This window comes from Cyanobacteria bacterium GSL.Bin1 (assembly GCA_009909085.1).
Taxonomy (GTDB): Bacteria; Cyanobacteriota; Cyanobacteriia; order Cyanobacteriales; family Rubidibacteraceae; genus Halothece.
In genome coordinates this window covers 1-53,966 of record JAAANX010000172.1, presented here as the reverse complement: position 1 = coordinate 53,966, position 53,966 = coordinate 1, and the positions used below count along the sequence as shown (strand labels likewise).

The 53,966-nt window shown below is 43.7% G+C and carries 49 protein-coding genes, 1 tRNA gene, 1 other RNA gene and 1 pseudogene; 23 read left to right on the top strand and 29 right to left on the bottom strand.

The features are described 5' to 3' along the window. Nucleotides 1-161: 161 nt before the first annotated feature. On the bottom strand, nt 162-896 hold the full coding sequence (locus GVY04_20030; GenBank protein NBD18334.1) for an ABC transporter substrate-binding protein: 735 nt from the start codon (nt 894-896) through the stop codon (nt 162-164). A 161-nt stretch (nt 897-1,057) separates the two neighbouring features. Between GVY04_20030 and GVY04_20025 the strand changes: the two genes are divergently transcribed. Then, complete coding sequence (locus GVY04_20025) at nt 1,058-1,543, top strand: hypothetical protein (protein NBD18333.1); 486 nt, start codon at nt 1,058-1,060, stop codon at nt 1,541-1,543. 82 nt (nt 1,544-1,625) lie between these two features. After that, a complete protein-coding gene (locus GVY04_20020) occupies nt 1,626-1,877 on the top strand; it encodes a hypothetical protein (protein NBD18332.1) in 252 nt (83 codons plus the stop codon). A 107-nt stretch (nt 1,878-1,984) separates the two neighbouring features. Here GVY04_20020 and GVY04_20015 read toward each other — a convergent pair whose 3' ends face one another. The 3 genes from GVY04_20015 to GVY04_20005 are packed head-to-tail and all read right to left on the bottom strand — an operon-like array spanning nt 1,985 to nt 4,073. Further along, on the bottom strand, nt 1,985-2,866 hold the full coding sequence (locus GVY04_20015) for a hypothetical protein (protein ID NBD18331.1): 882 nt from the start codon (nt 2,864-2,866) through the stop codon (nt 1,985-1,987). A gap of 7 nt (nt 2,867-2,873) precedes the next feature. Beyond that, a complete protein-coding gene (locus GVY04_20010; GenBank protein NBD18330.1) occupies nt 2,874-3,476 on the bottom strand; it encodes a DUF1517 domain-containing protein in 603 nt (200 codons plus the stop codon). Nucleotides 3,477-3,506: 30 nt separating this feature from the next. Beyond that, complete coding sequence (locus tag GVY04_20005) at nt 3,507-4,073, bottom strand: helix-turn-helix domain-containing protein (protein NBD18329.1); 567 nt, start codon at nt 4,071-4,073, stop codon at nt 3,507-3,509. Nucleotides 4,074-4,419: 346 nt separating this feature from the next. Here GVY04_20005 and GVY04_20000 point away from each other — a divergent pair, with 346 nt between their 5' ends. Next, a complete protein-coding gene (locus tag GVY04_20000; GenBank protein ID NBD18328.1) occupies nt 4,420-4,845 on the top strand; it encodes a hypothetical protein in 426 nt (141 codons plus the stop codon). A gap of 31 nt (nt 4,846-4,876) precedes the next feature. On the opposite strand, the gene GVY04_19995 is transcribed toward GVY04_20000, so the two are convergent. After that, nucleotides 4,877-4,949: transfer RNA gene (locus GVY04_19995), tRNA-Ile, on the bottom strand. A gap of 62 nt (nt 4,950-5,011) precedes the next feature. On the opposite strand from GVY04_19995, the gene GVY04_19990 reads away from it, so the two are divergent. From GVY04_19990 to GVY04_19980, 3 genes are all read left to right on the top strand, one after another. Then, nucleotides 5,012-5,341, top strand: a complete 330-nt coding sequence (locus GVY04_19990) for a hypothetical protein (protein NBD18327.1) — start codon at nt 5,012-5,014, stop codon at nt 5,339-5,341. 114 nt (nt 5,342-5,455) lie between these two features. After that, complete coding sequence (locus GVY04_19985; protein ID NBD18326.1) at nt 5,456-6,871, top strand: DUF21 domain-containing protein; 1,416 nt, start codon at nt 5,456-5,458, stop codon at nt 6,869-6,871. Between the two features lie 164 nt (nt 6,872-7,035). After that, nucleotides 7,036-7,389: a hypothetical protein gene (locus GVY04_19980; protein NBD18325.1), complete on the top strand. Its 354-nt coding sequence runs from the start codon at nt 7,036-7,038 to the stop codon at nt 7,387-7,389. 56 nt (nt 7,390-7,445) lie between these two features. On the opposite strand, the gene GVY04_19975 is transcribed toward GVY04_19980, so the two are convergent. From GVY04_19975 to GVY04_19960, 4 genes are all read right to left on the bottom strand, one after another. Then, nucleotides 7,446-10,103, bottom strand: coding sequence for a DEAD/DEAH box helicase (locus tag GVY04_19975; GenBank protein NBD18324.1), 2,658 nt, complete (start codon nt 10,101-10,103; stop codon nt 7,446-7,448). Nucleotides 10,104-10,160: 57 nt separating this feature from the next. Beyond that, nucleotides 10,161-10,643, bottom strand: coding sequence for a transcriptional repressor (locus tag GVY04_19970; GenBank protein ID NBD18323.1), 483 nt, complete (start codon nt 10,641-10,643; stop codon nt 10,161-10,163). Between the two features lie 205 nt (nt 10,644-10,848). Beyond that, a complete protein-coding gene (locus tag GVY04_19965; GenBank protein NBD18322.1) occupies nt 10,849-10,968 on the bottom strand; it encodes a photosystem II reaction center protein I in 120 nt (39 codons plus the stop codon). Nucleotides 10,969-11,331: 363 nt separating this feature from the next. Further along, a complete protein-coding gene (locus GVY04_19960) occupies nt 11,332-11,709 on the bottom strand; it encodes a hypothetical protein (protein ID NBD18321.1) in 378 nt (125 codons plus the stop codon). A gap of 472 nt (nt 11,710-12,181) precedes the next feature. Here GVY04_19960 and mfd point away from each other — a divergent pair, with 472 nt between their 5' ends. The 6 genes from mfd to GVY04_19930 all read left to right on the top strand — a co-directional run bounded on the left by mfd (nt 12,182) and on the right by GVY04_19930 (nt 19,722). Beyond that, entirely contained in the window at nt 12,182-15,682 is a 3,501-nt protein-coding gene (mfd, locus tag GVY04_19955) for a transcription-repair coupling factor (protein ID NBD18320.1), read from the top strand. A 97-nt stretch (nt 15,683-15,779) separates the two neighbouring features. After that, complete coding sequence (locus tag GVY04_19950) at nt 15,780-16,889, top strand: DUF262 domain-containing protein (GenBank protein NBD18319.1); 1,110 nt, start codon at nt 15,780-15,782, stop codon at nt 16,887-16,889. Beyond that, nucleotides 16,889-17,566, top strand: a complete 678-nt coding sequence (locus GVY04_19945; GenBank protein ID NBD18318.1) for a hypothetical protein — start codon at nt 16,889-16,891, stop codon at nt 17,564-17,566. Before GVY04_19950 ends, GVY04_19945 begins: the two co-directional genes overlap by 1 nt. 665 nt (nt 17,567-18,231) lie before the next feature. Then, nucleotides 18,232-18,840: a 30S ribosomal protein S4 gene (gene rpsD, locus GVY04_19940; protein NBD18317.1), complete on the top strand. Its 609-nt coding sequence runs from the start codon at nt 18,232-18,234 to the stop codon at nt 18,838-18,840. Nucleotides 18,841-18,929: 89 nt separating this feature from the next. Then, nucleotides 18,930-19,253, top strand: a complete 324-nt coding sequence (gene grxC / locus GVY04_19935) for a glutaredoxin 3 (GenBank protein NBD18316.1) — start codon at nt 18,930-18,932, stop codon at nt 19,251-19,253. Further along, nucleotides 19,240-19,722, top strand: coding sequence for a tRNA-specific adenosine deaminase (locus GVY04_19930; protein NBD18315.1), 483 nt, complete (start codon nt 19,240-19,242; stop codon nt 19,720-19,722). The genes grxC and GVY04_19930 overlap by 14 nt, the downstream gene beginning before the upstream one ends. A gap of 56 nt (nt 19,723-19,778) precedes the next feature. On the opposite strand, the gene ffs is transcribed toward GVY04_19930, so the two are convergent. The 3 genes from ffs to GVY04_19915 all read right to left on the bottom strand — a co-directional run bounded on the left by ffs (nt 19,779) and on the right by GVY04_19915 (nt 20,869). Then, nucleotides 19,779-19,876, bottom strand: an RNA gene (ffs, locus tag GVY04_19925) — signal recognition particle sRNA small type. A gap of 36 nt (nt 19,877-19,912) precedes the next feature. Beyond that, on the bottom strand, nt 19,913-20,179 hold the full coding sequence (locus GVY04_19920; GenBank protein NBD18314.1) for a hypothetical protein: 267 nt from the start codon (nt 20,177-20,179) through the stop codon (nt 19,913-19,915). Nucleotides 20,180-20,230: 51 nt separating this feature from the next. Beyond that, on the bottom strand, nt 20,231-20,869 hold the full coding sequence (locus tag GVY04_19915; GenBank protein ID NBD18313.1) for a phosphoribosylglycinamide formyltransferase: 639 nt from the start codon (nt 20,867-20,869) through the stop codon (nt 20,231-20,233). Nucleotides 20,870-21,060: 191 nt separating this feature from the next. On the opposite strand from GVY04_19915, the gene GVY04_19910 reads away from it, so the two are divergent. Continuing rightward, nucleotides 21,061-21,528: an Hsp20 family protein gene (locus GVY04_19910; GenBank protein NBD18312.1), complete on the top strand. Its 468-nt coding sequence runs from the start codon at nt 21,061-21,063 to the stop codon at nt 21,526-21,528. A gap of 98 nt (nt 21,529-21,626) precedes the next feature. Here the strand turns inward: GVY04_19910 and aroF are convergent, their stop codons facing one another. The 5 genes and pseudogenes from aroF to GVY04_19885 all read right to left on the bottom strand — a co-directional run bounded on the left by aroF (nt 21,627) and on the right by GVY04_19885 (nt 25,319). Next, nucleotides 21,627-22,685 carry a 3-deoxy-7-phosphoheptulonate synthase gene (aroF, locus tag GVY04_19905; protein ID NBD18311.1) on the bottom strand — a complete coding sequence of 353 codons (1,059 nt, stop codon included), beginning with the start codon at nt 22,683-22,685 and terminating at the stop codon, nt 21,627-21,629. 136 nt (nt 22,686-22,821) lie between these two features. Further along, nucleotides 22,822-23,301, bottom strand: a complete 480-nt coding sequence (locus tag GVY04_19900) for a DUF3464 family protein (protein ID NBD18310.1) — start codon at nt 23,299-23,301, stop codon at nt 22,822-22,824. A gap of 18 nt (nt 23,302-23,319) precedes the next feature. After that, entirely contained in the window at nt 23,320-23,589 is a 270-nt protein-coding gene (gene rpsO / locus GVY04_19895) for a 30S ribosomal protein S15 (GenBank protein NBD18309.1), read from the bottom strand. An 87-nt stretch (nt 23,590-23,676) separates the two neighbouring features. Further along, nucleotides 23,677-24,132 (bottom strand): Holliday junction resolvase RuvX, encoded by a 456-nt coding sequence (gene ruvX, locus GVY04_19890; protein ID NBD18308.1) that lies wholly within the window; start codon nt 24,130-24,132, stop codon nt 23,677-23,679. A gap of 59 nt (nt 24,133-24,191) precedes the next feature. Continuing rightward, nucleotides 24,192-25,319, bottom strand: a pseudogene (locus GVY04_19885) (GNAT family N-acetyltransferase). A 375-nt stretch (nt 25,320-25,694) separates the two neighbouring features. Here GVY04_19885 and GVY04_19880 point away from each other — a divergent pair. Continuing rightward, nucleotides 25,695-26,612, top strand: a complete 918-nt coding sequence (locus tag GVY04_19880; protein NBD18307.1) for a carotenoid biosynthesis protein — start codon at nt 25,695-25,697, stop codon at nt 26,610-26,612. A gap of 159 nt (nt 26,613-26,771) precedes the next feature. Next, nucleotides 26,772-27,959, top strand: coding sequence for a glycosyltransferase (locus GVY04_19875; GenBank protein ID NBD18306.1), 1,188 nt, complete (start codon nt 26,772-26,774; stop codon nt 27,957-27,959). Here the strand turns inward: GVY04_19875 and rnhA are convergent. The 3 genes from rnhA to trmL all read right to left on the bottom strand — a co-directional run bounded on the left by rnhA (nt 27,956) and on the right by trmL (nt 31,005). Further along, nucleotides 27,956-28,807 carry a ribonuclease HI gene (gene rnhA, locus GVY04_19870; protein ID NBD18305.1) on the bottom strand — a complete coding sequence of 284 codons (852 nt, stop codon included), beginning with the start codon at nt 28,805-28,807 and terminating at the stop codon, nt 27,956-27,958. The two genes, GVY04_19875 and rnhA, sit on opposite strands and share 4 nt — an antisense overlap. A gap of 117 nt (nt 28,808-28,924) precedes the next feature. After that, nucleotides 28,925-30,139, bottom strand: coding sequence for a peptidoglycan DD-metalloendopeptidase family protein (locus GVY04_19865; protein NBD18304.1), 1,215 nt, complete (start codon nt 30,137-30,139; stop codon nt 28,925-28,927). Between the two features lie 404 nt (nt 30,140-30,543). Further along, on the bottom strand, nt 30,544-31,005 hold the full coding sequence (gene trmL, locus GVY04_19860) for a tRNA (uridine(34)/cytosine(34)/5-carboxymethylaminomethyluridine(34)-2'-O)-methyltransferase TrmL (GenBank protein ID NBD18303.1): 462 nt from the start codon (nt 31,003-31,005) through the stop codon (nt 30,544-30,546). Between the two features lie 223 nt (nt 31,006-31,228). On the opposite strand from trmL, the gene GVY04_19855 reads away from it, so the two are divergent. Genes GVY04_19855 through GVY04_19845 form a run of 3 tightly spaced genes read left to right on the top strand, consistent with a single transcriptional unit; the run spans nt 31,229 to nt 35,590 of the window. After that, entirely contained in the window at nt 31,229-32,986 is a 1,758-nt protein-coding gene (locus GVY04_19855) for a protein kinase (protein ID NBD18302.1), read from the top strand. Nucleotides 32,987-33,035: 49 nt separating this feature from the next. Next, the gene (locus tag GVY04_19850) at nt 33,036-34,112 is read left to right on the top strand and encodes an agmatinase (GenBank protein ID NBD18301.1); all 1,077 of its coding nucleotides are present in this window, start codon (nt 33,036-33,038) and stop codon (nt 34,110-34,112) included. Beyond that, complete coding sequence (locus GVY04_19845) at nt 34,112-35,590, top strand: aminotransferase class I/II-fold pyridoxal phosphate-dependent enzyme (GenBank protein NBD18300.1); 1,479 nt, start codon at nt 34,112-34,114, stop codon at nt 35,588-35,590. The genes GVY04_19850 and GVY04_19845 overlap by 1 nt, the downstream gene beginning before the upstream one ends. On the opposite strand, the gene GVY04_19840 is transcribed toward GVY04_19845, so the two are convergent. From GVY04_19840 to acpP, 4 genes are all read right to left on the bottom strand, one after another. Then, nucleotides 35,582-36,367 (bottom strand): cobalamin biosynthesis protein CobQ, encoded by a 786-nt coding sequence (locus GVY04_19840; GenBank protein NBD18299.1) that lies wholly within the window; start codon nt 36,365-36,367, stop codon nt 35,582-35,584. The genes GVY04_19845 and GVY04_19840 overlap by 9 nt on opposite strands. 148 nt (nt 36,368-36,515) lie before the next feature. Next, nucleotides 36,516-38,534 (bottom strand): transketolase, encoded by a 2,019-nt coding sequence (tkt, locus tag GVY04_19835; protein NBD18298.1) that lies wholly within the window; start codon nt 38,532-38,534, stop codon nt 36,516-36,518. 214 nt (nt 38,535-38,748) lie between these two features. Continuing rightward, nucleotides 38,749-40,005: a beta-ketoacyl-ACP synthase II gene (fabF, locus tag GVY04_19830; protein NBD18297.1), complete on the bottom strand. Its 1,257-nt coding sequence runs from the start codon at nt 40,003-40,005 to the stop codon at nt 38,749-38,751. A gap of 51 nt (nt 40,006-40,056) precedes the next feature. Beyond that, a complete protein-coding gene (acpP, locus tag GVY04_19825; GenBank protein ID NBD18296.1) occupies nt 40,057-40,311 on the bottom strand; it encodes an acyl carrier protein in 255 nt (84 codons plus the stop codon). 338 nt (nt 40,312-40,649) lie between these two features. Between acpP and GVY04_19820 the strand changes: the two genes are divergently transcribed. From GVY04_19820 to GVY04_19805, 4 genes are all read left to right on the top strand, one after another. Then, on the top strand, nt 40,650-41,012 hold the full coding sequence (locus GVY04_19820; protein NBD18295.1) for a DUF1815 family protein: 363 nt from the start codon (nt 40,650-40,652) through the stop codon (nt 41,010-41,012). A 507-nt stretch (nt 41,013-41,519) separates the two neighbouring features. Beyond that, the gene (locus GVY04_19815; GenBank protein ID NBD18294.1) at nt 41,520-42,359 is read left to right on the top strand and encodes a BtpA/SgcQ family protein; all 840 of its coding nucleotides are present in this window, start codon (nt 41,520-41,522) and stop codon (nt 42,357-42,359) included. 56 nt (nt 42,360-42,415) lie between these two features. Further along, on the top strand, nt 42,416-43,393 hold the full coding sequence (locus GVY04_19810; protein NBD18293.1) for a hypothetical protein: 978 nt from the start codon (nt 42,416-42,418) through the stop codon (nt 43,391-43,393). 104 nt (nt 43,394-43,497) lie between these two features. Next, nucleotides 43,498-43,833 carry a hypothetical protein gene (locus GVY04_19805; protein ID NBD18292.1) on the top strand — a complete coding sequence of 112 codons (336 nt, stop codon included), beginning with the start codon at nt 43,498-43,500 and terminating at the stop codon, nt 43,831-43,833. 13 nt (nt 43,834-43,846) lie between these two features. Here the strand turns inward: GVY04_19805 and GVY04_19800 are convergent, their stop codons facing one another. The 3 genes from GVY04_19800 to GVY04_19790 all read right to left on the bottom strand — a co-directional run bounded on the left by GVY04_19800 (nt 43,847) and on the right by GVY04_19790 (nt 47,414). Further along, nucleotides 43,847-44,743, bottom strand: coding sequence for an Hsp33 family molecular chaperone HslO (locus GVY04_19800; GenBank protein NBD18291.1), 897 nt, complete (start codon nt 44,741-44,743; stop codon nt 43,847-43,849). Between the two features lie 272 nt (nt 44,744-45,015). After that, nucleotides 45,016-46,203 carry an MFS transporter gene (locus GVY04_19795; protein NBD18290.1) on the bottom strand — a complete coding sequence of 396 codons (1,188 nt, stop codon included), beginning with the start codon at nt 46,201-46,203 and terminating at the stop codon, nt 45,016-45,018. 5 nt (nt 46,204-46,208) lie between these two features. Beyond that, a complete protein-coding gene (locus GVY04_19790; GenBank protein ID NBD18289.1) occupies nt 46,209-47,414 on the bottom strand; it encodes an MFS transporter in 1,206 nt (401 codons plus the stop codon). A 145-nt stretch (nt 47,415-47,559) separates the two neighbouring features. On the opposite strand from GVY04_19790, the gene GVY04_19785 reads away from it, so the two are divergent. Then, nucleotides 47,560-49,044 (top strand): Apocarotenoid-15,15'-oxygenase, encoded by a 1,485-nt coding sequence (locus tag GVY04_19785; protein ID NBD18288.1) that lies wholly within the window; start codon nt 47,560-47,562, stop codon nt 49,042-49,044. A gap of 39 nt (nt 49,045-49,083) precedes the next feature. Here GVY04_19785 and GVY04_19780 read toward each other — a convergent pair whose 3' ends face one another. Together GVY04_19780 and metH are read right to left on the bottom strand one after the other, a co-directional pair. Further along, nucleotides 49,084-49,770, bottom strand: coding sequence for a DnaJ domain-containing protein (locus GVY04_19780; GenBank protein NBD18287.1), 687 nt, complete (start codon nt 49,768-49,770; stop codon nt 49,084-49,086). Nucleotides 49,771-49,954: 184 nt separating this feature from the next. Continuing rightward, complete coding sequence (gene metH, locus GVY04_19775) at nt 49,955-53,575, bottom strand: methionine synthase (GenBank protein ID NBD18286.1); 3,621 nt, start codon at nt 53,573-53,575, stop codon at nt 49,955-49,957. Between the last annotated feature and the right edge of the window lie 391 nt (nt 53,576-53,966).

The window sequence follows — 53,966 nt, the reverse complement described above, 5'->3', positions numbered from 1 at the left end:
TGTCCTGGACTAACCCAGTTGGGCGAGATTCCGCCCTCTTACATCTAATCCAAACTAGAGAAACATCTGGAAGTGTTTACTCGCTAACCGCTCATGGCTCTATTCGCAGCTACGGGGAGGTGATCTCTCCCCAATCCCCCACCTCACGAAGTAGGTGGGGGTCATTGAAGGGCATAATTAGCCATAGTTGCGCCAACGATAAAATTACTGGGAATCGTTCGGAAAACATAGTTGCTAATCCCAGAAATTTCTGTACTGGTACTGACTGGATTGACTAAGACAAGTTCATTGTTGTCGTAAATGGGAGCAACCGCAAGCGTAGTGCTACTACTCCAATGTCCAGTAACAGCAAGGATATAGTTTCGTTGTGCCAGTTCTGTTGCCACTTTTTGGGCAATTTCAGGATCATCATCTTCATCAACCAAGGTTAGTTTAATGGGTGTCCTATTGACTCCTCCTGCTTGATTAATTTCTTGTTGGGCTTGGGCATAACCTCGCAACAGTTCTAAAGCAAAGAGCTGTGTATCAGTACCTAGGGGAACAGTAACAGCAACTTCAAAGGCTTTTTCTTCTCCAATGCGAGCATTATTCAAATAAATGAGAGTTTCAGGAGAATTTCGTTTTTCTTGTAATGCTGCTTCAAAATGTTGAACAGCTTGGGAGTAATTTTCTGCCCCCATCGCTTGCAGCCCTCGTTGTTTACTTTGGACAAAGGCTGGATTCTTTACGCTTGGTTCAACTAATTCTTTGTCACCATCGCTGAAAAGCTCCGTCAGTTCCTGATTATCATCTTGGAAAATATCAATTATTGTTGGGAGAAGCTGATAACCGCCAACAATCACAATAATACCTAAAACGACGTACACGACAGGAGGAGGTCCTTTTTTAGAAGCCATAATCAACTTTGGAATAACACTCCCTTGTTATTTTGCCATCATCAATTTGATATGGCGAACCAGACCGTTCTGTCTCATTTTCAAAAATTCGATACACTACAAAGAAATACTGCTTAATTATTATTATTGAAGATCAATAGTCAAACTAGAAAGTAATGAGCATGAAAAAGTTTATCTATGGTTTTTTTGGCGAAACAGCAGGCAGACTGATTATTGTCAGTTGGAATTGGCTATGGGGAATTTCTGAAGCATCAGAACAGGAGAAAGAGCCGATTGATCCAGATCCAACTCATATGAAAGAGATAATAAGGGAAATGCAAAACTCAGTGGACAACTTGACTCAAGCTGTCGCAGTACAAGTCAATAATTATCAGCAAGTAGAAGAAAGATATAGTGCTAAAGTTCAAGAAGTTAAAGACTTAGAAACCAAAGCAAAAATTTTGAAAGCTCAGGGCAATACAGAAGCTGCGCGCTTAACTCTGATCCAAGCAATCAACTTGGAGAAAATTTTACCGCGGCTCAAAGAAGCGGTTGAAAGCACTGAGAAGCACGTCAATGTAGCGAAAGAAGAATTGATGTGGCAAAAAGAAAAGCTCGAAATCTACAAAAGTGAATGGGCGAATCTGCAAGTGATTCATAATTTATAGTGATTCCAAGTAAGAACCATACAATCAATGAGGGGCAAATACAGAACATGCCTTTAACTCTGCTGTACGGAAATCAATTGGAATGACTATAAATCAAATCCTAGAGCAAGTAGTAGAAGCCAATAACGATTACAATATTGACTTAGCTAAATCTCAGTTTGAAGCGACTAAAAAAGCAGTGAATGAACGAAAAGACGAATTGCAAGCCATTTCCAAACTCTCTAAAACTTCTACTGAAACTCTAGAGGAGAAAATCGATAGCATGGGTTCAGATGATGAAGTCTCTCGTCGTTTAGAGAAATTAGGTAATGAAGAGTCCTCCCCTAAAAAATAGTAAGACTCTTCGTCTATGACAGGATTCAGAACTTGGCAAAAGCAATTAGATAGGGGTCCGATGACTTTGGTTACCTCAGTTACCCTCAGCAAAAATTTGTATCCGATCTAGCGTCTTCTGCGCCCAGTCGAACGACTGCGAGAACGACTCCCTGTCCCAAAGCGACTCCCGCTTGATTTGCGAGTACGAGTGGTAGAAGACCCCCGAGTGCCATTGTTTTGGAGGGTGCTACTGCCCACGCCAGAACCCGTGCTTCGACCAGATGTGCTGGTGCTGCTGCGGGGATTGGTATTTCTGTTTGTGGAACGATTGATACCGCCAGTTGTTCTCACATTTGCCCGTTTATTCTGTACCGAGGGCGGTTGAGATTGATAGCGGTCTTGGTAACGATCAACGGCTTGAGAATAAGTTGAGCCATAACCGCCATAACCCGTTAGGACACTCCTTCCCGGTTGATAAGCCGGAGGAACGTAATATTGCGGGGTAAACAGCATACTCCCAATGGCTTGACCAGCAAGTGCCCCAGCAAATGGTGTCCAAAAGTTGGATTCCCGGCGAACAATCACTCTTTCTTGTTGCCCTGTATTGGGATCAGTACGGGTTTCAGCAACGCCGTGAATATATTCAATGCGGAAGTCTTCTGCTAAGTGAAGGGAGTACTCGCTATTTTCTACCAGGAGATAACTTTTTTGTCCGTTTTCCACTTCTTCTGGCGTCAATCGTGCCATTTTGATGTTGTCTTTTTCTAAAACCGGAGGATTGGCATTAAAGAGGAAGAGGCGGTAGTCACCACTGACATCGTCGTAGCTTGCTTGTTGCAGTTCATATTTCCCATCGGGAAGAGTGCGTTGCGTATTTGGGCTGGTTTGCTGAGTCGGTTGTTGAAATTGTTGTTGAGCGCGATCGTTACCACCACAAGCAACAGTGGTCCAAGAAAGGGACACTACCATGATGCCAATGAGACTCCGTCGCAATAAAGGGTTGATCATCATAAATTTATAAAGGAATTAACTCGGGAAAATTTTCAATCACTTGGTCATTGGTCAGCTCATCACCAAAATGAGCCGGTGAGAAATGAATTTGAATCGCTCGAAAACGATTTTGATAATGCAGATGAATTAAATCTTTTAGTGCGTCTTGAAGGGCTTCAAAATTGGATAAGTCGGTTTCTAAAGATGCCATTTCTCCAGTGTAAGCAACAGTGAGCATCAAAACGACATTACGGCTGATGGGTAGGGATAGAGTATCATCTGCGTTTACATTGTCATCAGCAATCACATCACTAAGATAGCGCTGAGCAGAGTCAGTAAACAGCTCATTGACGTAATCTCCCGCTTCACCTTCATCCCAAAAAACATCTCCTTCATTTGCAACGGCTTGCCAACTACTAGGAATTCTCAAAAGGGATTCGCAAATTTCGACTAAGCCCTCTCCCATGACCTCTAAATCTCCTTCCGCCTCAATTGCGCTTTGAGCGACTCGGTTAAAGACCCCTAACTGCGGTGGGGCTTCTTCCCCGGAGAGATGCAACATTATTCTTAAGACAACAAAACGAGTCCGACCTCTTAATTTTTCTACGCGATCGCGCCATCCACCCATCATTGGTTTTTCCAGTTCAGCTTTCTTCTATTATCCCCGACAAAGGATGATATAGTGTCGCTGCTGACGGAGGATTTTGCCTTCTGCTTCAAGTTCTTTCAATAACTTAGTTACAGTGACTCGAGTGGTGCCAATTAATTCGGCAATATTCTGATGGGTTAAACGTAGATCAATTAAAATCCCTTGGGCAACGCTACGACCAAATTTATTTCCTAACCAAATGAGGAGTTGATCCAAGCGGTTATAGACACGCTCACTACGGACGATACTAAATAATTCCTCAGTCGCTTGGGAGTGTCTAATAATACCGTCAATAAAATGATGCCATTGATCCACAGGGACTGAGGTTGCTTCGACACTGGTTAAACATTCAATTTGGTAAGGATAAGCACCGGAAAGGGGTTGACCCACCACATCGCCAGCTCCCCAATAGCCAAGGGTAATACTCACTCCTTCTTCATTCCAGGTCAAAGTCCGGACAATTCCCCACTCTAACGACCACAGTAAATCTTGGCGCGAGGGCAGATGATCATTGCGACTAAAGGGAAGACGCGTCAATTGTTTGGGAACACTGGGGAATTCTGTAGTTAAAGCCATCTCAACGACTCTCTTTTTGGCTAGAGGAATATGTGCTATGGTTCGTATTTTCTCTAATTATTATTGACTAATTTTCTCTTATCAGCTAGAGATAACTTAACATAAGTTTCTATTCATTTTGTTAAGAAAAGTTTAATCCTAAGTAATCTCAAGATTAATTCCTGATCCTGATTTTCAGAAACAAGTAACGATCATAATTTCACTTAAGAAATAAGATTTGGTGAAAGTGAGCAAAATCTCCAATTTATCAATAAGCCCGTTACTAATATTCAGTGTTTAACCTGAATTCTTGTGGCCCCTAATCTGCTAGAATTAAGCCAAAAATTAGTATGGTAGCTCAATCATGATGATATCTCAATCCCGACTGATCTTAGCAACAACCCTTACCTTGATCTTGAGTAGTTTTGGGTCAAGTGTTCTTGCTAATCCAAATCCAACCGAGACAGAATCTCATCAATCCAATGACCCGAGCGTGATTACTTATAACAATGTTCAAGATTTATTTCAAGAAGCAATTACCTATGAGTCAGGAAATTTCTTCACGAATCGCTCGGTGGGAGAACAACTGCAATTAATTTTTGGTGTTGGCAGTGTTAACACACAGGGGCTGTCTGCTTTCCCTGAAAATGAAATTGCACGGGATGCCCGTTTACTACATACAATTTATGAAGACTATCTCCAACAGCAGGTGGGACAACAACCCATCCGGACCAGGGATTTAAAAAACCCCTATACTGCCTCGCTCCGTTCTCTTAGGGATTTCGAGGAGTAGCGCTAGGTGAGTCCTTAGCCGTAAGAAAGAATCCAGGGTGCAGGAGTTGAACCTGCCTAAGGCGAATTATGAGTTCGCTGCCTCAACCGCTCGGCCAACCCTGGTCAAAATAGTATTTTCAATTATAATTTAACATTTGCGGTCATTCTCAACGCAACTTTTTCTAATGATCAAATTTAATTCTACTTTTGCCTTTATTTTACTCTTTGTTGTGGTGACCATTAGTAGTGGTTTCCTTAGCCTTTTGGTGGGATATACCCTAGGCTATGAAGCACTCAAACAAGTGTCGCAGCCAGATGTAAAACCTGGTCAAAAACAATTAGCTGAGCAAAATAATCAGTCTTCAGAAAAACAAACCATAATTGTTTCCGAAGCCGAGATCATAGAAAAGGTGAATGTAGCGATGAACCAGGATCAAGAGAAAGCAATTCCCTTAAATGGACAAAAAGCTACCTCAAATGCCGCCAATAATGATAGTTTTATTGAGTCTCCTTAGATGCCTTCCCAAGCAGCGTAGAATTGAGGAAAGCCGTTCTCCCCTAATTTCAACTTCATGTGTGGCAGTGCTTTGAGTTCTGTATTGTTGGCAGTAGTGGCATCAGAGACTAATCTGACGGTACAGGATCTTCTCTTCCGACTATTGTCTGTATTTTTGTTAATTGCCATTAATGCGTTTTTTGTTGCCGCAGAATTTTCTATGGTAGCGGTTCGGCGATCGCGCATCAGCCAATTAGTTGAAACCGGCGATCATGCCGCACAAGCAGTGCAAACCTTGCAAAGACGCCTTGATCGTCTCTTATCAACCACACAATTAGGAATTACCCTTTCGAGTTTGGCATTAGGCTGGATTGGCGAAAGTACCATGGCAGTCGTGGTGGCAACCGGGTTAACCCAACTCCCCGTTCCTCCCGCTTGGACGGGCATCATTGCTCATTCCATCGCCATTCCGGTTGCCTTTTTCCTCATTGCCTACTTGCAAATCATTTTAGGAGAACTCTCGCCTAAGTCCATTGCCCTCCACCACGCTGAACAAGTTGCTCGTTTATTAGCTCCCACGAGTCTCGTTATTTCTCGACTCTTCCATCCCTTCATTTGGGTCCTCAATCGTTCCACGCAAACCCTTTTACATTTAGTCGGTTTAGAATACAGTCCTCACAGTTGGTATAACCGTGTTACCTCCGAAGAGTTGAAATTAATTATCGCAACTGAACGTGAATCGATTGGACTGGAAGCGGAAGAAAGAGAACTCCTCAACAACGTTTTTGAATTTAGCGAAGTCGTCGTGGAAGAAATCATGGTCCCGCGAACGAAAATTACTTCTGTTCCCCGCGATGCCACGTTTTCTTTGTTATTGAACGAAGTGGTTGATAGTGGACATTCCCGTTTCCCAGTCACTGGCGACTCTTTAGACGACATTGTTGGCATGATTGACTTCAAAGAATTAGCAGTGCCCCTGGCTAAGGGGCATCTTACTCCTGAAACTCCGATCAATTCATGGATACGCCCTGTACGCTTTGTCCCAGAATTTACCCCCCTCGGAGAACTTCTCAGCACGATGCGCCGTTCTCGCTTAGAAATGGTGATGGTCGTTGATGAATTTGGAGGAACAGCCGGTTTAGTGACCTTGAAAGATTTAATTGATGAAATTATTGGTGATGAAAGTGAGTTAGGAGGCAATGTTTCTGGAGAAGAAGAAATTGCCTTACAAATGTTGGATGAACAAACGTTTCTGGTTCAAGCACAAATGAACCTGGAAGAGGTCAATGAACTCTTAGATTTAGAATTGCCAATCACAGATGAATATCAAACCATTGGCGGGTTTTTACTCTATCAGTTTCAAAAAATACCCACCCAAGGCGAAACTCTTCCTTACGAGAACTTAGAGTTCACAGTTGTTTCTGCCGATGGTCCCCGTTTATCTCAAATTCGCATCTACCGCCATGAACCTTCGCCGCCAGAAGACAGTGAAACAGAAGTCAATCATAGTCAAAATGAAACTGAAGAAGAAGAACAAAATTTTTCGTAATAACGTTTAAGAAAATGGCTCTTTGGTCTAGCTATCTCTAACGTTAGAGCTATTTCTAAAGATTGAATTTTAATCCTTCCCCATAAAAATAAGTATTAAATACTAAATTACTAACTAGTTAAATAGTTACATTAAGGATAAAGATGAATTTGGAGGTCAACATCATGAAAGGTTTTCATGTTCTAACCAGTAGTCTTCTAACGGCAAGCTTAGTTATTGCTTCTCCTGTTGCACTAGCTGGTGAAGTAGCAGCCGTTTCTTCAAGTGAGAATAACCGTGAAATTCAGCCTTTTAATTTAGTGCACCGTGCTTATAGCGGTCACTTTACCGACCAAGATATTCCCGGTTTTCATGGCTTAGCGATCGCCTATGAAAGCGGTCAAATTGAAGCCGAAGATTTAGTGCAAACCGCAATCAATCAAGGACGACTTTCTCAAGATAAATTAAATGATGAAGGCTATCTCAACGCCGTTAGATATCAACTAAGACATCTAGAAGAGCGCGATAGCAACGAATAATTTTGTGATTAACTGGTTTGAGTTCAATTAAATTTCTTCCCTGCGGAACTAAATACTTATTCAAATTCTAGAACCGGGAAACGTTCCATTTGTTCAACTGCAAGTCGGGCATTTGTGCGTAGGGAATTGGCTAAATGGGGAACATGGGGAATTTGAGAAAGAAAATCTCGGGTTCGTCGTAAAATTCGGACTAAATCGCCTTCATCGAGGCTAGTTCCTTCACAGAGTTCATTCCACTCAATCCCTTCTACCCATTGTTCTACCAGACCAATTAAATCCGGTTCTAACCAGAGGGGAATTGCCACGCGATGGCGTCGCTGAGTTTGGAATAACTCCCGCCGGGTTCCTCGCAATTCGCTGAGAGCGCTAATCACAGGCATGGGCGGCGGAAAATGGCTCTCACTGTCCGGGCGGGGGGTTTCGATGATTAAAGCACAAGCCGCAGCAGCTAGATCAGCAGGACTCAGTTCATCTAAGCAACCCGACCGTAAGGCTAACCCTAACCATAATTCATTGTCCCCACGAATCGCAGCGGCGGTTTCCCCTAAAGAAGTCGGTTGATAATTGTCTAAAGCGCCAAAGGTTTCTAAGACTTCGCAAATCTCGATAAATTCTCGCCAATGTTGCGATTGGTTTTCCCGAGTATTGATCTGATGTCTTTCGAGTTCTTCTTGCAGTTGCTGGCGACGATTATAGGTTTTCAGGAGTTGTTTGGGTTGTCCCCATTGTTGGAGGGGATGATGATTAAGTCGCTGTTGTAAATCTTTAATTTTTGCTTTTTGCGCTTCTACTTCCGGGGCATCTAAATTGGGCGGGGTGATGCCCGACATTCTTTGGGCAATTTCAGCGGTGGTTTCGTCTCCTTTACGCCGTTTCCCCGGTTTCATTTCTAAATCTCCGGGCGGATGAATGCCAGTGAGGGCAGATTGGGGAAGTAAGACTTCTCCGATCGCGCAAACATCGGCTGGGGTGGCAATATACCAGCGATTATCTGCAGCCAGGCAAATTAAGAGGGAGGATTTTCCGGGACTGGGTTCGGTATCGACAAGAACAGCCGGTAAGGGAGAAGAGACGGTGACATATTTGCCTTTGAGGTAGAGGAGATCGCCGCTGCGGGCTTCAGAAACGGCTGCGGTTAAAGCCGGGGCGCGATCGCGCTGGGCTTGACGTTCTAAATATTTGAGAATGCGCCGTTCTTCTTTGAGATGGCCTTGCAGTTTTTCGTATTGCTGAAAGTACTCTCGGGGAATCGAAGCGATTTCAAAATCAATGCGGGTGATTTCTTGGCTTAACTGCGCGATCGCCTTTTGTTCCGGAATCAGTTTTTGATTCGCCAAATACTGCGCAAAACTGCGCTCTAATAGGGCTTTTGCTTCTTGAATCGTTTGGCGTTGCAGTAAATTCAACACCATGCCATAAGTGGGGGTAAACTGACTGACTAAAGGGTCAGACTCTTGGGTGGCTAAGTAAGCAGCTTCTTTTGCCCCTTCAAACCGCGTTTGCACACAAACCACATTCCCCCGTTCATCCATTCCTCGCCGTCCCGCCCGTCCTGACATTTGCAAAAATTCTGATGCGCGTAATAAGCGATGTCCTTGATCGGTTCGTTTCGACAGGGAAGAAATCACCGTTGTCCGGGCAGGCATATTCACTCCAGCGGCAAGGGTTTCGGTGGCAAAAACCACCTTCACTAAACCATGAGTAAACAATTCTTCCACTAAGCCTTTCCACGCCGGTAAGACACCCGCATGATGGGCAGCAACGCCTCGCGTTAATGGTTCAATTTGCCCCGCACGCGCCCCTTCGGGATGTCGCTCTAAAAACTGCTGTAGATGTTGCTGAATTTGCTCACTTTCTTCCGGTGTCACCAAAGAAAGCCCATCCAATTGCTCGACGGATTGGTCACACCCGCGACGACTAAAAATAAAATAGATCGCAGGTAGCATTTCCCGTTGAGCTAATTGTTCCACCACTGTGGTTAAACTGGGGCAATCCGCTTTGCTCACCCGAGTTTTGTTATTTCCTTTTTTCTTCGGCTTGAGACGAGAATTGAGTTTCGCTTTTTGTTCGTTGAGGAGTGGAAAAAGCCCTTTCGGATTACTAAAATAAAATTCTAGGGGAACGGGGCGAAAATCGGATTTGACGAGTTCTGTGGGACCATGAATTTCATTAATCCAGTCGGTGAGTTGTCCGGCGTTGGCAATGGTTGCCGAGAGTGCCACCAACTGCACACTTTTCGGACAGTAAATAATCGATTCTTCCCAAACCGTTCCCCGATTGGGATCATTCATATAATGACATTCGTCTAAAACCACCGCTTCCACATTTTCCAACGAGGTGCCGACTTCACCAATGGAGGTGCCGTAAAGCATATTGCGGAAAATTTCTGTGGTCATGACCACGACACCGGCATTGCGATTGATGGAAACATCCCCAGTGAGTAGCCCCACTTGCTCCCAACCAAAGCTCTCTTGGAAATCGCGGAGTTTTTGATTCGAGAGTGCTTTGAGCGGTGTTGTATAGAAGACACGTTTCCCCTTCGCCAGGGCGCGATGAATCGCATATTCTCCGATCAGGGTTTTCCCAGAACCGGTGGGGACTGATACGACAACGGATTTGTTCGCTTCAAGAGCAGCGATCGCGCGGACTTGAAAATTATCGAGTTCAAAGGGAAAAAGCGTCTCTAAATCTAGGTCGGTGGAAAAAACACTCACTTATATTCTCGTTATTCGTTATTTGTCATTCGTCCTTTGTGACTTGTCTACTGGCAACTACTCAACTGAACCTTTTTCGCGACCATAGAAATTAATCCGGTAGTCGGTAATTTCGAGTCCAGTCCGGGCTTCAATTTCTTGGATTAAGTCGTCTGGCAATTCCACGTAAACATCCATTATTTTACCGCTATCGACGCAGTTAATGTGGCTGTGGGCTTCACTAATATGCCCATACAAGCGTCCTTCACACCGTTCTACACATTCAATAATGCCATGGCTCGAGAGGGCTTCTAAGTTTTGATAGACAGATGTGTGTCCAATGTCTTTTCCTTCGTGATTTAAACGGTCATAAATTTCTCGCGCAGAGAGATGTTCCTCACATCGCCACAACAATTCTAAGATGGAGCGTCGTTGACGACTAAGGCGCATTCCTTGTTCTTGACATTGCGCTAAGGCATCTTCTAACGATTTTACGGTTTCCCTTGGCGTGGTAGAGGCTTGCGTTTTTTGGAAATGACGATTGTTTTCAATTCTAATCATAAGGTTAAGCGGGTTGTCGTTCTTGCTACAGGGACACCCCAGCTATTCATAAAAGATAAACTTCTCGCTAGGGAATAGTCTCTAATGATCTAGTTTGGGCAAACTTAAACTATTCATACTCATTACTACTTTAGCTTATCTGTAATGAAAATTAAAAATCGAGCGAGAAGGTCCCGCCCGATCCATTATCTGATCGCGGAGTTTTTTAGTTATCTAAGTCTTGACGATTGGGGTTACGAGCGGGGTCATTGGATAAGAAACCAAAGATGAATAAGCTGACAAAGAAACCAACAACGAGATAAACAGCAATTTTTAGTGTGAGCATAGTCTAGAGGTTTGAGTTAACTAAGGGTTGAACAATGGTCAGAGTAGGTGCCTTCGATGACAGAAGACATGATCTCTGACTCATCCCAGCGCAAGGGCAGGGGTTTTCTTAAATTTAGACAATAACATCTTCATGATACTTAACCCAAGTCGCTTCTTGCAATAACATTGAGCGGTTTTTTAGTTGGGTGAGAGCGCCTCAGGAGAGCGGTTAATGTTATTTGTTCTTGATTTTTCAGAATTCAACCCATTGAAACTTGTGATTCATGGGCGACCTTTATCATTTCAGGACGAACAATCATTTGATCATTCGCCCTGAGAGAGGATTAAATAACAGCCAAAGGAGATTGAAATGGCAGTTTTTTTATTCTTTAATTAAGTTACAAGTAATGGGGCAAGATGCAAATTGAGCGGTTTGTTTAAGGCTTCCTTTTCCATGTAACCAACGTAACCAACTCACTTGTTGGGGATGAATTCCTTTAAGAGTTAATCCGGCAGAAATTAAGAGAATGGCTAAAATATTCATGCCGATCACACTACTGGCAACCAGCAAAACGGCACTCACGGGTAAAATCGATTGGAGCGCGATCGCGAAAACAGAAGTTATAGCAGTAATCACTGCAACAACCGGAAATCCAACGACTAAAAAGCACACCGTGAGTGTAAAACACCAAATTAAAAAGCTCTTAATAACCGCTAAAAATTGGTTTTGGGTTAGGCTTTTATTTTGACTTAATTGCATTAATTTGACCTCCGATTTGTTATCACAGAACTATAACTTTCGTTTTTTTATGGAGTTTGGCTATTTTCTTAGCTTCACCTGATAACAATTCAGTATAGCCATGATTATTTTGAAAATGAGGAGATAGTAATATAACTTTACTAAAATCATAGATGATTTCCAATCTTCTCAGGTTATTTGCGAGAAAATGGGTCACGGGGGGCACTTTTCTTTACAGAGCTTAAAACATGAAAAGGTTGTTGGGTGAGGAATTTCTGGATCAGGAGAGAAAATGAGCGCGATCGCGCTTTCTCTAATTATTTCTGAAGAGCGTTACAAAACTTCATTTATTTCATCATATTTTTCAGAATTCAGAGGAGAAGGGTAAAAGAAGAATTGCGCTAAGCTGTTCACAGCAGAAATTTCCTCCGTAAACACCGGAAACTTTTCCCTTAAAATAAAAACGAATGATTGCCTTCATCCCATTTAGTTCATGGCATTTGCTTCAGTTATTCGGACATTAGCGCGATCGCGCTTAACTCAAGAACTTCGTCAAAATCTTGTCAATAATCACAGCTTAAAACTGACCGGAATCCCTCGCTTGCCGAAGGGATTAATGGCTTCTGCGTTTGCGCAACAGTCGCTTAACAAAGCAGAAACCTCCCATTTATTCGTTATTTGTGCCACCTTAGAAGAAGCGGGACGCTGGGCGACGCAACTGCAAAGTATGGGCTGGGAAACCGTGCAGTTTTATCCCACTTCTGAAGCCACGCCTTACGAACCCTTTAACCCGGAATCAGAGATGATTTGGGGACAGATTCAAGTTTTATTAACGCTTCAGCAACAACCGGAAAAACCCACGGCAATTGTCGCGACGGAAAAAGCTTTACAGCCTCATCTTCCCCCACAAAAGGAATTTGAACAGATTTGTCTTTCTTTTGAGAAGGGAATGTCTCTCGCTAGCAAAACCATTGATCATCGCCTCACCGAATTAGGCTATGAACGAGTCTCTTTAGTCGAAACGGAAGGACAATGGACAAGAAGAGGGGATTTAGTGGATATCTTTCCCGTTGCGTCTGAACTTCCCATTCGCTTAGAGTGGTTTGGCGATGAACTGGAACAACTGCGCGAGTTTGATCCGGTGAGTCAACGATCCTTAGATCAAATTGAAAGCCTGACCTTAACTCCGACTAGTTTTTCGCCTCTGATTGCCAAAGGTATTACCGAACAAGAAAACTTAGATCGTCTGTATTCTTATCTTTCTTCAGAAGAACAGTCCGCCTTTGAAGAAGAGAATTATCCGGATGGGATGCACCGGTTCTTAGGGTTAGCGTATCCTGAACCTGCTTCCTTACTAGATTATCTTCCCGAGAATACTCTCGTTGTGGTGGATGAACCAGAACAATGTCAAGCCCACAGCGATCGCTGGTTAGAACATACCGAAGACCAATATCAAGAAAGTAATCCTGACCTTCCTCGCCTTCATGCGGACTTGCCAACCTGTTTAGAAGATGCAGAACTGTTCTATCAGCTTCATTTGTCTGAAATTACCGAAGAAAATGACTCAGGAGTCAATCTCGCCAGTCGTCCCCTTCCCGTTACTCCACACCAATTTGCCAAGCTAGCGGAAATCATCAGAGGAAAACGAGAAATTTACAGTGGGATGACCCTAGAAAATTATGACACTTGGATTATTTCCGCCCAACCCTCGCGATCGGTTTCCTTACTCCAAGAACACGATTGTCCGGCGCAATTTGTTCCCAACCCCCGCGATTATCCTGCGATTGAAAAGTTACAGCGCGAAAAAACAGCCGTTGCGGTGAAATATTCGGGGTTAGGGGAAGTGGAAGGCTTTATCCTCCCCACGTTTCGTATTGCAGTTGTTACTGACCGGGAATTTTTCGGACAGCACGTTTTAACCACACCCAGTTATATTCGCAAACGCCGACGGGCTGCATCGAAGCAAGTTGATCTCAACAAGCTGCGTCCGGGAGATTATGTGGTTCATCGTCAGCATGGCGTTGGCAAGTTTTTAAAACTAGAAAGTTGGGAAACCCGAGAATATTTGGTGGTTGAGTATGCGGATGGCTTGTTAAGAGTTCCCGCCGATAGTTTAGAATCCCTCTCTCGTTACCGCCATTTGGGAGAAGGAAAACCGCAACTAAATAAAATGTCAGGAAAAGCCTGGCAAAATACGAAAAATAAGGTCGAGAAAGCGGTTAAAAAAGTTGCCATTGACTTACTCGATTTATACGCAAAGCGATCGCAGCTTTCCGGTTATTCCTATCCTGAGGATACGCCTTGGCAACAAGAATTAGAAGATTCCTTCCCGTATCAAGCCACCCCCGACCAGTTAAAAGCGGTTCAGGATGTAAAACGCGATTTAGAAAGTGAGTTGCCAATGGATCGCTTGGTGTGTGGGGATGTGGGTTTTGGGAAAACAGAAGTGGCGATTCGGGCGATCTTTAAAATTCTCATGTCAGGGAAACAAGTGGCGTTTCTCGCACCCACCACGATTCTCACCCAACAGCATTATCACACCCTCAAAGAACGGTTTGCCCCTTATCCGATCAATATTGGGTTACTCAATCGTTTCCGTACCGCTAACGAACGGAAAGATATTTTGAAGCGTCTCTCTACTGGTGAATTAGATGTCGTGGTCGGAACGCACCAACTTCTCAATAAGAGTGTGAAATATAAAGACTTGGGAATGTTGGTGGTGGATGAAGAACAACGGTTTGGGGTGAACCAAAAAGAGAAAATCAAATCCATGAAAACCGAGGTGGATGTTCTCACCTTAACTGCAACCCCGATTCCGCGAACTTTATATATGTCTCTTTCTGGGATTCGGGAAATGAGTCTGATTACTACGCCACCGCCCTCCCGTCGTCCGATTAAAACCCATTTATCCCCTTACGATGGAGAAGCGATTCGCACGGCAATTCGCAATGAATTAGATCGCGGTGGACAAGTCTTTTATGTGGTTCCGCGAGTAGAAGGGATTGAAGAAACAGCCGGAAAACTGCGAGAAATGGTTCCTGGCGCACGGATCGCGATCGCGCACGGACAAATGGACGAAGGGGAATTAGAATCCACCATGCTAACGTTCAACAATGGGGATGCGGATATTCTCGTTTGTACGACCATTATTGAGTCTGGGTTAGATATTCCCCGCGTGAATACCATTGTTGTGGAAGATTCGCAAAAATTCGGCTTATCCCAACTGTATCAACTGCGAGGGCGTGTTGGACGGTCGGGGATTCAAGCCCATGCCTGGTTACTCTATCCCAAGCAAAGTAGTCTCAGCGATACCGCAAAAAAACGACTGCGGGCGTTGCAAGAGTTTACCCAACTCGGTTCGGGATATCAACTAGCCATGCGTGATTTAGAGATTCGGGGCGTTGGCGAGTTACTCGGTGCGAAACAGTCGGGACAAATGAATGCAGTGGGCTTCGATTTGTATATGAGTATGCTACAAGAAGCAATTCAGGAAGTCCAAGGACAAGATATTCCGCAAGTGGAAGATACGCAAATTGATCTGAAATTAACGGCATTTGTTCCGAATAATTACATCACCGATATGGATCAAAAAATGGATGCGTATCGCACAGTAACGATGGCAAGTAGCAAGAAAGAACTCGATCAAATCAGACAAGATTGGCGCGATCGGTATGGCGAATTACCTTCTCCGGTTCAACAATTATTACAGGTCATGGAATTAAAACAAATCACCAAATCCCTTGGCTTTTCTCGCATTAAACCGGAAGGAAAACAGCACGTTACTCTAGAAACTCCGATGGAAGAACCCGCTTGGAAACGCTTACAAGAACATCTTCCCAAACAGATTGCGTCGCGTTTTGTTTACAGCCAAGGGAAAGTCACGGTGCGCGGATTGGGTGTTTTGAAAACCCAACAACAGTTAGATAACTTAATTAGCTGGTTAGGAGAATTGAGAGCATCTTTAGATCAAGACAGCGCGATTATTAAATCATAGAAAGTGGTTATTATATTTTATTCATATAACAACCAAATTTCCTTTTCAATTATCCATTTTATATTACCTTCAATAAGATATAAATATTGCAAAAATTATGTCAAACCAAACAAAAGTAACAAAACAAGAAATTGCGGAAGAAGAAATTCGTGAAAGAAGAAAACCTGTAGATTATTCTACCGTAGAATATCCTATCGAAATATTGGTTCAAAAATTTCTCGACGGGGAAGATGAAGATACTAATGAGATTTTTATTCCAGATTATCAGCGAGAGGAAGCCTGGGATGAAAAACATCAATCTAAATTTATCGAATCCATATTTTTAGGTTTACCTCTTCCCTATATTTATGTTGCAGATATAAAAAGCGAAGATGATAACTATGATGGACGCTTGGAAATTATAGATGGTACGCAACGTATTCGTACTTTATCAAAATTTATTAATAACCAATTAAAATTAGTAAATCTTGAAAAACTTAAAAGTCTAAATAATTTTTACTTTAAAGACTTCCTGCCATCTCGTCAGAGGCGCTTTAAAAGAGCAACTATCCGTATGATTCAATTAACAGAAAAAGCTGATGAAGAAGTTCGTAGAGATTTATTTGAGAGAATTAATACAGGTAGCGTTGAACTTAATGAGATGGAAAAACGTAGAGGGATTAAGCAAGGTCCTTTATTAGATCTCATAGAAGAGTTATCAGAAGATAAGACTTTTTTGGATTTATGTTCTTTTTCAGAAGCTAATACTAAGAGAAAAGATCCAAATGAATTTATTTTACGCTTCTTTGCTTTTTTACATAATTATGAAAAATTTCCTGGTAAAGGTAAAGTTCATGATTTTCTTAATAATTACTTAGAGGAGTGTAATGAATATCTTCGTAATCAGCCCGAGAGTGAAAGAAATAACGAAATTCAGAAAATGAGAGATGAGTTTAAATTAACTCTAAGTTTTATAGAGCAATATTTTCCTGAAAGTCTTCGGACAGGAAAGAAAATTAAAAGACCAATAACTCGTATTAAATTTGAATCTATATCTGTAGGAATTGCAATAGCGTTAAAGGAAAGAGATCATCTTATACCTGCTTCAGTGCATTTTATAGAGTCGCAAGAATTTAAGGAATATACTAAAGGTGATGCGAGTAGTTCTAATAATAAAGTTAGAAAACGTATTGAGTATGTAAAGAATCAAATATTAGGTACTTCATAATGACTGATTTTCTATTTTCTGATTTTAAAGAAAGAGCTAAAGAAGTTAGGAAATATTTAATCTTTTTAAAAGGCTTAGAAAGTGAAAGTATTAATATAAAACTAGGAATTTCTCCAAAAGAAAAAACTAAAAAAGTAGATGAGGATCTAATAAAAACTTTAAAGGCTTCTGCTTTTTTATTACTTTATAATTTAGTAGAAGCCACGATGAGAAATGCAATGCAAGCAATTTTTGATGAAATAAAAAATCAGAAAATTTCTTTCGATCAGATCAAACCAGAAATCAAGAAAACTATAATCAAAAGCATTAAAAATCATAATCCACAAACACTTTTAGATAAAATAAGCTCAATTTCTATTGATATAATTTCTGCAACATTTGATGAAAATAATTTATTTTCTGGAAATATTGATGCTAGAGAAGTTAAAGAAATAGCTAATATTTACGGATTTTCAGTAAATACTGATGCTAGAAAAACTAATAATGGTGCAGACTTACTAACTATTAAATCTCATAGAAACAATTTAGCCCATGGATTTTCTTCATTTAATCAAGTTGGAAAAGATGTAAGTGTAGAAGAATTACTACAAATAGAAAAGAAAATTGTAAAATATTTAAGCAGTATTTTAAGTAATATTGAAATTTATCTAGACAATAAAGAATACTTAGATAATTGAAAAAGCAGTATGTCAACTTATTAAAACTGACAAGTGCTGAATAATAAAGCCAAACTAGAACAAGAATAGTTCTCTCTATTTTAGTTAAAGATTAGGAAGCAAGAAGCGCGATCGCGCTTGGCGAATTACCTGCACCCATTCAACAATTATTACAGGTAATGGAACTCAAACAAATCACCAAATCTCTCGGTATTTTCTCGCATCAAACCGGAAGGAAAACAGCACGTTGCCTTAGAAACGCCCATGGAAGAACCCGCTTGGAAACGCCTACAAGAACATCTTCCCAAACAGATTGCTTCGCGTTTTTTTACAGCAAAGGAAAAGTAACGGTGCGCGGATTGGGTATTTTGAAAACCCAACAACAGATTAGATCACTTAATTAGTTGGCTCGGAGAATTGAGAGAATCCTTAGAGGGTTAGTTGGGGTGCAGTAGGGAAAAGGATCGCGCTGTCAGTGGGAATGTGAATTTGGGGTAAAATCAGGAGAAATCATTTATTCGTTGCTTAATTTGTCTCAGGACGCGGAGAGATACACTATTTTTTTGTCGAATTGGTGAGGTCTGAGCAGGTTTCTTAATGCTAAAGGCTGGTAACGAGTGACTGACTCTTGTTATAATAAAAGGTCTGTGGATTTTTTGAAAATTGATCAATTAAGTGAAAGCTATATGTCTAGATATCGAGGTCCTCGTCTGCGGATTACGCGACGTTTAGGGGATTTGCCGGGTCTCACGCGTAAAAGTCCTCGCAAAGCCTATCCCCCAGGTCAACATGGTCAAGCCCGACGCAAACGCTCGGAATATGCAATTCGTCTCGAAGAAAAACAAAAACTTCGCTACAACTATGGTGTTACAGAGAAGCAGTTGATGGGCTATATGAAAAAAGCCCGTCGGGCAACAGGTTCTACGGGAACTGCCCTCCTAGAAATGCTGGAAATGCGTTTGGATAATACGGTTTTCCGCATGGGTATGGCAGGAACCATCCCCGCTGCCCGTCAGCTAGTGAATCATGGTCATATTTTAGTGAATGGACGGGTGATGGATATTGCAAGTTATCAATGTCGTGCCGGTGACGTGATTGCTGTTAGAGATCGCGATCGCTCACGACAGCTAGTCGAACGAAATATGGAATATCCTGGGTTAGCCAACCTTCCCAGTCATCTAGAATTTGACAAAAACACCTATACCGGTAAAGTCAATGGCATCATTGAACGGGAATGGGTGGCGCTACAAGTTAATGAACTCCTCGTGGTTGAGTACTACTCCCGAAAAGTTTAATCCGAAGTCCCTCTCCCCATTGCTTGGGGCGGAGGGGAGCTTGGGAATAAAATAGGAAGTAAGGCAATTGACAATGAGGAACAACAGCCATGCTTAAATCTCTCCTGGCTTTACTGGGCAGACAACCGGGAAATTATGCAGCAGATGTCGAAATCTATACTTGGCAAACTTGCCCGTTTTGCATTCGGGCAAAAATGCTGCTGGGTTGGAAAGGCGTCAAGTTTACTGAATATAAAATCGACGGTGACGAAGCGGCAAGAAATGAAATGGCGCAACGTGCCAATGGTCGCCGGAGTGTCCCTGAAATTTTTATTAATAATGAACATATTGGAGGGTGCGATGAACTCTATGCCCTCGATAAAAGTGGAGAACTTGATAAACGATTAATGCAGCCAGCTAATGCGGCTGGATAAAGAAAGTTATCAACAACACTGTCGCTGGATGCAGTATGCGCTGGAACTAGCAGCAGAAGCAGGAAAGGCAGGAGAAATTCCAGTTGGCGCAGTGTTAGTTGATGCAGAAGGTAACATTTTGGGAGAAGGGAATAATCGCAAAGAGCGCGATCGCGATCCGACTGCCCATGCGGAAATCATTGCGATTCGGGCTGCTGCTCAAAAAATCTCTAATTGGCATCTCAATAACTTAACACTTTATGTCACCCTAGAACCCTGTCCGATGTGTAGCGGGGCAATTATTCAAGGGCGCGTTGGAACTCTGGTTTATGGGGCGGATGACCCCAAGACAGGGGCTGTGCGAAGCGTTCTCAACCTGCCCGATAGCGCTGCTTCTAATCATCGTTTAACAGTCATTGGCGGTATTCTAGGACGTGCTTGTCGCCAGCAGTTACAAGCTTGGTTCCAGCAAAAAAGAGAAGAAGGGTAATTTTTTAATTCCCTACTCCCTAAGGACTAATGACCAATGACTAATGACTAACTAGAAAAGACCCGGCATCTAGCGCCTATTGCAAGCATCCCTTATTGCTGCTACCTTCCGGTTCTGACAAGGTTCGGGCGTCACAATCGCGCTAGTCCGGATCAATTACACAATAACATAAAATCTTCTGGAACGGCGACTACTCCACAACAATACACCATTGATGAAGTTCGTAAGTGACACAATCATTTTTAATGAGCGGGTCATTTTCCACAATCCTTTGCGCCTCTTCTAAACTATCGGCTTCAAATAACAGCATACCGCCGCCAAAATCGCCCCAGTAACCGCTGCGGGCTTTATGTCCTTCCGCGACTAGCTTTTTAACATAGTCAATATGGGCGGGAACATACTGGTCAAAAACAGTTTTTTCGACAATTCCTTTTTCAATTTTTACGAATAAGGGCATTTGAACAATAAATGATTAATCGTAGACAGCTAAAAAATAGATTGATTTTTTCTATGATTTGCGTTTTTGCTCGTTTTGAGCCGCGATCGCGATCGCGCGAGGTAAGATGTTGTGTTCTTGCACTTGAATCCGTTGGTGCAAGGTTTCGGCAGTATCGTTGTCTAAAACGGGGACAGCAGCTTGCATTAAAATGGGACCGCTATCCACTTCTGGGCGCACTAAATGCACCGTACAGCCAGCAATTTTAACCCCAGCCGCTAAGGCTTGTTCTACCCCATTAATCCCTTTAAAACTCGGTAGCAAGCTGGGATGAATATTGATCAGCCGATCCGGAAAGGCATTAATTAATACGGGCGTTACCACTCGCATCCAACCCGCCATCACCACCCAATCCACAGCTTGTGCCTTTAACGTTTCCACTAACACTTGATCAAACGCTTCTCGGTTCGGATAGTCCCGATGATTACAGAGAATTGCCGGAATGCCAAAGTGTTCCGCTTTTTCCCTCACCTGAGCCTGGGGTTTATTGTAAATGACAACCTTAATCTCTGCATTGAGTTGTCCTTGCGCGATCGCGTTGGCAAGAGCAACAAAATTACTTCCTTTTCCCGAAGCCATTACCCCCAAGGCAAGGGGCTGCGATAACTGAACATCGCCCCCATGAGGGGAAATAATTACCGAGTCCGTCAAAACCACTTTCTCCTAGATATGCCTCCCCTATTGTGGCAAAAAAAGGGGGTGATACGGTAATACGGACTACTTTTTTTGTGGTAAACCTCACCCTCAATTCTTCATTGATCGGTCATGATAGAAAGTGAAAGGTCAAAGTCATCAGATGCAAACCGTTTATAACTTTACTGTTTCAAGGAGGTGAATCCTGTATGGCTTTAGTACGCTGGAATCCTTATGCAGAAATGAGTGCCTTCCGTCGTCAACTGGATCGTCTGTTCGATGAAATGGCAAATCAAGCGACTGCGGGCGAACATGCTTGGCAACCCGCGATTGAACTGGATGAAAATGGTGAAAACTTAGTGCTGAAAGTTCAAGTGCCAGGTTTGAAAGCGGATGACTTAGATATTAGTGCCAGTCGCGATTCCATAACCATTAGCGGCGAATATCGCAGCGAAGAAGAAAGTGAAGGGGAAAACACCTATCACTCTGAATTCCGCTATGGTAAGTTCAGCCGCACGATTAATTTACCGGTTGAAATCCAACAAGACAAAGTGACAGCCACCTACAAAGATGGGATTGTTACCTTAACCCTGCCCAAAGTTGAAGATGAGGTGAATCGCCCGGTAAAAATTAATCTCGGTAGCCAACCCAATCCAGCACTGAACGAAAACAACTAGTAGCACAAACCGTGAATGCTAAAAGTGGGACAGGAGAACTGCCCCACTTTTATTGTGCTATGGGAACACGATTAATTGTCTAGGCAATTGCTGAAGCCCTAAGCCACAGTAACTGGAGAACTTGCCCAACGGCCTAAAGGTTTCGCAATGACACTTAATTCTTGTACAAGTTCATCAAAACGGGCAGGCGTAAGCGACTGTGCGCCATCGGACCAGGCTTTCGAGGGATTGGGGTGGACTTCAATCATCAAAGAATCGGTTCCCGTCGCGATCGCGCCCATTGCCATAGCTGGGACATATTCCGACTTGCCCGTGCCATGACTCGGGTCAATCATAATGGGCAAGTGGGTTAAGGTCCGCAACACCGGAATGACCGACAAGTCCAAGGTATTGCGCGTATAACGACGATCAAAGGTGCGAATGCCGCGCTCACATAAAATCACATTCGGATTCCCTGCCGCTAAAATATATTCTGCGGCCATAATCCACTCTTCAATCGTTGCCGACATCCCGCGCTTCAGTAATACCGGCTTATCCTGAGCACCGACTTTTTTCAACAGCGCGAAGTTTTGCATATTGCGCGCCCCCACCTGTAAGACATCCGCCACTTCCGCGATTTTTTCCACATCAGCAGTGTCCATCACTTCTGTAATGATGCCCAAACCGCTGGCTTCTCTAGCGGCTGCCAGTAATCCTAATGCACTTTCACCATGACCTTGGAAGGCATAAGGCGAGGTACGAGGCTTATAAGCACCGCCGCGTAAAAACTTCGCTCCTGATGCCTTCACTGCTTTTGCCGTTTCGACAATCATTTCCTCATTCTCGACAGAACAAGGACCGGCAACGAGTACTACCGGATGATTTTCACCAAAGGGAACTGCCCCATTCGGGGTATCAACCCAAACTTCACTGGGTTCACCATGACGAAATTCCCGACTCGCGCGTTTAAAGGGCTGTTCGACGCGAAGGACTTCTTCAATCCAAGGGCTCATTTCTTGGATTTGTAAGGGATCCATCGAAGCCGTATCCCCGACTAAGCCAATAACGACTTTATGCTTACCCACAATTTTTTCTGGCGTTAGACCCTTGGCAGAACAATCTTCGCAGAGACGGCTAATTTCGGCTTCGGGTGAGCCGACTTTCATCACAATGATCATAGTTCGTTACAGTTTTGCTAAAGTTGTGTTTTCAGTTTGATTTAATAAGAGAAATTCCTCAGAATTGTTCTCTTCTTTTATGATCTATCTTTTCTAATTTCAAGACAATTTTCAATTAATCACATCTTTTAATTAATTATTCTTGACGGCGTTCTTGCCTTGCACTCCGCCAAGCGGCAAAAATTCGTTTAAGATTCGTGGTAAATTCTTCCCAACCCAACCAGGTGCCAATTCGCTGTTCATCCCAAGAAGCAGAAATTAGACCATAGCTAAGACCTAAAACACCAAGCCCAAACAGCCCCATACTGACCAAAACAACGGTGTAGGGAGGCAGGTCTAGTAATTCCTGGGTAACAATCCAGTAAAAAATAAAAAAGCTCAAAATCCCTAAACTAGTGGGAATTCCTGAAAAGAAAGCCATCCGGCGCACCATGCGTTGGCTCACGCCTTCAGGAATGGCAGAGAGAGAAGCTTGCGCTTTGCGTTGAGCTTGTGTTGAGGGCTGAGGCTCAGATGTGGACTCAGCAGTTGCCGGTGCGGTTTTGGGTTTCTTCTTACGCTTTCGATTGGGTTCAAAGGGTAAGTTAGTGCGTTGTTCTTCTGGTTGAGAAGCCATAACTATAACAAAAAGGAGTTAGCCACGAATACCAAGTCGTTGGATTAAGTCTTGATAGCGTTGTTGATTTTCTTTCTGTAGATAGGATAACAAACTGCGACGATGACCAATTAACTTCAATAGTCCCCGGCGTGAGGAGTGATCCTTATCGTTAAATTTAAGATGTTCAGTTAAACGAGTAATCCGCTTCGTTAAGATAGCAATTTGGACTTCAGCAGAGCCCGTGTCCGTTTCATGAACTTGATAATCGTTAATGATTTCCTGCTTTTTTTCTTGGGTCAGACTCATAGTTTTTTGTTCTTCAGTATCCTACCAATATCTGGTCATGCGACTTTCCATGATAGCACTTTCGGAACGAATCCTGGCCATCATTTGTTATTGGGAGTTGACAGTGTTTTCTTGCTGTGTCCGACGCTGATTTAACCACTGTTGCAGGATAATAGCAGCGGCATGAGCATCAATTTGTGCTTTATCTCGGCGGGGAGAAAAGCCCCGCTTTGTTTTGAGTCGTGCTTCCGCTTCAATAGACGTTAAACGTTCATCCACATATTCAATCGGCAGATTTAAAACTTGTTCCAGTCGTCGTGCATATTTTGCAATGCGTTGTCCTTGCTGACCTAGATCACCATTCATCGCGTAGGGTAAGCCGATGACTAAGCGGGTCACTTGACGTTCCGTAATTAGGTACTTAAATTGTTCCACATCATCGGTAAACCCGGTACGTTCCAGGGTCATAATCGGTGTGGCAATCAATCCGGTGCCATCGCAACCGGCAATTCCAATCCGTTTTTTACCAATATCGAGCCCTAAAACTGAGAGTTTTGCTTTCAATTGTCTTCCACCTCTTCCGCTTCAGAATTAGTTTCTGGTTGTTCTCGTTGTTCCTCAGGGGAGTCGTAAGAAAATGAATTGAGCCAGGGCAAACGGCTAGGAATGGGAGCGCGACCGGGTCGTAAACCTTGTAATACACCGGATAATTGCAATCTTTCCAGGGAAGAAGGGGCTTCTCTTAATTTATGCCAGACCGACCGAGATAAGAGGAGGGTATGTTCCACCCGTTCGGCGCCAATTTCTTCGAGATATTCCTCGCGTTCGGGTTGATAGTCAGCCGATGCCAGGAGGAGTTGCGGATTGTCGGTTTCGGAGAAAAATTGAGCAATTTTCGCCAATAATTCGGGATAGAGCCAAGTATAGGCAGGATGAACGGTTAATTGACACTGATTCGGCTGATTGTTTTGGGTTTGGTTCAATTGAAAGTGCGCGATCGCGGCTTTTCTTTGGGGCTCAAAAACATATCCTTGTCGCGTGTGTTTTTGACCGAGCCACTGTTGGCAACGGTCAACAGTAATCTCCAGCAAACTCCGCTTAAAGTCATTGATATGACGATCAAATACTTGCCGCAGTAAGGGGGGCATAGAAACCGTATCTAGCTGATACAACAATTGTGCATCGGCATTATTCACCGGTAGTAAATTCGGCAGTTTCGGTTCATGTTGGGCTAAAGCCTGAAGTTTCTCCGGCGCGATCGACCAATAGGTAAATTGAGCCAACGGTTGAAAGCCATTACTACGATATAACGCCAAAATACTTTTTTGGTGAATATTCACTTCCAAAATCCAAGTCCTCGCTTCCCAAATGCTTTCAAAGCAATACCGAAGCAGTTGCGACCCAATCCGCTTTCCCGCCACCGGATAGTCGGGGTCAACTAAAATATGTTCCACTTGCCAGGTACTGCGGGTACTATTGGCCGGAGAAACTTTAATTGCTCCTACGACTTGTTCCTCTTGTTCAGCAACATAAAGACAAAACTGATGTTGGGCAGGGTTAGGAAAGAGACTTAAGAGTTTTAAGGGGCTATACCATTGGCGAAGGTTGCCCAAGTCTTGGCTTAAGGCAAACGCTGAACCACTATGATGGAGTTCTTGAGATTTGCTGACTAGAGATTCAATCGCTGCTAAGTCTCGATATTGGACCGAGCGAATGGTTAAGTTGTTTTCTTCAGGAAGAATAAAATTCATTTTGATCTATTATTTAATAGGTTTTGCATTAGAGATGACTCAATCGACTACAACCACTCACCAAGAACCAGTAACTGTTCAGGAGTTGCGGCGATCTGATTCCGCACAGTTGCTTTGATTTTAACGATTTTCCCGATGGGCCCCCACTGCCAATCAGAAAGGAAGGGCTCCGGTCTTTTGCCTTCATTCACAAAAGCCTTGGGATTAACCGGGAGTAAATAAAAGATTTTCGCTAAACTTGCAACATTTTTTGTAAATTTTTGTAAACTATTAATTAATATTTGTCGATCAGCCTCAGTTTAACTTGAGTGCTATTCTCTCAACCAAACCTTTTTATCATTTAACCAGTTGTATCAATACAAGGAAGAAACTTTAATGAAATTACAACAATATGGCAGCGGGTTCTCCCCGGCAACAGGAATGCTGATTGGTCATATCTTGGCCATGCTTTTTGGCCTTGCCGGTTTAGTTTTGGTCTTGCCCAATGGGGAATTCATTGCCAGTCTGCCACCCATTGGACAAGTGGCTTTTCGCTACTCGATGGCTGGCGGTGGCGTGGTTTATATGTTACTGGGTGCAGGTGCTGTCGCCTTTTATGGCTATCAAATTTTGGGTGCCAGACGCTTGCTCACCTTTATGGTGCCAGCGATCAGTCTTTCTTTAGCGAGTGAACTGCTCGGAACCAGCACTGGCTTTCCTTTCGGTGAATATCGTTATTTAAGTGGATTAGGCTATAAAATTGCGGATTTAGTTCCGTTTACAATTCCTTTATCTTGGTTTTATGTAGGATTTTGTACTTATTTGATTGCTCGTGTTGGTTTAGAAAGTCGTCCTTTACCAAGTTGGGTGCGCAGCGTTGGCGCGATCGCGATCGGTTCGTTACTCCTCACCTTCTGGGATTTTGTCCTTGATCCTGCAATGAGTCAAACCGATGTTCCGTTTTGGGTATGGGAACAACCGGGTGCCTTCTTTGGGATGCCCTATCAAAACTTTGCCGGTTGGTTTATCACGGGCGTGATTTTCATGACGACCGCTCATCTCTTTTGGGGAAATCAACCCTTAGCTTTAGTGCGTCGTCATCTAGCACTTCCCTTTGCAATTTATTTCTTTAATATTTTGTTTGGCGCAGTTCTCAGTCTCGCTGGCGGAATTTGGATCCCGGTTGTTATCGGCTTAGTATTTGCGGTTATTCCCTGTTCATTACTGTACTGGATTACACCGAGTGTCACTCAATCCACAATGGTTTCCACTGAAGAACATGAACAAAATGCTGTGTCTGTTGCTCAGTTATAGGGCTTGGCAGCGGTAATTGAGAACAGAAGGTGGCAAGGTGTCAGTTAGCAATGAGCACTTAACAATTAAAATGCCTCCTTGTCACCCCCAACAGCGCGGTATGATTGCGTTATTTGGCACTCGCCAAGTAATGTTCAAATTTGTTCAATAATGTAGTTAATGACAGTTAATTTAGAAACAGCTGGGCTGGCGGGAATTTTTTTACTGATTCTCCTCCAAGTCCCGGCAACATTGATTTTTCTCTCTCGTTTACTCAAAGGGGCAAAACGGCTGCCTCCGCTTGCACCAAGACCGACGACTCCCGAACAGTTGGGAACAGTGAGCATTGTCGTCCCGACCTTAAATGAAGCCTCTCGCATTTCTCCCTGCTTAAAAGGATTAAGCCAGCAAGGCTATGAAGTACGGGAAATTTTAGTGGTGGATAGCCATTCCACGGATGGGACCCCTGAGTTAGTGAAGCAAGCGCAACAGCATGATCCGCGATTTCGTTTACTCAGAGATGATCCCTTACCTGCAGACTGGGTGGGTCGTCCTTGGGCGCTCCATAATGGTTTTTTAGCGAGTTCTGAAAAAAGTGACTGGATTTTAGGCATCGATGCCGATACCCAGCCGCAATCTGGTCTTGTGGCTGCCCTCATTGCCACTGCCAATGCGCAAGGATACGATGTCTTATCTTTATCGCCTCAATTTAAGCTGAAATCACCAGGAGAATGGTGGCTACAACCGGCGTTACTTATGACGTTACTCTATCGCTTTGATGTGGCTGGTGTACGTCCTCATCCCCCAGACCGGGTCATGGCGAATGGACAGTGTTTTTTGGCTCGGCGGGAAGTGCTTTCGGCGCTAGGCGGTTATAGTGCAGCGAAAGCATCATTTTGCGATGATGTAACCCTCGCGCGGTATGCAGCGTGTCAAGGCTATCGAGTTGGCTTTTTAGATGGGGCAAATGTCATCAAAGTCAGAATGTATGAAGGGATGAAAGAAACCTGGCAAGAGTGGGGGCGTTCTCTTGATCTCAAAGATGCTTCGACACCAAGCCTCTTGTTGCTTGAGCTGTGGTTATTGTTGGTGCTGCAAGCACTACCCTTACCCTTATTCCTGGGTTTTCTTGTCGGATTATTGAAGGGAGAAACGAACTTGATGTTTCTCCTCATGGGGGGACTGAATGGGGGATTGTTATGCGTGCGCATCGGCTTATTATTTGCGGTCTCCCCGTCTTATGATCGCACTGCCACCTCTGCTTCTTGGGTATTTTGGCTATCCCCTTTGGCTGATCTGGGGGCGGTGTTACGGATTTTCCTATCAGCCAGTCAACGTCCGAAACAATGGCGAGGACGATTATATTAACCCTCTGCTCGCTCTAATTGCCACAGGATTTGGTTTCCTTCCCGTCGCACTCGGGAAACCACCCAATTACGCCAAGACCAGTGATTCCCTCTACTGGTAACGGCGCTTGCATTGACATTCATTAAATCAGCGAGTTCCGAACTACTGATGAGGTAGCCTTTTTCGGCAATTTCATCGGCAATTCTCAGGGATTCGATCAAATGAGTGAGTCCTTCCATGCGATCCCCTTGCACAAGGCGAGAATCTTCTAGTGTGCGTTCCTCTAGTTCTTGCATATCGATTTCATCCGAAGTTGGTATTCTGGCAGGCGCTTCTGATTGTATCGTTTTGTTAACACTAATTACGGTATCGGAGTTAGCCAGAACGGGAAATTCTAAATTTTTCTTTAAAGGGGGGTGTTGTCCAGCGGCAAAAGCGCGCGCGATCGCGTCACATCGTTCATTGCCGGCGATTCCTTCATGACCGCGCACGTGTTCCCAACGGATCAGAGGGTCATTGAGTGCGTCGAGAGTGGTCCAGAGGTCTCGGTTGAGTACCGCTTTCCCGGTTGCTGTTTTCCAGCCCTTTTTTTTCCATCCTTTGATCCATTGGGTCAACCCTTTAATCAGATATTGACTGTCACTGTAGAGGGTCACCGGCTGACGTTGTTCACTGGCTTGCCATAATTCTAATGACGCGATCGCGGCTTGCATTTCCATCCGATTATTTGTCGTTTCCTGCTCAGCCCCTCCTATTTCATAAACTGAACCATCTTCAAAATAAAAGACAGCTCCCCAACCGCCAGGTCCAGGATTTCCAGTGCAAGCACCATCGGTATAAATACAATCGATTTGCGGTAATTTAGACATACAGATCAGATTAAAACTTTAAATTGAGCGGTTTTCTTTAAGCCCCATAAAACAAAAGTAGAGACATTCACACTGATGAATACCTCTACTTTATTGAAAGTAATCTCTTCGAGACAATCAACGTTTTGGCAAATAAGCTAACGGATTTTTTGCACCTGTTCCAGCAGGATGAATTTCAAAATGTAAATGGGGACCCGTACTGCGTCCGGTACTGCCCATTTCAGCAATTTGTTGTCCCTGATCGACTTCCTGCCCTTTCTGCACCAAAACTTTATTATTGTGGGCATAGAGAGTCAAACTGCCGTCAGGATGCTTTAGTTTGACAAGATTACCATAGCCACCATTATGCCAACCGGCAACCACCACTTCTCCCGGAGCAGCCGCCAAAATTGGAGTCCCAATGGGAGCAGCAATATCAATGCCCCGGTGCATTCTGCCCCATCGCATCCCATATCCAGAAGTGAAAACCCCTTCTGCTGGCCAAATATAGCCATCAAATTTTTGAGGGTGACTCGGAAGATATTGTTCGGGAGAAGAGAGAGGAGGCAATTCTGGGCTTACCATTTCGCCAATGGGTGCAGACAATGAGGGATTATAAAACTCAACCTTAATTGGAGCGGTGGCAAGTGAATTGGGATAGGAGCTAGGAGATGATTCAGATGATTCGACTGGAGAGAAAACTTTGCCTTGATGATCGCCTTCTGAATGACTACTCCACTCTAAATCGCTTCCCTCTAATGGTTCCACAGGCTCTTTTTCATAGTTAGCCTGTAATTTTTGAACATCAGCTAGAAATTGTTGAATCGGGACTTGTGATAATGAATTTTCACTTTCCTCTCTTGGCGCAAGTGTGTCCTGATTAATCACACGAGGCACAGGAGAAATTGATGTTTCCTCAACAAAAGATTCTAAGACAATATTTTCTGAATGATCCGAGGAAATAGCTCCTCCAATGGCTCCTGAGCGAAAATTGAGCAATTGAGGCTCTTGTTGAGCTAGATTCTGAGGTAAGGGAATTTCTAAAGTCTCGCCAATTTGGAGCAAGTCTTGGGTTGTGATTGCATTATATTCTGCTAGCTCACGAGTAGAAATATCATACTTTTGAGCCAATTCCCACAGGGTATCTCCCGGTTGGATTTGGTGATAAGTAATCGGCTGAATTGTCAACTGTGGGGAAATCGCTTCGAATTCGCCTGGTTGACCAACGCTCATCCGCAAGCTCCCGACGTTCACTCGGGAGTCCGGATGACTCACACTAGCTTTTTTTTGCCAAGCTCCTACTGGTTCTGCGACTGCAGAAATGGCTAGGATAGGAAGGGTCAGGGAAGCCATCTGAGGACGAGAGACGAGCCAAGGTAAGGATAAACAACGAATACGATTCAGTAAATACTTCAAGAAAACCTCCTTTTGCTCTGCCTTAAATATTGAGAATAAAAGTTGTCTGTAGTTGAATGGGCGGTGGGTTGATTAACAGCATCTCTGATCGCTTCTGCTAGATGATGATTTGATTTGAGAGTAAGGTTAATCAGGAGTCGCAGCAGTTACTGAAGTTAGATTCCAGTAGATTCTGTGACTAGATAAGTTATTTTGCTCAGTTTCTATAAAAGCACAAGCCCATAATAAACTGTTTTCGAGTTTTTTCAATTAATTTATTCAATTCCAAAAAAAATGATTTGAAGCATCTTTATATTTTCTATAAATCACAAATAAATTCTAGTAAAGTCTAGAAAATTAACTTAAGTAAAATCACCAATTTGTCGTTTCGCTTCATATAAACCAACCGCCACACTTACCGATAAGTTGAGACTCCGTACCTTGGGATGAGACATCGGAATCCTTAAAATTTGGTCACAACTTGCCATAATTGCTGAAGGTAATCCCTTATTCTCTTGGCCAAACAACAGCCAATCTTGGGGTTGGAATGTGTAACTCAGATGAGACGATTGTCCTTTGACACTAAAGGCAATCAAGCGACCTCCTTGTTGATTTTTGATCGCCATGAAAGTCCGCCAGTCGGGATGCTGGTGTAAATCGACATAGGGCCAGTAATCCAGCCCCGCTCGTTTGACAGCGCGATCGCTAATATCGAATCCTAATTGACCAACGAGATGAAGCTCCGTCTGAGTTGCAGCACAGGTGCGAGCGATATTTCCTGTATTGGGGGGAATTTGAGGTTCGTATAAGACAACTTTCAACATGATTTTATTGATTAAAGTGATTTAAATAACAGCTTTAAAGTTCATCAAAATGTTAAGATTTAGTCATCGATATCATTGAAATAACTACCATAGGATTAGTGCCACTCAAAATCATTCTGCACGCATCACAGTAATGAGATTAGTTGAGATCGTCAGAGAGTCTAAAAACGCAACTGAGCGGTTAATTGACCATAGTTGAGATGGAAACAGACAAAAAAAAGCTATGTTGGGAACCAAGCTACGCAATCGCTATTATATTGTTCAAGAATTGGGGGTGGGGGGATTTGGTCAAACCTTTCTGGCTCAAGATTGTGACTTTCCAGGACATCCTTGGTGCGTAGTGAAACAACTCAAGCCTCAAGCCAAAGAACCTTGGATGTTACAAACAGCAAGGCGTCTGTTTAACTTAGAGGCGGCGGTTCTGGCTCGTATTGGCAGTCATCCGCAAATTCCCGAACTGAAAGCTCATTTTGAAGAAAATGAACAATTTTATTTAGTCCAAGAGTATATTGAGGGCGACTTATTATCAAAAGAACTGAAAGAAGGACCCGTTTGGACCCAAGAAAAGGCAATTATTTTTCTTCAAGATACCCTTGAGATTTTACGTTTTATTCATGAAAATAAAGTGATTCACCGTGATCTCAAACCAGAAAATATTATCCGGCGTAAGAGTGATCATAAACTAGTCCTGATTGATTTTGGTTCAGTGAAAAAAATTGCCACCCTGTATGATGAAGAAAAAGAAGATTCGGAATTTACAGTTGCCATTGGCACTCCTGCTTACATGCCAATTGAGCAGCAGGGAGGAAGACCATCATATAACAGTGATATTTATGCCTTGGGAAAAATCGTTATTCAAGGATTAAGCGGAATGGCGCCTAAACGACTCAAGGACGATCCAAAAACAGGAGAATTGTTATGGCGGCATTTAGTGAATGTTGATGATGAGTTCGCCAACATTTTAAGCCGGATGGTGAAATGGAATGCGCGCGATCGCTATCAAACTGTTGTCGATGTTATTCGTGATTTAACCCCTTACTTCAAAAATTTTTCTACTGGATCACTCCCTCTTACTAATAACCAAAAACCAATCCTATCTCCACTTGATCAAATTGTTCGTAGTTTGAAAAAAAATCCAGAAATTACGCGTATCAAAAAATTACTCTTCTGCGCCTATATGCACCGTTGGGAAAATAGTCCTCATATCCTTTCCCAATATCGGACTAAGTTTTTAATACAAGAACTTTGTCAAAGAGAAACGAGTTTAGATGCGTTTAGTCAATGTATCAATGATGTGGTTAAGACTTTAAATAAGAAAGATAAATATCAAATTGTTGCTAATGCAATTATTAATGAAGTGAAATTGCTATATGAGTCGTCAAAACCTTTAGTAGACAATGATCATGATGATGGGCTTTCTTCAAAAGTTACTGAAATTAGAGGAGAGGGCTCAGATCAAACAGGTGCTTCTACGGGTTATACGAATATTCAACAAGAGGATCATTCAAATAGTTTAGTAATCTCCCAACAATTACGAGAAGAGCATCAACAAGCGTCTCAAGCACAAGCCTTAGAATCAATAAACTCCAGTGTAAACACAAATTCTCATCAATCTCCAGCAACAGCAGAACAACAAATTGCAGAAGAGACAAAAAATTATTGCAGTTTATTTGATCTCCGCTATGAAATCACTCGCTATACCACTCCGCTTCGGATTAAGATTTTATTATTTTCGATGCTCTATTATAAAATCGAGTTTAATGAACAAGATTGGTCTTTAATGATGAGCCATCAACTCGATAGTTTACTGAAACAAGTCATAGAAATGTTTCCGAGTTTAACTGAACTAGAAAGCCGATTATATGCAACCGCTCGACATTTTAATGAGGAACAAGGATTAACCCAGGTTGTCGGTGCAGTTATACAGTCCCTCCGTCCTTTTTATCAAAATGGACAACCCATACTAAAATCTTCATTTTAGGCTGATCGTTACAATTTCTTTCAATCCAAATACGCTAACTTTTTTCTTTATGAAAAAGTTCTCTACAAATTTTATTGATCCCGATGATATTTCTCGGCCAAACGGTCAATTTTTAGGCTATCCTTACTCTTCAGAGGAAGCAAAAATTATTTTTCATCCAGTTCCTTGGGATGTCACAACCTCTTACAGCGAAGGAACAGCAAGAGGACCGCAAGCGATTATTGATGCTTCTATACAACTAGAACCAACTGACTCTTATGTTTCTGAAGCATGGAAAATTGGGCATTATACAAGACCAGTCAATACAGAACTATTGGCAAAAAATGATCAAACGCGAACAGTTGCTAAACAGGTGATTGAATATCAAGAAGCAGGAGGTCATTTTCAAGATCAAGCAATCCAAGCGCAATTAAGAGAAGTCAATCACGCGTCTGATCGTTTAAATCAATGGGTTTATGAAGAAACGAGTTCCTTGCTAAAGCAAAATAAATTAATTGGTTTAATTGGCGGTGATCATAGTGTTCCTTTAGGCTTTATAAAAGCATTAACTGAAAAATATGGTTGCTATGGAATTTTACAAATTGATGCTCATGCTGATTTAAGAAATACTTACGAAGGATTTACTTATTCTCATGCATCAATTATGTATAACGTGCTCCAATTATCTGGAATTTCTCATTTAATTCAAGTGGGAATTCGAGATTTTTCACGAGGAGAAATAGAAAGAGCAAAAGCAGATCAGCGCGTGCAATGGTTTACTGATTGGCAATTAAAAGAAAAAGCTTATCACGGTTATGTTTGGGCCGAGCAATGTCGAGAAATTATAACTAGTTTACCTGAGAAGATTTATATTAGCTTTGATGTGGATGGTTTAAGCCCGCAATTTTGCCCTCATACGGGAACACCGGTGCCTGGCGGGTTAGATTTTAATCAGGCGATTTATTTGCTAGAAATGTTGGTTCAAGCAGGGAAACAAATTATCGGTTTTGATTTATGTGAAGTTTCTCCTAATCTCAATGATCCTGAGGATGAATGGGATGCCAATGTTGGGGCTAGGCTGGCTTATAAATTAGCAAATTTGATGTTTGCTTCTCAAAATTCTTCTATTTTTGCAGCAGGGAAATAATGACAGATGCTGATGCTTTCTCCCAAGGTGAGACTCCGCTTTTAGATGTTCTAAAGGCAAGTGGCAATCGTCCTCATGCTGAATTTTATGTTCCAGGGCATAAACGAGGCAAAGGCATTGCTTCGCAGTTATCAGATATATGGGGAGAGGCGGTCTTTCGTTATGACTTACCGGAATTACCAGAATTTGGTAATTTGTTCCCGGCAGAGGGAGTCATGAAAACGGCGCAAGATTTAGCAGCAGGGGCATTTGGGGCGGATCAAACTTGGTTTTTAACCAATGGGTCAACCGCTGGGGTGATGGCGGCAATCTTAGCGACCTGTCGTAATGGGGATCAAATTATATTACCGCGTAATGTTCATCAAAGCGCGATCGCGGGATTAATTCTCTCAGGTGCCATTCCGATTTTTATGCACCCGGTGTATGATCCTACATTTGATCTGCCTTACAACATTACACCAGACGCTTTAGAACAAACGATCGCGCAATATCCCCAAGCAAAAGCCGTTCTCATTACCTCTCCGACGTATCAAGGAGTGTGCGCTGATATTCAAGCCCTGAGTCAAATTGCTCATTCTCATCAGCTTCCGCTAATTGTGGATGCTGCCCACGGCGCTCATTTTGGGTTTCATCCGCAGTTTCCCGCCTCTCCTCTCACCCTCGGTGCTGATGTGGTCATCCAGTCGTTACATAAAACCCTAGGCGCCCTCACCCAGGCGTCTTTACTTCATTTAAAGGGAAAACGAGTCAGTGCAACGGCTCTCACCGCAGCGCTACAATGTTTACAATCAAGCAGTCCCAGTCATCTCCTCTTGGTATCCCTCGATGCCGCGCGTCACCAAGTGGCAACAGCAGGGGAAACCTTACTCGGACAAGCGTTGACCTTAGCCCAACGGGCAAAAGCAGGAATACAAAGCATTCCAGAATTAGCGTTGTTTTCTCCTCAGTCTCCTCAACCCGGTTGCAGGAACATTGACCCCACTCGCCTGACCATTGATGTTTCCGGCTTAGGCTTAACCGGTTTTACCGCCGATGAAATTTTACATCATCAGTTTGGGGTAACGGCAGAATTACCTACCGCAAAAACCCTGACCTTTGTTGTTACCTTTGGTAACACAGAAACAGATATAGTAGCTTTATTAGCAGGGTTGAGAGCTTTCAGAGAGAAGAAAACAGCAGAAGAAATCAACCTGAACCTATCATCTTTACCCCCGCTTGCCCCTTGTCTTTCGCCTCGTCACGCTTTTTTTGGCGAAAAGGAAACCCTCCCCTTATCCGCAACAGTGGGCAAAATTAGTGCAGAATTGGTTTGTCCTTACCCACCGGGGATACCGGTTTTAATGCCTGGAGAAACAATTACAGAAGAAGCCCTTGCTTATTTAAAGCAGGTACTGCAACTCGGCTCTCAAGTGAGTATGACTGGGTGTAGTGACCCCAGTTTGGAAGAATTACAAGTCATGAAAGCTGAATCAAGCTAAATTCCCAACTTCTAAGCGTTTAAACATTGCTTTACGTGCTTTTTGGGCTAACTCATCTTCTAGAGGCGAGAGTTGGATTGTTTTTTGATATTTCAATTCCAGCGCCGTTTCAATTAACCAGTCGGCAAGAAAGGGATTTTTGGGGAGTAGGGGACCATGAGCATAGGTCGCGATCGCGTTGCCATAAAATGCCCCTTCATAGCCATCTTCCTGATTATTCCCATTACCAACAATGACCCGCCCCAAAGGTTGCACATTACCCAAATACGTCCGTCCGCCATGATTTTCAAAGCCAATGACAATGGGCGGTCCACCGGTACGGGCTTGTACCATCTGTGCCAGGGGAGAAGCCGTTAAACGAAAGACAATATTGCCAATACAACGGTCCGCTTTGTTGCCTGGGTGTTTACTCACTAAGTCGAAGATTCCTAACCCTTCAATGCGTTCCCCATAAGCCGGTTCATAATAGTGTCCTAATAGTTGCGGCGAACCACAGGTAAAAACGCCGGGTGTCCCGCCTTCGATTTTATTCCGCAAGATTTGGGCTTTGGCTCCCTTTAAATCTCGCATGACAATTTCTTGTTGTCGATCTTGGGCGCCGCCCCCCACAAATAAATCAATATCCTGGAAGGCATCAGCCGTTGCATCTAAATCAAGACGAACGATGTTAACTTGCAAATCGCGCCACTGACTGCGTTGTTGTAAGCAGATGACATTGCCGCGATCGCCGTAAGTACTCATTAAAGTGGGATATAACCAGCCTAAGGTTAGTTCCATGGAGGGTTTGTTATTGGTCATTAGTTATTGGTTACTCACGACTCCCAGACTCTAATCAATTGGTAGTAACAATTCACTCATTTGAGATCGACGAAGGACAAAAGCCACAGATGTCATAACACCTGTGACTTTTTCTTTAGGCTTGCGACTAACCGAGAACTTTCTTCGCTGTTGCGACCACATTCGCTGTGGTAAAGCCAAGATTTTCCATCGCAACCGGACCAGGGGCGGAAACGCCAAAGCGATCAAGACCAATGACCGCGCCTTGTGCGCCAACATACTGGCACCAACCGAAGGTCGTTCCTGCTTCTACCGCTACTCGCTTCGTCACTACTTGAGGTAAGACGGACTCTTTATATCCTTGGTCTTGTTCCTCAAATAGTTCCCAACTCGGCATGGAAACAACACGGACATTTTTGCCCTCTTGACGGAGTTGTTCGGCAGCATTCACACAGAGTTCCACTTCGCTACCAGTACCAATCAGGATTAATTCTGGGGTACCGTTGCTATCAGAAAGGACATAAGCGCCCTTCGCTGCTTTCTCAATGGAACTTCCCGCTAAGTTAGGCAGCTTTTGCCGAGAAAGAGACAGTAAAGTCGGTGCATGAGGATTGCCCACTGCGCGCTCAACCGCTACTTTGTAAGCAGCCGAGGTTTCATTGCCATCAGCGGGACGGAAAACGGCTAAATTCGGCATTGCTCGTAAAGAGGCAATATGTTCAACGGGTTGGTGAGTGGGACCATCTTCTCCTAAACCAATTGAATCATGGGTCATGATCCAGATGACCCCTGCCCGCGAAAGCGCTGAGAGACGGAGCGCGCCGCGCATATAATCAGTAAAGATCAGGAAGGTTGCACCATAAGGGATAATGCCGGAGTTATGATGGGCAATACCATTACAAATGGCACCCATACCATGTTCCCGCACCCCAAAGCGGAAGTTACGATTTTCGTAGGCTCCTTTTTGGAAGTCGCCACTGGATTTAACGTAGGTTTTATTAGAAGGGGCGAGGTCTGCTGAACCGCCGAGTAAGCCGGGTAAGACAGGAGAAAGCGCATTTAAAACGGCTCCAGACTGGTTCCGAGTTGCATCGGCTTTGTCATCGGGGGTATAAGTGGGCAGTGCATCTTCCCAACCGGCAGGCAGTTCACCATTAATCAGTTGCTCGAAGTTTTTTGCCTCTTCAGGATATTTGCCCTTATATTCAGCAAAGCGTTGTTTCCACTCTCGCTCTGCTTCTGCGCCGCGATCAACCGCTTTCCGGAAATGGTTGAGGGCGTCTTCAGGCACTTCAAACTCTCCGTATTCCCAACCCAGTTCTTTCCGAGTTGCTGCGACTTCATCTTTTCCTAATGCAGCACCGTGAACATCATGGCTGTTGGCTTTATTGGGAGAGCCAAAACCAATAATGGTTCTGATACCAATAATTGAGGGTTTATCTTTCACTGCTTTGGCATTAGCAATGGCTTTTTCCAAACCTTCGAGATCGGTATTGCCATCTTCAATGACTTGTGTATGCCAACCCAGGGCTTCATAGCGTTTCATCCGATCTTCGGTGAAGGAGAGTTCGGTTTCACCATCAATGGAGATGTGGTTGTCATCGTAGAGAGCAATGAGTTTGCCGAGTCCGAGGTGTCCCGCGAGAGAACAGGCTTCGTTAGAAACCCCTTCCATTAAATCACCATCAGTGGCAATCACATAGGTATAGTGATTAACTAGTTCACAATCGGGCTTATTAAAGCGAGCGCCTAAATGAGCTTCTGCAATCGCTAAGCCAACTGCATTAGAAATTCCTTGTCCTAAAGGACCTGTGGTCACTTCTACCCCTTCGGTCATGAAGTTTTCAGGGTGACCGGGCGTTTTCGACTCCCATTGACGGAATTGCTTAATATCATCTAAACTGACGCTATCGTAACCGGTGAGATAGAGGAGGGCATAATGTAACATACACCCATGTCCACCGGAGAGAACGAAGCGATCGCGATTGAACCAATGGGGATTTTTCGGGTTGAAGCGCAGGAATTTATCCCAGAGGACAAATGCCATCGGAGCAGCCCCCATCGGTAAGCCCGGGTGTCCTGAACTGGCTTTTTCGACGGCATCAATCGCCAGAAAGCGGATTGAATTGATACAAAGTTGTTCGAGTGATTGAGTAGCAGCGACCATAACTGATTTTTCTGTAACTACGGTTTATTGGAAAATTTTTTTAATGGGTTTTCTCCGAGAACCCTAGCGAAATTTGAGCAGCGCCCATAATTCCCTTCTATCTTTACAGAAAGTGGGATTGAGGGGCAAGCGAGTTTTTGATCCTAATTGAGAGCGGACGCCTTTTCAGGTGAAGGCACTCATGCTGAGTGGTTTGTATATTGACAAAACTCATTTAACCAGAAGGATACTTTTTAAAGGCTAATGTAATATTGTGCCCCCCAAATCCGAAGGAGTTTGACAAAGCACAGTTGACAACTCTCTCCCGGGCAATTTGAGGAACATAGTCGAGATCGCATTCGGGATCAGGATTTTCGAGATTAATTGTCGGGGGAATTTTGTCATTCGCGATTGCCATGACTGTTGCCACTGCTTCGATACCGCCGGAACCGCCGAGTAAATGCCCAGTCATGGATTTTGTCGAACTAATCGCTACCCGATAGGCCGATTCTCCAAGCGCTTTTTTGAGCGCTTTGGTTTCAGTCACATCATTAGCAGCGGTACTGGTGCCATGAGCATTCACATAGCTCACGTCTTCGGGCTTGAGATTGCCATCTTTGAGGGCTAGCGCGATCGCTTTAGCAGCTCCTGTTCCTTCGGGAGTCGGGGAAGTCATATGGTAAGCATCACAGGTCATCCCATATCCCACTATTTCGCCATAGATTTTTGCCCCTCTTGCTGCCGCGTGTTCCAAGGATTCCAGAATCAAGATGCCTGATCCTTCACCAATGACAAATCCATTCCGATCTTTATCAAAAGGACGACAAGCATGTTGTGGATCATCATTGCGATTGGAGAGGGCTTTAGCAGCAGCAAACCCTGCAACAGTCAAAGGGGTAACAGCTGCCTCGGTTCCACCACAAATCATGGCTTGAGCATCTCCCCGTTGGATGACACGAAACGCATCTCCCACTGCATTTGAACCCGCTGCACAAGCGGTCACTGGACACGAGTTTGGTCCTTTTGCCCCCACATGAATCGCCGTTAAGCCAGCTGCCATATTGGCAATCATCATTGGTACCATAAAGGGACTACAGCGACTGGGTCCCCGATTCAAATACACTTCTTGCTGATCTTCTAGCACTTTAATCCCACCAATTCCGGTCCCAATCATTACCCCAACTTGATCGGCATTCAAGTCGTTGATTTCTAACTTGGCATCACTCAAGGCTTGTAAACTAGCAGCCAAGGCAAATTGAGAAAACCGATCCATGCGTTTGGCTTGCTTGCGGTCTAAATATTCATGGGGGTCAAATCCCTTGACTTCCCCTGCAATTTGGCTCCCGTGAGCACTCGGGTCAAATTGGGTAATTTTGCCAATTCCGTTTTGCCCTGCTAAGAGGGCGTTCCAGTATGCCTCTAAGGTATTACCGACGGGAGCCACAACACCCAGTCCCGTCACTACCACTCGTTGATTTTGCGAATTTGCCATAATTTTCGATGTGTTTTTTGGGGAGTGTACCGGAGTCATGCACTCGGAACCTTAAGAAGAAGGAGTCGCTGCTTTTTCCTCAATGTATTCTACTGCCGCTTGGACCGTGGCAATTTTTTCCGCTGCTTCATCAGGAATTTCGATGTCAAATTCCTCTTCTAAAGCCATGACTAATTCAACCACATCCAGGGAATCAGCGCCTAAATCTTCAGCAAATTTGGATTCAGGCTTAATCGTTTCTTGATCTTGAATTTCGAGCTGTTCAGCAACAATTCCTTTGACTTTATTAAATGTTTCTTGATTCATTCGTTAATCTTCCTTGATTCATTCAATACCAGAGGAACACGCGATGATACGGTTCCTTAATCTGCTACGAGCATTGGTTAATTATTGTTCTTAGCATTCTATATCTTATCGGAAAGAGGGAATACAAGAAAATTGCTTGTCATCAATTTACTGAATCTGCTTCCTCAACTGTTGATTTGAGTGGTCAATCGATCAAACTGAACCTTACTTGGCGTCGTTTGGGATGAACTTTGCTAGCGTATAGATAACTGTTGTCATTGGAGAACGGTCACAAATTCTAAAGAAATTCTTAAAAAATAGGCTACAATAAGAAAATTGTGTGCCGCTGGAGGATAAAAGTGTTTACACGACTAGCTCACCAACATCGCCAATTTATTCAGGACTTGGTCATGAATTTACAAGCCCTCGCGATTGTTCTCGAAAGGCGGGGCTACCTTGCATCTTGCTACACCTGTGGTCAAGAAATGAATAGTGCTTCATTCATGGTTAGCTTAGGCGATAATCACCTCATTCGCTTTCTGGTGTCTGATTATGGGATTACTTGGACAGAACTGTGTGATGACCGCGAACTGATGAAACTAGAAGGTGCAGAAGCGATTAATCAACTTCAAGAGTTGGCGAATTTGGTGAAAACGCAAGTTTGTACCACTGATATTGAACCGCATTCTCAATCTCATCACTTACTAAAAACTGAGCATTAATTTTCAATTACAGATGGTTGTGATCAAGCTTGGTCTGAGAGACTGGTAGATGCAGTAAGTAAGGATAAAGGAATCATGGATCAAGAGCAATTGATGAACGTTATTCCAGTCGCCATTGCCGTTTTGATTGGGATTGGCGGTTTCTTAATGATGTTTACCACTGTTTTTACAACCCGGCGGTAAAGTTTTAGATTTAGTTCAGATATGAGTTTTGATTGGGATGGTTTGAGGTAAGGAGCGATTGCTCAGTGTCGGAAGTGAGTCAGATAGTGGTAGTCTTAATGACGATAACCCGCTATTATAAAAAGTTTGTGGTCGCAGAATACGTTGGAAGGCCTTCCGATGTGGGGGTAACCGATTGTGGAAGTTATTTCTGCAGACGACCCCTTGCCTGCAGCGACCGTTGGTTAGGGTTAAACAGTAGCTGGTGGATCACGTAATTAATTTATAATTTGCGCCTGGTTACTGCTTCAAGAACTCTATTCGCAGTGCGTTCGAGTAAACAACGTGGACTTAGAACAAATTTTTCAAACTTCCCATCCCGTGATTGGTGTTGTACACCTGCTGCCCCTTCCTTCTTCTCCCCGTTGGGGCGGTAACTTAAAAGCTGTCCGAGAACGTGCCGAACAAGAAGCTACGGCTTTAGCTGCCGGTGGTGTTGACGGTATTATTATTGAAAATTTCTTTGATGCTCCTTTTGCTAAAAATCAAGTTGATCCGGCAGTGGTTAGCGCAATGACTTTGATTGTGCAACGGGTGATGAATTTGGTGATGTTACCGGTAGGGATTAATGTTTTGCGCAATGATGCGAAAAGCGCGATCGCGATCGCGTCTTGTGTCAATGCCCAGTTTATTCGGGTGAATGTACTCACCGGTATTATGGCAACCGATCAAGGTATTATTGAAGGGGAAGCCCATGATTTAATGCGCTATCGACGGGAATTGGGCTCAGACATTGGCATTTTTGCTGATGTTTGTGTCAAACATGCCTATCCGTTGGGCAATCCTCCCTTAGCAACGGCAGTACAAGAAACGGTGGAACGAGGGTTAGCAGATGGCATCATTATTTCCGGTGGTACCACTGGTGACCCCCCTCGGTTAGAAGACTTGGAAACTGCGGCTAGTGTGGCTTCTGGTAAACCTGTTTTGATTGGTAGTGGGGCAACGTGGGATAATGTCCCTCGTCTTTTCAAAGCAGCCGATGGTGTGATTGTTGCCAGTTCTCTGAAGCGGAATGGCAATATTCACAATCCCATTGATCCGATTCGAGTTAGTCAATTCGTAGAAGCAGTACGAGAAACCGAAAATCCCCCGGAAGAGCGGTATCCCTTTTCGGCAAAAGCTTGACTGCTAGGATTGAATTATTCTCATCCCATTTCGCAATTTGTGAGAGGAAATCATTGATGGTACGACGACGTTCTACGCCTTGGATTTATCGCTGGTCTCGTCCAATAATTGGCGCGATCGCGCTTTTGGGAGCTATTCTCACTGCTTATCTCACTGTACAAAAATTCACTGGTCAAACGGTAGGTTGTGTCGCTGGTGCCCAAGCAGCAGGGGAAAGTTGCAGTAATGTCCTCAATAGCCCTTATGCGACAGTTTTTGGACTGCCTTTAAGTTTATTTGGGTTTGGAGCTTACAGCGCAATGGTCCTTTTCTCTCTGGGTCCTCTCTTTGTCAACGCAGACCAAAAGAAAAGCCTGCGCAAACAGTTAGAACAATGGAGTTGGTTCCTCCTCCTGATTGGGGCAACCGCCATGACTGCTTTTAGCGGTTACTTAATGTATGTTTTATCTTTTGAATTACAAACGTTCTGCCCCTATTGTATTGGGTCAGCTTTCTTTTCTCTAAGCTTATTAGCCTTAACCTTACTCGGTAAAGATTGGGACGATTTAGGACAAGTGTTTTTCACGGGGATTATTGTGGTCATGGTGACCTTAGTTGGGACCTTGGGGATTTACTCTGATGTCAATAACACCGTTAATGCCTCTAATCAAGAAGTAAGTGTGATTCCTTTAGCTGACTCTGCTCCTCAACCGCCCAAAGGCTGGGAAATTACCACCACTTCTGGTCCCGCAGAAATTGCTCTTGCTGAACACTTAAGCGCGATCGATGCGAAAAAATATGGAGCATTTTGGTGTCCCCACTGTTTCGAGCAAAAACAACTATTTGGCAAAACGGCTTTTGACAAAGTGAATTATATTGAATGCGATCCGCGAGGCATCGATCCGCAACCAGAAGCCTGTCAAGACGCCGCAATTAAATCTTACCCCACCTGGGAAATTAAGGGTGAACTGTATCGAGGGACCCAAAGTCTCGAACGTTTATCACAACTTTCTAATTATCAGGGACCAACAGACTTCCAATATCAATTACCATGAGATAAGTTACTCTGATTACCTATGAGTTACTAATAAAAATGCTGTTTTAAATAAACTAAAACAGCATTTTTCAATATTGTTTATCACTTTTTTTATGAGGAAAAATGCTAGTACCGGCGGAAAAATCAGTGAAATTACAGTTAGAAAAACGTTTAGAAGAAGAACGCATTAAAGAAGAGAGAATGCATGACGTTCTGCTATTACTAGATAATTTAGTAGAACGGGAAGAAGCAACAGTAAAAATTATCCTAGATTGTCTTTATGATGTGGGCTCAATTAATATTATTAATCAAAAAGTTGGCTTCCGTCCGATGAATCGGTTTTTAAAGGCGATCGCGCGTTTGACTAAGCCTGCTTTTCGGGCAGTTGCTTGGCGATGGTTTAAAGGGAATTCTCCGCAACTGATTACAAACTGGCTGCGGAGAAAGATAACTTTTTAAAAACAGAAGAAAGTTAGCCTTCCACTTTCATTTTTTCGACTAACTCGACTAATTCTTCCCGACTCGCTTGATAAACTTGCCCGCAGAAGTGACACGTCGCTTCTGCTCCTTCATCTTTTTCAATCATATCCTCTAACTCGGCGATTCCCAGTAACTTTAAGGCCCGCATCATGCGCTCAAAAGTACAACCGCAATGGAAGCGCACCATTTGCACATCAGGGAAGATGTGTAATCCCATATCGCCCAATAATTCCTCAAAAATTTCTGATAGGGTTTTCCCTTGTCGCATTAAGGGAGTAAAACCAGATAATTGACTCACTCTTCCTTCTAAGGTTTGTATTAACGCTTCATCATGGGATGATTTGGGAAGGACTTGTAATAAAATTCCTCCAGCAGCGGTTACCCCTTCCGCACCAACAAATACCCCAACCAGCAATGCTGACGGCGTTTGTTCCGAAGTAACTAAATAATTTGCCACATCATCACCAATTTCTCCAGAAACAAGTTCCACTGTACTGGAGTAGGGATAGCCATAACCAACATCTCGAATCACATAAAGATAGCCATCTTGTCCGACAGCACCGCCAACATCGAGTTTTCCCCGGTCATTAGGCGGTAATTCAACGGTAGGATTCTGCACATAACCCCGAACGGTACCATCTACCCCGGCATCCACTAACAGTCCACCAAGGGGACCATTACTTTTAATGCGAAGATTGACGCGCGACTGTTCCTGCTTCATATTTGAAGCCAATAATAAACTGGAGGACATCGCACGTCCTAAGGCTGCAGTCGCAACATAAGATAGATTGTGTCGTTGTCGGGCTTCTTCTGTCAGTCGGGTTGAAATCAGCCCAACCGCCCGAATCCCACCATCTGCTGCTGTCCCTCGAATCAACTGATCTGCCATAAGTAGTCCCTTACATTTCTTTACATTTGCTGCTTTTTCTATGGTATTCGGTATTTCAGAAAAATACTGAATTGCCCTCACTGCTAAGACATTAATCAGAAAATGCGGCTAAAAAAACATTTAGGAGAGATGCTCAGAGTTGGAAAGATTGTAAATGCCCTAAAGGGGTTATACTATTTCTGAAAACGATTGCTACAAATTGAACCACAGAGTCACAGAGAACACAGAGAATGGAAGCACTGGGACTGTCACTTCCAATCAGAGAGATGGTATTACTTGTTCGTTTGACTGGCGTTATATAAACTGCTACCCAGCGCGATCGCGCCTAAAAGTAACAAACTACTACTAATCACGGCATAACCCTGACCAATTCCGACTGCACTCACCAATGGTTGCACCACTACCGGCGAAGCAAATTCACCGAGAAAGAAGAAGGTATTGAGTCCCCCTAAACTCCGTCCTCGAATCGGTTCGGGTACTTTTTCTGAAATCCAAACTTTTGCATTGGGCATTAGTAAACCAAAGCCGAACCCACTAATCATTGCTCCGAATAGAATCACAGTGTAATTGAGAGCAAAACTAATTATGCCATACCCCAACCCCGCTAAAATAAACGCTAAGCCCACAATGGGTAAATACCCCAATTTTCCTCTAATTTTGGCATAAGCAAGAGATACCACTGCTTGGGAGAGGGTTAGGGTCGCTACTGCAAAACCACTGCCACTCGAAGGCAAACTAAAGTTGGTTTTCAAATAAAACGGTAACTGAGTGGGTGTAATATAAAACGTCAGTAGGTGCAGAAACTCAATAATGTAAATCAATCCCAATAACCGCCAAGGGATCTGAATTTGAAATTGCTGTTGTGAGCCATCAACTGCAGCCGTTTTTTCTCGTGGCGGCTCATATAAAACAAAGAGAATCAACGGCAACAGCAGTAAAGGGGAGAGATAAATGGCAAAGGGATAACGCCAGTCCACATTCGCCAAAATTCCCCCTACTGAGGAGAAGATAAAGCCTCCTGCCCCGATAAATGCTGACTGAATCCCCATGATGCGAGAGCGTATTGTTGGATCATAATAATCGGCAATTAATGTCGTGACACTGGTGGCGACGCCTCCTGCGGCAAAGCCTAAAATGGCGCGGGCAATAATCAAATGCCAGATGGAATCGACAACTAATCCTGCGCCACCGGCTAAGCCGTAAATAAGGACAGACACTACTAAAAGCGGTTTGCGACCAAATTGATCCACAATTTGACCCGCGATCGGGCTACCAATAACAATCAGTAACGCCGATATGGTTAACGCTAACCTGACTAAAAATTCGCTATTGTCAACATCAGAAAAATAGTCTTCCATTCCCGGTAAGGAAGGGGAAATAGTTAACCCCGTCATAATCAAAACGGTACTGGTTAACCAAAGCGTTAACTTTACCCCAAGCGAATCGGGAGAACGTTCCATATCACTTAAGAATGACGTGAAAACGATTCTTGTGAAGGCATGAGAGCCGTTTTCGTACTGGAAGCCAATGCCAAGACAGCAACCACGCCTAAAATGCCACTAGCTAGAGCATAAGTGCCACTCGCACCAACCCACTTCACTGCCGTTTGACTGGCAAAGGGCGAGAGAAACTCACCAATATAGAAGGCAGTTGTTAACCCGCCTAAGGCTCGTCCCCGAATTTTCGGCGCAACAGTTTGTGTCACCCAAACTTTACAGTTGGGAAACAGTAAACCAAAGCCAAGTCCACTCACGGCTAAACCCAAAACAATAAACTTAATACTAGGGGCAACCGCAACGATGATGTGTCCGATGCAGCCGAAGGCAAACGCGATCGCGAGAATATTCACAAACGTCAATCTTGCTTTTAACCAGCCGTAACCGAGAGAAGAACCCGCTTGGCAAAAGGTCATTGTCGCAATGGCAACCCCACTCAGAGAAGCAGACGCATCAAAAGAAGAGCGTAGATAAAATGGCAACTGCACGGGTGTCAGATAAAACAGGAACATATGCAGGAGTTCCACTCCATAAATGATGCCAATGGTCAGTAAGGGCAATTGCGACCAAGAAAAGACAGATGCAGCTTCTGCCTCTACCTCATGAATCGGTTCCCGCAACCACAAAATCATAAAGGGAACGAGGATCAACGGCGACAAATAAATCAGAAACGGTGCGCGCCAACTAATATCAGCCAAGACCCCACTTAAAGAGAGCACCACTACTCCCACTGTGGCAATACAAGTGGATTGTAGCCCCATTAAAGTCGAGCGGGTCTTGGGTTCGTAATAATCTGCGATGAGCGTTGTCACGCTGGTAATGGCGCCAGCAACAGCAAAACCAAGGGCAATGCGGGTGAGAATAAGCAAGGTGAGGCTATCTAAGCCATAACCCATCACGCCTGAAATACTAGCTAAAATCATCGCAGTGATCAGCAAGGTTTTGCGCCCCACACGGTCAATCAGTTGACCGGCGAGTAAGCCGCCAATAATAATTGAGAGGGCAGGCATGGTTAAAACCAACCGGACCCAATATTCAGAATTGTTCACTTCAGCAAAATAATCCTGGATTGCCGGTAAAGCAGGAGAAATGGCTGAACTCGGTAAGATAACAATTGGGCTGGCTCCCAAGAGAACCGCCTTCACTGGCAGGGAGTTGCAATTAAACTCAGACATGGTGCAGTAGGAAATAATCTTATGTCTCGTTTTTAACATTTCTTAACGTTAAAAACCTCATTCTCAACGCAGATTCATGGCTTGAGGAATTTCGTTATTCTTCAGTTATGATAGATGTAAAGTTTTATAAAGAATGAGTCCGCTTATGACTTCCCTGGTCAGTAAACACAGTCCGGAAAAAGAACACCCTTACTCGAAGCAAGAATGGCGTCAAGGCTATCAGTCGCAACGACAGGAAGCAAGTTATTGGCTAGAAACGCTATCTGGAAGTGTTCCCAAAGAATTAAACGGCACTTTATTTCGCAATGGACCCGGCTTACTCGACATCAACGGCATTCCGGTTCAACATCCCTTTGATGGGGATGGCATGGTTTGTCAATTTTCGTTTCAGGAGGGAAACGTTCATTTCCAAAACCGCTTTGTGCGGACACAAGGTTTTGTGGAAGAACAAGCAGCAGGAACCATTCTTTATCGCAACGTCTTTGGTACGCAAAAACCCGGCGGTTGGCTCAATAATGCCTTTGACTTTAAACAAAAAAATATTGCCAATACCAATATTATTTATTGGGGAGGTAAATTACTGGCTCTATGGGAAGGCGGACTCCCTCATCGTCTCGATCCCAAAACCTTAGAAACAAGAGGTGTTGATCAATTAGATGGTGTTTTAGGAGAGGGAGAAGCTTTTGCTGCCCATCCTTGGCTGGAACCCCAATCTGTTATTAATAACGATCAGCCTTGTTTAATTAATTTTTATATCGAACCCGGTTTATCAACCACTATTCATACGTATGAATTCGACCTCAACTTTCAGCTTTTAAGGAAACAAAGTACCAGTGTTCCTGGCTTTGCCTTTATTCACGATTTTGCGATTACTCCTCACTACTATATTTTCTTCCAAAATCCAGTTGAATTTAATCCCATTCCTTTTGTGTTAGGCTTTCGAGGCGCAGGAGAATGTATTAAGTTTAAACCCGAAAAAAATAGTCAGATTTGGATTATTCCTCGGGATCCAAATCGGGGTGAAATAGTTAAAAAATTAGAAGTTAATGCTGGATTTATATTCCATCATGCTAATGCCTTTGAAGTAAATAATAATCAGCTTTGTATGGACTCAATTTGCTATGCTGATTTCCCAGAAGTTGACCCTGAATCTGATTTTCGAGATGTTGATTTTGAAGCCCTTTATCCGGGTCAACTTTGGCGCTTTACGCTGAATTTAGATATAGCGACAGTAGAAAAAGACTTAATCGAACCTCGTTGCTGTGAATTTCCCTATGCCCATCCCAACAAAGTGGGACAACCCTATCGATATTTATTCATGGGAACCGCCCATCAACCCCGAGGAAATGCCCCTTTGCAAGCAATTCTGAAATATGATTGGGAAACGCAAGAACGCCTTGTTTGGAGTGCAGCCCCTCACGGCTTCGTCAGTGAACCCATTTTTGTACCTAAACCAGGTAGTCATGATGAAGATGAGGGCTGGGTTTTAACGCTTGTTTATAATGCTCAAAACCATGCTTCAGAATTAGTCATTTTGGATGGTCAAACTTTAGAACCGGTAGCCCGTTTAGGATTGCAGCAGCACATTCCCTACGGACTGCATGGGAGTTGGACGCCACAGTGTTTTTAACGCAACCGGATCAGATGAAGGATTCAGAAAGTTTTCTGTTCAGATTTTAGAAAAATGATGATTGACTCTAATTTGAGCTTCTTCCTGTAATCCCGTGGCAATCCGAAATAACTCTTTTCCAGTGTGGAGATGGTGTTCATCAAAATTAAAGGGGAAATACGCTAATTCTTCAATGCCATCATCGAGTTGATTCAAACAATAATAGAGATTAGCAGCTGTTCCGGCGAGATTAACACGGTTGGGTTGGGAACTGAGGGCTTGTTTGGCGTTTTGAACTAATCCCCGACAGGATTCAAGATAAGTTTGAAAAATGTCTAGCAGTTCATCATCAAAGGGATCCCCTGCTAGGTGGTCGATTTGTGCCTCCAGAGGAGCAGTGATTTGTTCAACTTGTTGGATGATGGGATGATAAACGTACTTTAACCAGTAATCGGTGTGATCATTACTGTGGCGTTTTTTCTGTCGATGGTTGTGATATTGTTGTTGGGCTTGGGTATTGCGTTCGGATCGCTTCTGAGAAAACGCGCGATCGTAAGAAGCTCTCAAGGTGGGGTTACTGAGAACTTCGTAGGCAGCATTAATTGCGATGATTTTGTCGTGACTCTTCTGCTCTCCGCTGCGATCAGGATGATACTGTTTAGCTAGGCGCCGATAGGCTTGTTTAATCTCTTTTTGACTAGCATCAGGAGTTACGCCAAGGACTTGGTAGTGGTCGGAATGAAGCATTACGTAGTTGAACTCAGAATCATGTTTCTCGGAATAATTCACTGTCTCCCACTTTAGCGTTAACTTCTCTTAGCACGTACTTTCCTTGCATAAATGATCGCATTGATACCCCAAAGTAAAAAACGATCGCGCCCTAAAACGCGATCGCTGCTTAGTTTTAATTCAAAAAGAAGTGACTCAGTAATTAAGCACTGAAGTAACGCGCGATCGGGTGGTAAGAAACAATCGCGGTAGTAGATTGTTCAGGATAGATTTGTTCACTTTCATCCATGTAGAGATTAATTTGTTTTGTCTCTAACAGATCTAAAAGCGTGTACTGATCCTCAATATTGGGACAAGCGGGATAACCGAAGCTATAGCGGGAACCGCGATAGCGTTGGGCTAAGATATCACGGATATTATCGGGATCTTCATCACCAAAGCCTAATTCTTGACGAATACGGGTATGTCCCCACTCTGCAAGGGCTTCAGCTGCTTGTACTCCAAAGCCATGGAAATAGAGATATTCGGTATATTTATCCGCTGCAAACAATTCTTTCGCATATTCCGTGGCAATTTCACCGACAGTTACCGCTTGCATGGGGAAGACGTCAATAATCCCCGATTCTTTCGGCGCGTAGAAGTCGGCAATACACATCCGTTGTCCTGACCGTTGACGAGGGAATTCAAACGCAGCCACAGGTTCTGATCCTTCAGGAATGGTTCCTTTCTCTTCCATCAGTTTCGGATCAAACAGATACACCGTATTCCCTTCCGCGTAACAAGGAAAGTAGCCATAAATCAAGTGGGGATGGAGTAAGTTTTCATCCTGCGAGCGTTGTTTCCACTCTTCAAGAATCGGTTCGACCGTTTCTTGTAAAAACTGATCGTACTCTTCCCGCGATTGACTTTTCTTCTTGCGGAATTGCCATTGACCCGCAAACAGGGCTTGTTTGTCGAGATACCACAGCATCTCATCAAAGGGAATATCATCGGGATTTAAGCGCTTATATCCCCAGAAAGGCGGCGTGGGACGCTCAATATTGACATCCACCGCTTCGGAACGAGTGGTATCCACGACTTTCGGTTCTTCAGGTTTGTCGCTTTTTCCGTTTTGTTCAGCGTCTGCTTTGCCATTGCTTTGGGCTTTTTCCGCTTTGGCTTTGGCTTTAATGCCTTTTCCTTCTTCTTCTCCCTCAGCAAACTCGCCTAAGAAACCTTGGAGATTGTCCCATTGTCCAGCTTCTTTCGCTGGCATGAGTTTATCCATGAAGTTGAGGTCAGAGAAGGCATCTTTCCCGTAAACCACTTTGCCATTGTAGGCTTCTTGACAGTCACCATAGACAAATTTCGGCGTTAACGCAGCCCCACCGAGAATAACCGGAACGGTAATCCCTTTTTCATTGAAGGTTTCTAAATTGTCCTTCATGAAGGCAGTGGATTTTACTAATAGCCCACTCATCGCAATACAGTCAGCATTATGTTCTTCGTAAGCCGCGATGATATTATCCACCGGCTGTTTAATCCCAATATTAATCACACGGTAGCCATTATTAGACAGAATGATATCCACTAAGTTTTTACCGATATCATGCACGTCGCCTTTTACGGTTGCGATGACAAAGGTTCCTTTGGCATTATCGCCCGCTTCATCTTTTTCCATGTGGGGTTCAAGATGCGCTACTGCCGCTTTCATCGTTTCGGCAGACTGTAAGACGAAGGGAAGCTGCATTTCGCCAGCACCAAAACGTTCCCCAACCACTTTCATCCCATCAAGGAGGAACTTATTAATAATATCCAACGGCGGATAAGTGTTCATTGCTTCATCAAGAACATCATTTAAGCCAATCCGTTCCCCATCAATAATGTGCTGTTTGAGTTTGTCTTCGATGGAAAGATTTTCCATGCTAGAGGCAGCAACGTCTGCTTTTTTACCCGCAAAGACTTCGGTTAATTTTGTTAGCGGATCATAGGTGCAGATTCCGTCTTCATTAAACTCACGACGGTCATAAATGAGGTCACGACAAATCTGCTGATGTTCTTCTTCGATTTTTGCTAGGGGAACAATCTTACTCGCGCTGACAATGGCTGCATCCATTCCTGCTTCAACGGCATCGTGAAGAAAAACAGAATTGAGGGCAACCCTTGCGGCTGAATTCAAGCCAAAGGAGAGGTTAGAAACCCCCAGCATGATATGACATTCGGGTAAGTTTTCCCGAATCATCCGAATCGACTCCATGGTTTCTTTGCCGTTGACCCGGTCTTCTTCAATCCCGGTAGAAATTGGTAAAGCTAAGGAATCGAAGAAGATTTCCGAGGGAGGAATGCCATATTCTACTGCTTGTCGATAAGCACGTTGGGCAATTTCAAATTTCTTCTGGGCGGTTCGTGCCATCCCATCTTCATCAATGGTTCCGATGACGACACCGGCGCCATATTTTTTCGCCAACTCTAAAACTTTGAAGAAACGTTCTTCGCCGTCTTCGTAGTTGGTGGAGTTGATGAGGCATTTCCCACCGGCGGTTTTTAACCCCACTTCCATTTTCGTCCATTCCGTGGAGTCCACCATGAGAGGAAGGGTCACGTTATTCACCAAACGGGAAACCACTTCATACATATCCCGTTCGCCGTCACGTCCTACATAGTCCACATTAACGTCGAGGACGTGCGCCCCTTCTTTTACCTGGGATTTGGCAATGGAAACCAGACCATCCCAGTCTTCTTCGTTGAGGAGGGTACGGGTTTTTTTCGACCCACTGGCATTCAGGCGTTCCCCAATAATTAAGAAGGAGTTGTCTTGAATATAATTTTGGGTGCTGTAAATGGAAGCAGCAGCACATTCATTTTTCGGATGACGCTCTTTCGGTTTGAGGTTTTTAGCAATATCGTAAAGTTGTTCAATGTGGTCCGGTCGGGTTCCACAACAGCCGCCAACAATTTGGACACCGAGGTCTTCGACGAAGTGCATTAACGCCATTCGTAATTCCATTGGTGTCAGTTTATAGTGGGCTTGTCCACCGACGTTTTCAGGCAGTCCTGCGTTGGGAATACAGGAAATAACAAACGGTGAGTGTTCCGACAAATATTTGATGTGTTCTTTCATTTTGTCGGGACCCGTTGCGCAGTTTAATCCCAAAATGTCAATGTCATAAGGTTCGAGGATGGTCAGCGCTGCATCAATTTCCGTTCCCACCAGCATGGTTCCCATAACTTCCATCGTGATAGAAACCATAATGGGAATGCGATCGCCTTTTTCGGCAAAGACTTCTTCTACTGCGTTCAAAGCAGATTTAATTTGCAGCACATCTTGACAGGTTTCGATGATAAATAAGTCGGAACCGCCATCATAAAGCCCAGAGGCTTGGACACGGTAGGACTCTTTCATCGTGTCAAAGTCAATATGACCCAGAGTGGGAAGTTTCGTGGTGGGTCCCATTGCCCCAGCAACAAAACGCGGTTTTTCTGGGGTTGAATACTCTTTCGCCACGCGCTTCGCGAGTTCCGCTGCCATTTTACTCAGTTCGTAGGCTTGTTCAGGAATATCATATTCCGCTAACACTACAGAACTCGAACCGAAGCTGTCGGTTTCAATGACATCCGCACCCGCTTCTAAAAATTCACGGTGAACCTGTTCAATGGCTTCCGGTTTAGATTTTACAAGATATTCATTACATCCTTCGAGTTCAGCACTGCCAAAATCTTCTAGCGTGAGTTCTTGCCTTTGTAATGACGTTCCCATCCCGCCATCAAAGACGAGGACAGGACGTTCTGGAGAATGCAGTCTTTCCAGAAATGCACTTTTTACTTTCGTTTTAGTTGTTGTCATAAGCTCAGAGATTCTTCTGTTGACCACGCAATCGCTTTCTAGCTTCTAGTTTTGGTCGCATTTATTACATATTATAAAGACTATCATCCCATGCACTGGTAAAAGAGAAAAACCCAAGGCGATTCAACCGTTGTTTGAGGTGCAGGTGACTACTATGCTTCTATTTCATTTTGGCGACGATTCATCCCCCATTAACCTAACGGTATTATGGGGGCATTCTCGTCACATTATTGGTAAAAACGCTCATCGTTTACTTTCTTGGCTAGTTGAACTTTCTAACCCACATTCCGCACCCCAACTGTCACATTGTCCGTTCCCCGAGGCTAAAATGAGAACGGTTGCTCTGGGAGTCTTTATTCGTCACAGCCTAAGAGTGATAAATCCGCCAAGG

What these genes read in the sequence shown, in the direction of transcription:
- GVY04_19795 (NBD18290.1), bottom strand. Translation starts at nt 46,203, where the DNA reads ATGGAACGTTCTCCCGATTCGCTTGGGGTAAAGTTAACGCTTTGGTTA.
- metH (NBD18286.1), bottom strand. Translation starts at nt 53,575, where the DNA reads ATGACAACAACTAAAACGAAAGTAAAAAGTGCATTTCTGGAAAGACTG.
- GVY04_19880 (NBD18307.1), top strand. Translation starts at nt 25,695, where the DNA reads ATGAAATTACAACAATATGGCAGCGGGTTCTCCCCGGCAACAGGAATG.
- GVY04_20030 (NBD18334.1), bottom strand. Translation starts at nt 896, where the DNA reads ATGGCTTCTAAAAAAGGACCTCCTCCTGTCGTGTACGTCGTTTTAGGT.
- GVY04_19990 (NBD18327.1), top strand. Translation starts at nt 5,012, where the DNA reads ATGATCAAATTTAATTCTACTTTTGCCTTTATTTTACTCTTTGTTGTG.
- rnhA (NBD18305.1), bottom strand. Translation starts at nt 28,807, where the DNA reads ATGTCTAAATTACCGCAAATCGATTGTATTTATACCGATGGTGCTTGC.
- GVY04_19875 (NBD18306.1), top strand. Translation starts at nt 26,772, where the DNA reads ATGACAGTTAATTTAGAAACAGCTGGGCTGGCGGGAATTTTTTTACTG.
- GVY04_20015 (NBD18331.1), bottom strand. Translation starts at nt 2,866, where the DNA reads ATGATCAACCCTTTATTGCGACGGAGTCTCATTGGCATCATGGTAGTG.
- trmL (NBD18303.1), bottom strand. Translation starts at nt 31,005, where the DNA reads ATGTTGAAAGTTGTCTTATACGAACCTCAAATTCCCCCCAATACAGGA.
- GVY04_20005 (NBD18329.1), bottom strand. Translation starts at nt 4,073, where the DNA reads ATGGCTTTAACTACAGAATTCCCCAGTGTTCCCAAACAATTGACGCGT.
- GVY04_19970 (NBD18323.1), bottom strand. Translation starts at nt 10,643, where the DNA reads ATGATTAGAATTGAAAACAATCGTCATTTCCAAAAAACGCAAGCCTCT.
- GVY04_19805 (NBD18292.1), top strand. Translation starts at nt 43,498, where the DNA reads ATGCTAGTACCGGCGGAAAAATCAGTGAAATTACAGTTAGAAAAACGT.
- GVY04_19945 (NBD18318.1), top strand. Translation starts at nt 16,889, where the DNA reads ATGACTGATTTTCTATTTTCTGATTTTAAAGAAAGAGCTAAAGAAGTT.
- rpsO (NBD18309.1), bottom strand. Translation starts at nt 23,589, where the DNA reads ATGAGTCTGACCCAAGAAAAAAAGCAGGAAATCATTAACGATTATCAA.
- GVY04_20020 (NBD18332.1), top strand. Translation starts at nt 1,626, where the DNA reads ATGACTATAAATCAAATCCTAGAGCAAGTAGTAGAAGCCAATAACGAT.
- GVY04_19810 (NBD18293.1), top strand. Translation starts at nt 42,416, where the DNA reads ATGGTACGACGACGTTCTACGCCTTGGATTTATCGCTGGTCTCGTCCA.
- mfd (NBD18320.1), top strand. Translation starts at nt 12,182, where the DNA reads ATGGCATTTGCTTCAGTTATTCGGACATTAGCGCGATCGCGCTTAACT.
- aroF (NBD18311.1), bottom strand. Translation starts at nt 22,685, where the DNA reads ATGATCATTGTGATGAAAGTCGGCTCACCCGAAGCCGAAATTAGCCGT.
- GVY04_20025 (NBD18333.1), top strand. Translation starts at nt 1,058, where the DNA reads ATGAAAAAGTTTATCTATGGTTTTTTTGGCGAAACAGCAGGCAGACTG.
- acpP (NBD18296.1), bottom strand. Translation starts at nt 40,311, where the DNA reads ATGAATCAAGAAACATTTAATAAAGTCAAAGGAATTGTTGCTGAACAG.
- GVY04_19930 (NBD18315.1), top strand. Translation starts at nt 19,240, where the DNA reads ATGCGGCTGGATAAAGAAAGTTATCAACAACACTGTCGCTGGATGCAG.
- GVY04_19840 (NBD18299.1), bottom strand. Translation starts at nt 36,367, where the DNA reads ATGGAACTAACCTTAGGCTGGTTATATCCCACTTTAATGAGTACTTAC.
- GVY04_19785 (NBD18288.1), top strand. Translation starts at nt 47,560, where the DNA reads ATGACTTCCCTGGTCAGTAAACACAGTCCGGAAAAAGAACACCCTTAC.
- GVY04_19845 (NBD18300.1), top strand. Translation starts at nt 34,112, where the DNA reads ATGACAGATGCTGATGCTTTCTCCCAAGGTGAGACTCCGCTTTTAGAT.
- GVY04_19980 (NBD18325.1), top strand. Translation starts at nt 7,036, where the DNA reads ATGAAAGGTTTTCATGTTCTAACCAGTAGTCTTCTAACGGCAAGCTTA.
- GVY04_19780 (NBD18287.1), bottom strand. Translation starts at nt 49,770, where the DNA reads ATGCTTCATTCCGACCACTACCAAGTCCTTGGCGTAACTCCTGATGCT.
- rpsD (NBD18317.1), top strand. Translation starts at nt 18,232, where the DNA reads ATGTCTAGATATCGAGGTCCTCGTCTGCGGATTACGCGACGTTTAGGG.
- tkt (NBD18298.1), bottom strand. Translation starts at nt 38,534, where the DNA reads ATGGTCGCTGCTACTCAATCACTCGAACAACTTTGTATCAATTCAATC.
- GVY04_19800 (NBD18291.1), bottom strand. Translation starts at nt 44,743, where the DNA reads ATGGCAGATCAGTTGATTCGAGGGACAGCAGCAGATGGTGGGATTCGG.
- GVY04_19960 (NBD18321.1), bottom strand. Translation starts at nt 11,709, where the DNA reads ATGCAATTAAGTCAAAATAAAAGCCTAACCCAAAACCAATTTTTAGCG.
- GVY04_19865 (NBD18304.1), bottom strand. Translation starts at nt 30,139, where the DNA reads ATGGCTTCCCTGACCCTTCCTATCCTAGCCATTTCTGCAGTCGCAGAA.
- fabF (NBD18297.1), bottom strand. Translation starts at nt 40,005, where the DNA reads ATGGCAAATTCGCAAAATCAACGAGTGGTAGTGACGGGACTGGGTGTT.
- GVY04_19910 (NBD18312.1), top strand. Translation starts at nt 21,061, where the DNA reads ATGGCTTTAGTACGCTGGAATCCTTATGCAGAAATGAGTGCCTTCCGT.
- GVY04_19850 (NBD18301.1), top strand. Translation starts at nt 33,036, where the DNA reads ATGAAAAAGTTCTCTACAAATTTTATTGATCCCGATGATATTTCTCGG.
- GVY04_20010 (NBD18330.1), bottom strand. Translation starts at nt 3,476, where the DNA reads ATGGGTGGATGGCGCGATCGCGTAGAAAAATTAAGAGGTCGGACTCGT.
- GVY04_19900 (NBD18310.1), bottom strand. Translation starts at nt 23,301, where the DNA reads ATGGCTTCTCAACCAGAAGAACAACGCACTAACTTACCCTTTGAACCC.
- GVY04_20000 (NBD18328.1), top strand. Translation starts at nt 4,420, where the DNA reads ATGATATCTCAATCCCGACTGATCTTAGCAACAACCCTTACCTTGATC.
- GVY04_19855 (NBD18302.1), top strand. Translation starts at nt 31,229, where the DNA reads ATGTTGGGAACCAAGCTACGCAATCGCTATTATATTGTTCAAGAATTG.
- GVY04_19950 (NBD18319.1), top strand. Translation starts at nt 15,780, where the DNA reads ATGTCAAACCAAACAAAAGTAACAAAACAAGAAATTGCGGAAGAAGAA.
- GVY04_19920 (NBD18314.1), bottom strand. Translation starts at nt 20,179, where the DNA reads ATGCCCTTATTCGTAAAAATTGAAAAAGGAATTGTCGAAAAAACTGTT.
- GVY04_19790 (NBD18289.1), bottom strand. Translation starts at nt 47,414, where the DNA reads ATGTCTGAGTTTAATTGCAACTCCCTGCCAGTGAAGGCGGTTCTCTTG.
- grxC (NBD18316.1), top strand. Translation starts at nt 18,930, where the DNA reads ATGCTTAAATCTCTCCTGGCTTTACTGGGCAGACAACCGGGAAATTAT.
- GVY04_19965 (NBD18322.1), bottom strand. Translation starts at nt 10,968, where the DNA reads ATGCTCACACTAAAAATTGCTGTTTATCTCGTTGTTGGTTTCTTTGTC.